We start from the raw sequence: 45,986 nt of genomic DNA on the forward strand, positions 1-45,986 counted from the left end.
CTGCTTGCAGGCGAAGCTCCTGCCCGTGCTGGATGTAGCAGGGGCCAGAGCCTCAATGGGTTGGCATGAAGCGAAAGGCAAGGTCGGACCCGTTGATTCTGCGGATCGCGCCAGCCTCGAATAACGGTGGGGAGCGAAGATGGGTCTCACGTTCGCGCCTTCGCTATAGCGCTGGACCGTCCCTGGTCCAGCCTTGGCCTTCGCAGCAGACGGCGGCGCGTACTGCTGGCGCCGCCGTCACCCTGTAAACCGGGTCGCTTGCAAGGGGCGCGTTCACCCAGGCGCTGACGTCAGGCCGCCGACCGCCCGGCATGAGAGACCCGTTCGATCCTGACGGGGACCGGTCGGCAGACCGTGTTGCAGACCGGCGAGTGGTCCTGCGCAAACCCGAGCAGGTCGTCCAGTTCTTGCTCGCTGCAGTCCGCGTCGATCTGCATCTGGATGGCGATGTCCTGGTAGCCCGCAGGGACCTCGTCATTAAGCGCCAGAAGACCTTCCAGATTGATCGTTCCTTTCAGCTCGGTCGAAAGCGAATGGATACGAATACCCCGGGCGGTGGCGTGCAGCACGGTCGTCGTGGTCACGCATCCCGCCAGTGCATGGAGCAGGTATTCAACCGGGTTGGCGCCCTCGTTTTTGCCGAGTAGTACCGGCGGTTCCCCGTTGGTGAATTCCCACCCGGTATCCCGCGAGGCGTCTTCGGCACCCGCACCATAGAAGTCCTTGATGGTCGATCGATTCTCGCCTCCGCTGATCCAGGTGTTGCGGGCGCGGAACTCGAACTGCGCGAGTTCGCGGTTGTCCTGCAGGGCCTGCACGGTCGTGGTCATCTGATCCACGTTCAGGCCGTTCATCGTGTTCTGCGTGTTCATGGCTGTTCTCCGTTTGAGAAGGGACCATTGCGCGCCATCGGATGGTGACGCAGCTTTAGGCTATAACCGGGGAATCGACCGCATAAGCGGCAGACGAGCCAGAAGCGTGGCGTTCGTGCCACCGGAGGACGCAGATGAGCCGCTCGGACATGCCTGTCGAGGTGCTGATCGTTGCCGTCCCCGAAACCGCAGGTTCCGCGCTGTACGGCATGGTGGACGTGCTGTCGGCCGCCGGGAATCTCTGGCAACGCCTTCGCCATGAGCCCGTCAGCCAGGCCGGGTTTCGGGTGCGCATCGTCGCCCGCGAACGCAAGCCTTTTCTGTGCGGAAACGACATTCCGGTGCAGCCGCATTGCGCGATTCGCGACCAGCCGGAGGCGTCCATCGTGATCCTGCCCGAGCTGTGGCTGGGCCCGGATGAATCCTTCCATGGCCGGTACCCGGAACTGATGCGCTGGGTTCGCGACTGTTACGAGGGCGGGAAATCGATCTACTCGGCCTGTTCCGGCACCATCATGCTGGCCGAAACGGGTCTGTTGGCCGGGTGTGCCGCCACCTCGCACTGGGGGTATCAGGACCTGTTCCGGCGCGACTATCCGGAAGTACGATTCCTGCCCGAACCCAATCTGGTCCTGGCGGACCCATCGGGGCGGATGGTCAGTGCCGGGGGTACCACGTCCTGGCACGATCTGGCCTTGCATATCATCGCGCGCCATCTGGGCCCGGTGGAGGCCATCCGCATCGCCAAGGTGTATCTACTCAAGTGGCACGATGAAGGCCAGGGGCCTTATACCCCGCTGGTGCGGAAATCCGACCATACCGACGCCCGAATGCGGCAGTGCGAGGACTGGCTGGGCCAGCATTTTGCCGAACACTCCGCGATCCGCTTGCTCACCGAGGAATCCGGCCTGGCCGAACGCACCCTGAAGCGGCGTTTCAAGCAGGCCACCGGCGTATCCCTGGTGCATTACCTGCAGAACCTGCGTATCGAAAGGGCCAAACACCTGCTCGAGACTACGACGATGTCCATCGAGGAGATCAGCTTTGCTGTCGGATACGAGGACGTATCTTTTTGTCGGGAGCTGTTCCGGCGGCTGACGGGCACCACCCCGGGGCGTTATCGCAGGCTCTTCTTTGCCGGCACGGACCTGGATGCCCGGCAGGCCCATCCGGACAAGGCCGCGAGCTGAAGACTGGATAGGGTCAAGATGGGTGTCCCCTTCGCAGGCCGACACCGTCATCGCGAGGCGCGCAGCGCCGTGGCGATCGCTGACGGGATGCCCGGGCGCTGGCCGAGGCGGACGTCGGGGGCTGCGTTTGGAGATGGCCACGGCCCCTGCGGGGCCTCGCCATGACGGGGCGGGGGGGCGAGCTGGTCGGCCTCTGCTTGCTGCGCTTCGGCTGCCCGCGCTGGTGGTCTAGCGGGAGATCTCGGCCTTGCGCGCCTCGGCGTCGCGGCGTTGCTCCGGGGTGAGCTGCTGGTGAACGTAGTCGCGGGCCTCCGCGGCCGGTTTGTGGCCCTGATCGGCGGCGCGCGCGAACCAGACCCAGGCGCCGGGCAGGTCGGCCTCCACGCCACGGCCCTCGGCGAGCACGATGCCCATATTGTACTGGGCCGGGGCCAGCCCCTGCCGCGCCGAGGCCAGGTACCAGGCGGCCGCGGCCGACTCGTCCTGAGTCACCCCAAGCCCTCGTTCCAGGAGGACACCCAGGTTCGCCTGGGCCTGGGGATGCCCGGCTTCGGCCGCGGCGCGATACCAGTGGGCCGCCGCCGTCAGGTCTTCCTGCGTGCCGTTGCCGTCGCGGCAGAGGTTGCCCAGGCGGGCGGCGGCGTCCGGGTCTCCGGCCTCGGCGGCTTGCCGATACCAGTGGGCGGCCCCGGCCATGTCCGTTGCCACACCGTCGCCCTGTTCCAGGGCCAGGGCGAGGTTGAAGGCCGCGTCACGGTGTCCCGCCTCGGCGGCCCGGGCGTAGTACTCGGCTGCCGCAGCCCGGTCGCGCGCGCATCCGCTGCCTTGCTGATGCGCGACGCCGAGACTGTTCAGGGCGTCGGGGTCGCCGTGCTCCGCGGCGCGTTTCCACCAATGGACGGCCTCGGTGGCGGCGGCCTCGTCGCCCGCGTTCTGCAGCAGCACGGCCAGGTTGTTCTGCGCCACGACGTGACCCGCCTCGGCCGCGTGGCCATACCAGTGTCGGGCGGCCTCGGTATCGGCCGGGTCCGCCTTCTCCGCCATCACACCCAAGTTAAAGCTGGCATCGCTCAGCCCCTGCGCCGCGGCCTGTTCCCAGTACCCGCGCGCACGCTCGGTATCGGCCTCAAGGCCCAGACCGTCGGCATACAGAATCCCCATGCCCAACTGGGCCCAGGCGGAGCCCGCCTCGGCACTGGCCGCCCAGAGCTCCCCGGCGGTTCGATAGTCGCCGCGTTCGAACGCGGCAAAGCCGTCCTGATCGGCTTGGCTCGGCCCTTCGGGCTGTTCCGGATGCGGCGGGTTGGCAGGCGTACCCATGGCGGTGGTTCTCGCTGGCAATGTTTGCGGAGCGCCCGAGCATACAGTCTGGCCACCCGTCCGCAAGCAACCCCGGGCGCTGACCGCACGTTGCGGAACGGAAACGATGGGTCTCCTCGTCTTCGTCGCCCCTCTGAGGTTTCATCACGACGGAGAAGCAAACACCGTCATCGCGAGGCGCGTAGCGCCGTGGCGATCTCTGTGGATGTCCTTGGCGCTGATCGAGGCGGACGTCTGGGGTCGCGTTCGGAGATGGCCACGGCCCCGGCGGGGCCTCGCCATAACGCGGCAGGGAACGTGGGTGTCCTAGTCTTCCGTTTGCGGAACAACGGACGGTGTTGAATCGCAAGCTTCGCGGCCATGATGCCTACTTTGGCATCACCGGGAACGTCAAGGCGCTGCAACGTCTGCGCTTCGAGGTTCAGGGCCGTTGGCGCAAGTGGCTCAGCCGCCGATCCCGAGCGGCGCAACTGAACTGGATCCAGTTCAACCGCCTGCTCCAGCGTCACCCGCTCCAGCCAGCACGCGTGGTTCACCGTGTGTACGCCACGTAGCATTTGCTACACCGAGGAGCCGGATGCGTCAATCGCGCACGTCCGGATCTGTGGGAGCCGCGGGTGAGCAATCACCCGTGGCCACCCAGCCCCCATTTTTCCTCGACTGCGGAACCAATCGGCGGTGGACTTTCTACCACCTCCTGGCGAATTCTCCGTCTTGCGACCCGCACCCCGCTTTGAAACAATACCTTCGCCCCATCCGCTAACGCCGGATGCAAAACGACCGACTGGAACCCGACTAAGGACCAGACAATCAATCTCGTCCTGCTCACCAACCTCGAAGGCCTTTAGAGCGGATTGCCTTCGCCAAGCCAAATAGCCTCTCGCACTCAGGGACGCGGATGCCCGTCTAAACCTACCTCAGGGACGAAACCAATGAAACGACTTGTATTCCTAACAATTGCGCTATTGATCCCAGGGGTCGGCCACCCAACCTACCTCCAAGCACTCGCCGCATATAACCAAGGGGATTACGAGTCCGCCTACGAACTTTACAAGGAAGGTGCCGAACAGGGCATCGTATCGCCTCAACGCGAACTCGCAAAACTATACCGAGACGGGAAAGGCGTCGAGCACAATTACTCGCGTGCGGCCTATTGGTTTACCAAAGCAGCTGAACAAGGCAACCCGCAAGCGCAATACCAACTAGGCCTCCTATATGCTCGTGGGAATGGAGTGCAGCGAAATGACCAGACTGCTGTGCACTGGTTTAGGAAAGCTGCCAACGAAGGGAGCGCAGACGCTCAGTATCACCTCGGGATGGCGTACGACCTGGGGTTTGGCGTTGATCAAGACCCTTCCGAGGCGATGGATTGGTACCGACGGTCCGCGGAAAATCGCTTCGTCGACGCAAAATTCAACCTCGCGTACAACTATCAACACGGGAACGGCGTTACACAAGACCTGTCTAGGGCCATCTACTGGTACGAAAAAGCCGCCGAACGCGGGGACATGATGTCACAGCTCAACCTAGGCATTTTATATGAGACCGCTGACCACCTTGAAGACCATTACGCGCGCGCGGCGAACTGGTATCTGAAAGCTGCTGAACAGGGCGATCCAACCGCGCAGCACCATCTTGGCGAGGCTTATTTTTTTGGCCGTGGAGTCCAAGAAGATCCCTCCGAAGCAGCTCGCTGGTTCCTTAGTGCAGCTAACCAAGGGGACCTCACCTCACAATACAACCTTGGCGTCATGTACAGCCGTGGCATCGGTGTCCGCGAGGATCCCGAAGAGGCCGCTCGCTGGTATCGCCTCGCCGCCAAAGAGGGCCAACCGAACGCGCAAAACAATCTTGGAATTGCATATTTAGATGGGGTCGGAGTCGAAGAGAATTCCGCTTGGGCATTATATTGGTTCGCTTTAGCGGCGCAAGCTGGGCACCAAGGTGCAGAGACAAACATCGAACGAAATTTACGCTCCTTTACCGAGAATCTTGCCGTTAGAAAGATTTCACCATCCGCGGCCAACGTACGAGCGGGCGGATCCACTTCTTATGAAGTTATAACCCAGGCTACCAAAGGCACCAAGGTCCATATACTGGATACAGTTGACGGATGGCATGAAGTTTATCTGGGAAGTGGGCATACGGTTGGGTGGGTCGCTTCTTCAGTGCTCGAAGACCTGCCACGCTCCCAACCTCGACAAACCTCCCAGTCTCCAAATTTTCCAGCCAGACCTGCCTCCCAACCAGGCAGAACGGTATGCAACACTCGCTGCAACAACGGAGATTGCTTTCGTACGTACGATGATGGTCGGCAAATTCGCTTCCAAGCTGAACGTCGCTATAATGCGATGACTAGGCAGTGGGAATGGGATTCGGGAAGCTGCTGATCGCAACTAGACTGTGTTTTTCGCTGCCTGCATCCTCGATAGTCTTTTTTGGTTGAGTTGAGGTAAATAGGTGCTGGAAGAGCCGGCATGCCGTTCCTAAAATGAAGCGGTCATCCCCAGTCACGCCGGGATAGTCGCGGAAGTCGTCATGCATCAGCCCGTGATCGAAGGCGTTGTACGTCGGACCCGGATTTTCTTCGAGGGCGAAGGGCTGGGGGTTGTCCACGCACCTAAGCGCACCTAAGGGGTCAGGCCTTGCCTTTTGCCCCTGTCGTGGCAGCACGCACCTAAGGGGTCAGGCCTTGCCTTTTGCCCCTGTCGTGGCAGGGAGGCAAAAGGCAAGGTCTGACCCCTGTGCCCCACAGACCCCTGTGCCCCACAGCGCAGTTCCCGGGATGACGACCGACTTGGAACAGCGCAAGCCCAACACAGGATGCGCCTCCTCCATCGAAGCAGCGCCGAACCCATCTCCGACGCGGGCGAGGGCGTCGCGAGAAGAAAGTGGGTGTCCTCATGCCGCTCATCCTCATGCCGCTCAGGCCGCGTCAATAACGCTTGCAACTCCCGATAAGGCGATGCCCACCAAAACAAGGGTTAGGCCAATCTGTGCAGCTCGTAGCCAGCCGTCAACGATCGTTACGTGTGTAACTGGCTTCCCGTTCGCATACGTATTTAGGCTTGGAGAAATCTTTATTCCTCGGAATGAGAAGAGAGCCAAAACCAATGTCCCTATGATTTGCAGAATGGCGGAGAGGCCGACGAGGTAGACCATATGGTCTTTCACGAAGATAGATGGATCGAACATGTTAAAAGGCCTTTCGAATCCTTGTCCTAGCGAGGTGTGACCCGGTGATGCCCACCGACTGTGCAATGCCGCCTACGCCGTTGGTTGGCCCTTGTCGGGTTGATCTTCGAACCGCATCTGCTGGACGGCATCCAGCTTCACGTTCCTGCGTGCACACCAGAGGTCGTGCTGGTCCTGCATCGCCAGCCAGCTTTCCGGCGAACGGCCGAGCGTTTTGGACAGACGCAGCGCCATCTCGGGACTGACCCCGCTACGACCCTGCAGGACGCGCCCCAGGGTGGAAGGCGAGACATCGAGTTTGCTGGCTAGCTGGCGGGCACTCAGCCCGAACGGTTCCAGATAGACCTCGCGAATGAACTCGCCGGGGTGCGGAGGGTTGTGCATGTTCATCAGTGGTAATCCTCGTAGTCCAAGACGTGGACATTGCCGTCACGGAACTCAAAGGTCATGCGCCAGTTGCCGCTGACCCGGATGGTCCAGCGTCCTTGCGCCGAGCCCTTGAGTGGGTGCAAGTGGAAGCCGGGGATATCCACGTCCTCGATTGAGGAAGCGGTATCGAGGGTCGCCAACTGCATCCTCAGCCGCTTCGCGTGCCGAGGCTGTATCCCGGTGACGCTTCCCGATTCGTAGAAACGGCGCAGTCCCTTGTGCCGAAACGACTTGATCATTTGTCAAGTGTAGCGCATTGCGCGACGCTCGACATTCTGTTTGCCGATATCGGATGGCCCGGCACGCAGGGCACCCGCTGTGATCAGTCGAGAAAGGCGACGGACTTGACGAGCGCGTGGGCGCGGGTGCCGGGCTGGAGGGTGAGGCGTTCGGTGGAGAGGCGGGTGAGTTCGGCCATCAGGGTCTGGCCGTCGTCCTGGCGGCAGGTGGCCAGGATGCGGGCGGGGCCGTGGTGCCCGGGCGCCTCATCCAGCGACTCGATGGTCACGGGGATGATGTTGAGGATGGAGACGTCCTGGGGCGGGGTCAGCGCGATGGAGACGTCGCGGGCGTCGATGCGCAGTCGGGCCGGGCGGCCGGCGCCGTTGGTGGCGCCCGGTGTGGATGGTACGCGGTAGCGGGCCTCGGGCGGGCCGAAGGGGTGGAGGCCGTGGGCGTCGGCCGGGCCCAGTTCGCCTTGCAGGACGGAGACGGCGCCTTCGTCGCGGAACAGGGGGGAGTCGGCGCGGGCGAGGGCGTCGCGCAATGGCTCCAGGCGTTCGAGCTGGCCGTCGTGCATGAAGGCGACGCGGTGGGCGAGGCGTTCGACCTCGTCCGGGGCGTGGGTGACCAGCAGGGTGGGGATGCCGGTCTCCTCGGACAGGCGGGCGAGGAAGGGCATGATCTCGCGCTTGGTCTGGGTGTCCAGCGCGTTGAGCGGTTCGTCGAGCAGCAGCAGGTCGGGGCTGGTGAGCAGGGCGCGGCCGAGGGCGACGCGCTGGCGCTGGCCGCCGGAGAGCTGGTCGGCGCGGCGCCCCAGCAGCTCGGTGATGCCGAGTAGGTCTGCTACTTCTTCCAGGTGCAGGCGGCGCAGGGGTTCCGGCGTGCGTTTGTAACCATAGAGCAGGTTGCCGCGTACGGAGAGGTGCGGGAGCAGGGTGGATTCCTGGAACACGAGGCCGACGCGGCGGCGGTGCAGCGGGACGAAGGTCTTGCCGGACTGCCAGACGGTGCCGCCGAAGTGCACCTCGGCGCCGGGCGGATGTTCCAGGCCGGCGATGATGCGCAGAAGGGTCGTCTTGCCGCAGCCGGAGCGGCCGAACAGGGCGGTGACGCCCTCCAGTGGAAAGGCCGTGTCCACGTCGAGTGCGAAGCCCGCGCGTTCGAGGCGCGCCTTGATGCGCAGGGTTTCGCCTGTGGGGCGGGTCACAGGCGCACCGTGTCGAAGCGGCGGTTGATCGCGTAGACCACGAACAGCACCACGAAGGCGAAGATCAGCAGGCCCAGCGACAGGCGATGCGCGGAGGCGAAGTCCATCGCCTCGGCGTGGTCGTAGATCAGGATGGACAGCACCTGGGTCTCGCCGGGGATCGCGCCGCCGAGCATCAGGATCACGCCGAACTCGCCGAGGGTGTGGGCGAAGGCGAGCGTGGCGGCGACGATGAAGCCGCCGCGCGACATCGGCAGGACCACGGTGAAGAAGCGGTCGATGCGCCCCGCGCCCAGCGAGCCGGCGATCTCGGTCGGCCGGCGGCCGAGGTTGGCGAAGGCCTGTTGCAGCGGCTGCACGGCGAACGGCAGGGAGTAGATCACCGAGGCGATCAGGATGCCCTGGAAGGTGAAGGCCAGGTGGTTGAGGCCCCAGCTCTCCAGTGTGCTGCCGACTGGGCCGGCGGGGCCCAGCAGGACCAGTAGATAGAAGCCGAGCACGGTGGGGGGCAGCACCAGCGGCAGGGCGACCAGTGCCTGCACCGCGGTGCGTACGCCGCCGGGGGCACGGCCATTGGCCAGCCACCAGGCAATGGGCGTGGCGATCACCAGCAGGATCAGCGTGGTGTACAGCGCGAGCTTGAGGGTAACCTCGATCGCCATCCAGTCCGTGTGGCTCAGCTCGAACATGTCGGGTTACTGGGCGGCGGCGTCGGGCAGCTCTTCGCCGGGCATCACGAAGCCGTAGCGGCGCATGATGTCGCGGGCGGTATCGCCGTTCATGTAGTCGGCGAAGCGGTGCGCGGTCTCGTTGTGTTCACCGCGTCGGGTGATGATGAAGCCCTGGGTGAGTGGTTCGTGCAGGGCGTCGTCGATCAGGTAGTGCGGGTGTTCGGCGAGGTCCGGAAACTCGGCCAGGGACAGAGCGATGATGCCGATCTCGGCACCGCCGGCCTGGATCATGCGCGCGGTCTGGGCGATGTTGTCGCCGTTGACGATCTTGGACTGCAGGTCGTCCCAGACGCCCACGGACTTGAGCGCCTCCATCGCGCGCACGCCGTAGGGCGCGTGGGTGGGCGAGGCGATGGCGACGCGGCGGATGTCGTCGCGCAGCAGGTCTTCCAGCGTCATCGTGGAGGCATCCATGCGGTTGCTCCACAGCACGATGCGGCCGATGGCGTAGACCTCCGGCTCGGTGACCGCGTGGCCCTCGGCGCGCAGCTTCTGCGGGTAGGCAATGTCGGCGGAGAAGAAGACGTCGTAGGGGGCGCCGTTCATGATCTGCGTGGTCATACGGCCGGACGAGCCGTAGGTGACGCGTACCGCGTCGTCCGGGTGCGCCTCGCGGTAGGCGTCCAGGATCTCGTCCAGGGCAAAGCGCAGGTCGGAGGCGGCGGCGATGGTCAGCGGGCCGTTGGCGGTGGCCAGGCCGGGTAGCAGGAGGAGCAGGGTCAGGAGGAGGGCGCGCAGGTGCATCGTTGGGGGTGTTCCCTGTGGCTGGGTTTTGGTGGGCTCGGGTGGCTCCGTTGGGAGATTACTCGCTGCGCTCGCCCTTCGGGCCGGCCTTTGGCCGTTCAACGCAGCTTCGCTGCTTTTGTGCTTCATCGCGGTGCTCCTCGCAGTGACGAGCACTTTTTGGCGCTGTGCGATGCGTTATATTTCAGCTTGCATATCGACTGGCGCAATGATGCGGGGCCGGGGGAGGGCCGTCAAGGCTCGGGCTTTGGTTACGGCTTGTGGTCTTCGGCGAGGAAGTCGGCGAAGGCGTGCAGTTCGTCGCGCAGGGCCTCGCAGGCCTGGCGTTCCATGTCGCGGTAGCGGGCCAGGACCGTCTCGCCGAATTCGGTGACCTGTGCGCCCCCGCCGCCGGAGCCGCCCTTGGCCGTGGCCACCACCGGTTCGCGGAAGCTCTGGTTCATGGTTTCGACCAGGTCCCAGGCGCGGCGGTAGGACATACCGACACTGCGCGCGGCCGCGGAGATCGAGCCCCGGTCGCGGATCGCCTCCAGCAGCATGGCCTTGCCCGGGCCCATCGCGGTGACCTCGCCCAGCAGTACGCGCAGGCGCGGGGCCTGGGGCGGGTCCTTGGGATTGTCGGAATGGTGGGTGCTCATGCGTGGGATGGCCTGGGGTTTACGTATAGGGGTGCGAGGAAGGGCACGTGATGACGAATGATACCCCCGAATTGTAGGAGCCCAGCCTCTGGGCGATGGGGTGCTGGACAGGCCCGATCGCCCAGAGGCTGGGCTCCTACGGTGGGGACGAGGAAGGCCGGGGTGCGATACCCCGGCCTCCGGTTCAGGCCTTGCCCTGGAGCTGCGGGATGACGGCCTCGTTTTCCAGGGTGGAGGTGTCGGAGGTGATCTCCTCGCCCTTGGCGATGGAGCGCAGCAGGCGGCGCATGATCTTGCCGGAGCGGGTCTTGGGCAGGCCGTCGGCGAAGCGGATGTCGTCCGGCTTGGCGATCGGGCCGATCTGGTCGGCGACCCAGTTGCGCAGTTCCTTGATCATCGCGTCGGCCTCGTCGCCGGTCAGGCGGTCGCCCTGCAGGATCACGAAGGCGACGATGGCCTCGCCCTTCACGTCGTGCGGGCGGCCGACCACGGCGGCCTCGGCCACCGCTTTGTGCGCGACCAGGGCGGATTCGACCTCCATGGTGCCCATGCGGTGGCCGGAGACGTTCAGTACGTCGTCGATGCGGCCCATGATCCAGAAGTTGCCCTCGGAGTCGCGGCGCGCGGAGTCGCCGGCCAGATAGTACTTGCCGCCAAACTTCGGCCAGTAGGTGTCCTTGTAGCGCTGGTCGTCGCCCCAGACGGTGCGCAGCATGTGCGGCCACGGCTTCTTGATGACCAGATAGCCGCCCTGGTCGGCGCCCAGGCTGTTGCCCTGCTCGTCGACCACGTCGGCGGCGACGCCGGGCAGGGCCTGCGTGCAGGAGCCGGGAACCAGCGTGGTCGCGCCCGGGATCGGGGCGATCATGTTGGCGCCGGTCTCGGTCTGCCACCAGGTGTCGACGATGGGGCAGCGCTCCTGGCCGACGGTGGTGTAGTACCACATCCAGGCCTCGGGGTTGATCGGCTCGCCGACCGTGCCCAGCAGGCGCAGTTTGGACAGGTCGTACTGTTTCGGCAGGTCCGGGCCGGCCTTCATCAGCGCGCGGATCGCGGTGGGGGCGGTGTAGAACACGGTCACGCCGTGGTCCTGGCACATCTTCCACCAGCGCCCCGCGTCGGGGACGGTCGGCGTGCCTTCGTAGACGACCTGGGTGGCGCCCACGGCGAGCGGACCGTAAGCGACATAGGTGTGGCCGGTGATCCAGCCGACATCCGCGGTGCACCAGTAGACATCGTCGCCCTGCAGGTCGAACACCCACTGGTTGGTGACGATGGCGCCCAGCAGGTAGCCGGCGCTGGAGTGCTGGATGCCCTTGGGCTTGCCGGTGGAGCCGGAGGTGTAGAGCAGGAACAACGGATGCTCGGATTCCACCCACTCGGGCTCGCAGTCGACGGATTCGCCGTCCACCGCGTCCTCCCACCAGACGTCGCGGCCTTCGTGCATGGTCACGTCGTTGCCGGCGCGCTTGCAGACCACCACCTTCTCGACATCGCCGGGGTTGGAATCCAGCGCCTTGTCGACGTTGGCCTTGAGGCCGACGACCTTGCCGCCGCGCTCGCCGCCATCGGCGGTGATGACCACCTTGGCGCCGGAATCCACCACGCGGTCACGCAGGGCGTCCGCGGAGAAGCCGCCGAACACCACCGAGTGGATCGCGCCGATGCGGGCGCAGGCCTGCATGGCGATCACGGCCTCGGCGTTCATCGGCATGTAGATGATGACGCGGTCGCCCTTCTCCACGCCCATGCCCTTGAGGGCGTTGGCCAGCTTGCCGACCTCGTTGTAGAGATCGCGGTAGGTCAGGTGGCGGGTGTCGCCGTTCTCCGCCTCGAAGATCAGGGCGGTCTTGTTGCCGCGCACCTCGAGATGCCGGTCGATGCAGTTGTAGGAGACGTTCATGCGCCCGTCGGCGAACCACTGGTAGTGCGGCGCGTTGGACTCGTCCAGGCCCTGGGTGAACTCGGTCTGCCAGTCGATCTGCTCGCGCGCGAGATCGCACCAGAAGCCCTCGTAGTCGGCCTCGGCCTTCTGGTGCAGGGCCTCCAGGTCGGCCGGCTTCAGGCGGGCGTTTGCGGTGAACTCCGCCGGCGGCGCGAAGTGGCGCGTCTCGGTGAGGGTGGACTCGATGTTGTCACTCATCAGGGCCTCCAGATCGATTTCTTGTTTGGGGGCGGGAGTGGCCTGGGGCCAGCCCCGTCAGGGTTTCCATGGTGGGTGCGAGGATAGCATGCGAACCGGGTGCTGGCCGCGCCTACCAGAGCCATGCGGGGCGGAACAGCACGCGCCCGAGCGGCAGCTTGCCGTCCGGCGATTGCCGGCTCAGCAGGGCGGCGAACAGCTCGCCCGCGGCGATGGCGTCGAACAGCGCGTCGTGCGCGCGGTAGGCCGGCAGGTTGTAGCGCGCGCGCAGGGTGTGCAGGCGCAGCCCGTGGGCAGGGATCGGCTGGCCCGCGCGGCGCAGGGCCGTCTCCGCCAGGCGCAGGGTGTCCACGATCGCCAGTGGCGGGCGCACGCCGTACAGCCGCTGGCAGGCCTGTTCCAGGAAGCCGATCTCCAGCGCCGCATGGTGCGCCACCATGACGCGTCCGGCGAGGGCCTCGAACAGGGCGTCCAGCGCCGCATCCAGCGGGACCCCGCCGGCGGCGCGCTGATCGGTGATGCGGTGGATTACCGCGCTGGCCTCCGGCACCGGGCCCTCGGCGCGCACCAGGCGCTGGTCCGCGGTCGCCAGGTCGATGCGGGCGCCGTCCATCGCCACCCAGCCGATGCTGAGGATGCGGTCGCGCTCCGGATCCAGCCCGGTGGTCTCCAGGTCGACCGCGAGGAAGCGGCTGGCCGCGACGGCCTGGCCGGCGCGCGGCAGGGGGGTCTCCAGGGACGTACGCAGCGGGCCCGGCGGGGCCCGGCGCGCGGCGCGCCGGCGGGCCCGGCAGAAACGCCAGTGCCCGGGTGGTCGGCGCCAGTCGGGATGGTTGAGCGGGCAGACCATCAGCTGACGGGGGCCGGGCCGGGCATAGTCGAGCGGTTCATCCGTGGACGCGCTCGGCGTTCGCGAGCGCCGTCTTGCGGGCGTCGCTGACCAGGCGGAAGGCCGTCTTCAGGTGGCTGCGCTCCAGCGTGGACAGCTCGGCCGGGTCCAGCGCGTTGTCCGGGGGCTGGCCGTTGCGGATCTGGTGCGCCTGGTGGCGGGCGCGCAGCTCGGCGATGTAGCGCCAGGCATCGATCAGGTTGTCGGCCGTAGTGTCGCTGATCACACCGGCGCGGGCGGCGGCGCGCAGGCGCTCCACGGTGCTGCGCGCCTCGCTGCCGGCATGCAGGGCGAAGACCCGTGCCATGGCCACGATCGGGAGCAGGCCGCGCATCTTCAGGTCCAGGGTGTCCGCGTGTTCGCCGCTGTCCTCCAGCACGAACTGCCGGAAGAAGCCCAGCGGCGTGGGTAGGTCACGGGCCTGATCGGCCAGGGCGCTCAGCAGGGCCTCGTGGCGCGCCCCGGTTTCCAGGGCCTGCTGGCGCAGGGGCTCGAACAGCGTGGCGTCCCCGTGGATCACGCGCATGTCGAGATAGTGGGTGGCCAGCATCGCATCGCGCGCGGCGGGGTGATGCAGCACGCGTTCCATCTCGCGGGCCCAGTCGGCGGCGGGGCGGCGCCAGTCCGGGTGGGTCGGGTCGACATCGCCGGGGCAGGCGCGGATGCCGCAGGCATCGAGGCCGGCGGTGACCTGGCGGGCCAGTGCCTCGAACCAGGCGCCGGCCCCCTCCGGTGCGTCGTCGGCCAGGATGAGCGCGGTGTCCTGGTCGGTGAATACGGTCTGTTCGTGGCGGCCCTGGCTGCCGCTGGCCAGCCAGGCATACGCGCAGGGGGCCGATCCCTGGTCACGCTCGCAGAGCTCGATCAGGCGCTGGGTCAGGGTGTCGATCACGGTGGTGATGGTCTGCGTGAGCTGCACGGCATCCGCGCCGGAGTCCACCAGCTGGGCCTGCAGCCGGGGCAGGGCCTGCATCACGGCCTTCAGGCCGTCGAGATCGTCGGCGCGGCGCAGGTCGCGTACCAGGTAGACGGCGCTGGTGCCCTGATGGCGGATCAGGTCGGTGCTGGAGAGCATGCCGGCCAGGGTCCCGTCCGCCTCGTGGACGACGGGGAGGTGGTGGATGTCGTGGCGGGCCATGCGCAGCAGGGCCTCGAAGGCGGGTGTGTCGCGCTGGACGGTGGTCAGCGGGCCGGCCATGGACTCCGCCACGGGTTGCCCGGGATCGATGCCCTTGGCGATGGCGCGCCGCAGGTCGGTGTCGGTCAGGATGCCTTCGGGGGCGCCCGGCCGGTCCGGGGCGTGCAGCAGCAGGGCGGAGACGTCGGCGTGGTCCATCAGGCGCGCGGCCTCGCGCAGGCTCAGGGTGCTCGGTGCCAGCACCGGGTTCGGCGTCATCAGCGCGCGGACTGGCGTGGTCAGCAGCCGGTTGTCGTCCCCGTGGCCGTGGGGCGCCCCCCCGGCGGCCAGGGGGCGCGGCGCGTCGTCGGCGAGGAACTGGGCGATGGCGCCGTCGCGGGCGGCCAGTTGCCGGGCGCGTTCCAGGGGCAGGTGGTAGACCAGGGCATCCTCGGTCACGGGGCCGAGCGGGGTCTGCGGTGACGCGGCGATATGCACCAGATCGCCTTCGCCCAGGCGGTCCAGCAGGGTGTCCCGGGCGTCGCGGATCTCCAGGGTGCCGGTGCGCACGATCCACAGGCCGGGCTCGGCGTCCGGCGGGAAGCGGCTGCCCTCGCGCAGGTAGCGCAGGGTGAGCTGACGCACGATCGCGTCCCGGCTGGCCGCCGGCAGGGGGGCCAGGTCCGGGCAGAGATCGAGAAACTCGCGGATCTCTTCGAGTTCGCCGTTCATGCGCGGGTCCGTGTGGCGATATACCCGGGGAGACACCGGGGCGTGGATACGTTGGGGTTCAGGGCGTGGGGCAACCGGCAATCGACCGGGTTCGGGTCGATTGCCGCTTGTCCCGCGGGCCTTGTGCCAGATAAAAGGGGCCGACCCGGTGCACCCGAGCCGACCCCGTCGTTACTTCTGAAACTCCGTCCAGACATGGTGACGGGAGCCCCGCCATGCCGATGCTGCCAGGCATGACGGGGCCGTCCATCAGCTTTCGGTACGCGGTACGCGCACGCTTTCGACCAGGTCCTGGATGTCCTTCGGCGGTTCCTTGGTCATCTTCATCACAATGTAGGCGGTGATGAAGTTGAAGGCCGCGCCGATGGCGCCGAAGCCGGTCGGGTTCACACCCAGCAGCCAGCCGTCCGGATTGTCCGGGAGCATGGCGGTGCCGGAGAAGAAGAACCAGCCCTTGTACGTGAAGATGTACAGCAGGGTGGTCCCGAGACCGACCAGCATGCCGGCGATCGCGCCTTCCTTGTTCATCTTCTTCATGAAGATGCCCATCATCAGGGTCGGGAACAGCGAGGCCGCGGCCAGACCGAAGGCCAGTGCCACCACCTCGGCCGCGAAGCCGGGTGGATTAAGCCCCAGGTACCCCGCGAACAGGATGGCGACCGCCATGGCGATACGTCCTGCCATCAGCTCGTTCTTCTCGCTGATCCTGGGCATGAATACGCCCTTCAGCAAGTCGTGCGAGATGGCCGACGATATGGCGAGCAGGAGCCCCGCCGCGGTCGACAGTGCGGCGGCGATACCGCCCGCTGCCACCAGTGCGATCACCCAGCCCGGAAGCCCGGCGATCTCGGGGTTGGCCAGCACCATGATGTCGCGGTCGAGGGTCACGATCTCGGAGCCTTCCCAGCCGTATTCCTCTTCCGCCATCGCGGCGAACTCTTCGTTGGCGTCGTTGTAGTACTGGATCACGCCGTCGTCGTTCTTGTCCTCGAACGCCAGTAGACCGGTCTGCTCCCAGCGCTCCATCCAGGCCGGCTTGTCCGCGTGGGCCAGGTGGCCTTCCTCGGTGCCGATCTCGCCCGGATGCACGGTGTTGACCAGGTTCCAGATGGCCATCGCACCGACCGCCGGGGCGGTGGTGTAGAGGATGCCGATGAACACCAGCGCCCAGCCGGCGGACTTGCGGGCATCCCGCACGCGCGGAACGGTGAAGAAGCGGATGATCACGTGCGGCAGACCCGCGGTACCGATCATCAGCGCCAGGGTCAGCAGGAACATGTTCATCAGGCTCATGCCGCCCACTTCGGTATAGGCGTGGAAGCCCAGATCCACCATCGTCTGGTCCAGCGCATCCAGCAGGTAGGTATCGGAACCCTGCAGGGTGGAACCGAGGCCCAGCTGCGGCAGCGGGTTGCCGGTCAGGGTGATGGCGATGAAGATCGCCGGCACCGTGTAGGCAAAGATCATGATCACGTACTGCGCGATCTGGGTGTAGGTGATGCCCTTCATCCCGCCGAGCACGGCGTAGATGAACACCACCGCCATCCCGGCGAACAGCCCGGTGGCCAGCGGCACCTCCAGGATATTGGAGAAGGCGATCCCGACCCCGCGCATCTGCCCGATCACGTAGGTGACGGACATCACGATCAGGGAGATCACGGCGATGATGCGCGCGGCCTTCGAGTAGAAACGGTCACCGATGAATTCCGGCACCGTGAACTTCCCGAACTTGCGCAGGTACGGGGCCAGCAGCAGGGCCATCAGCACGTAGCCGCCGGTCCAGCCCATCAGGTAGGCGCCCCCGGTGAAGCCGAGGAACGCGATCAGGCCGGCCATGGAGATGAACGACGCGGCGGACATCCAGTCCGCGGCTGTGGCCATGCCGTTGGCGATCGGGTTGATGCCGCGCCCGGCGACATAGAACTCGCTGGTCGAACCGGCACGCGCCCAGATGGCGATGCCGATGTACAGGGCGAAGGTCGCCCCGACCACGAGCAGGCTTAGAGTCTGTTGATCCATGACAGGCTTACTCCTCGTGGACGTTGAACTTGCGATCCAGGACGTTCATGCGCCAGGCATAAACGAAGATCAGGATGATGAAGGTGTAGATCGACCCCTGTTGTGCGAACCAGAAGCCCAGCGGATAGCCCCCCAGCTGGAACGCGTTCAGGGGCTGGGCCACCAGGATGCCCAGCACGAACGACACCAGGAACCAGATGGCCAGGCAGATGCCCAGCAGGCGCAGGTGCGCCCGCCAGTACGCCTGCCGGCTCAGGTCTTCTTGTGACATGACGATGCTCCTCTCGTAAGGTTTTGTTGTTTGCCGTGATCCTTCACAGCTGGTACTGCACCTCAAGCTGTCCCTGCAGCTTGCGGGCCTGCCGGAAACTCTCCTTGAGCACCCGTCCCTCCAGGGCGCCCAGTTCTTCCGGCCGGATTCGGTTGTCGTCCTCGCGCCCCTCGCGCAGGGCCTTCTGCTGTGCGCGCAGGCGCAGCATCTGCAGGTAGCGCAGCGCCGCGTGGTAGTCGCGGGCATCGGTTTCGCGCATCACGTCCGCGGTGACCGCCTGGTCCAGTCGGTCGTGGGTGCGCGTCGCCGGCAGCTCGGCGGCCAGCGCGATGACGCGCGCGGCGTCGACGAAGGGTGTGAGCCCCTGCTTCTTGATGTCGATGCCCTCGGCACCGCTCTTGATCTCGCCGAACAGGCCCAGCGGCGGCCGGAACATCTGCTGGTTGGCCGCCATCTGACGGCGGAACCGGCTGTTGAACGCGGTCTTCTGCAGCAGCCGGGTGCGCAGGGCCTCGACCGGGCCGGCATCGCCGTCCACCCCGCGCAGGTCGAAGAAGATCGTGCTCTTGAGCAGGTGCTCCGGGGTGCCCTGCTCGATCCAGCGGGTAAAGCGTTGATCCCACTCCGGGCCGCTCAGGCAGCACTCCGGGTTGCCGGCCATGATGTTGCCGGGGCACAGGGTGAAGCCGCATTCCGCCAGGGCCTGGTTCACGGCCTTCGCGTAGGGCAGCAGGCGCTCGCGGATGGCGTCCGCATCACCGGCCTCAGCATCGAACAGGATGCCGTTGTCCTGGTCGGTGACCAGGGCCTGTTCCTCGCGGGCCTGCGATCCAAACGCCAGCCAGGTGAAGTCGATGCCCTCGATGCTCGGGTGTTCACTGCGCAGCAACGCCAGCACGCGGCGGGTGGCGTGCTCGTTGAGGCGGGTGATCAGACGCAGGACCTGGTCCGCCTCCGCGCCCTGGCCGACTACCGCCTCGATCAGGCGCGGCACCTGACGCAGGCGCTCGGCGATGGTCGCCACCGAGTCCGCGCGGCGGATCTCGCGGACCAGGCCATCCAGGGTCAGGGGCTGGCTGGTCAGCAGGTCGCGCTCGCCCAGCACCCCGACCAGGCGTCCGTCACGCACCACGCACAGGTGGGTCATGCCGTGCTCGGTCATCGCCTCGATGCCCTCGAAGCCGGGGGCGTCTTCGGCCAGGGCAACCGGGTCCGGCGTCATCACGGCGGAGATCGGCGTATCCAGGTCCACATCCGCGAGCGCCACGCGCGCCAGCAGGTCGTGCAGGGTGAATATCCCCACTGGTCGCTGTTCCGCGTCGACCGCGACGATGGAGCCCACGCGTTCGTCGCGCATCGAGGCGAGGACTTCGCGCAGGCGCGATTCCGGGCGGCAGGTGACGGGCTCGCGCGCGATGCGCAGCGCCAGGGGCGTGTTGAGCTGACCGGCGGACCCGCCGTCGCGGGCGGACAGGGTGTCCAGGCCCTGCTGCAGGCGGTCCAGGAGATTGGCCAGGCGGCGGGTGCAGAAGTCGTTGAAGACCTTCGAGCGTGCCCGCAGGCGGTCGAAGTCCTCCAGGTTCAGTTCCAGACAGACGGTGTCCTCCGCCGCGCGGTGCACGGTGTGCACGGCGCGTCGCCCCAGCAGGGCACCAATCGGGAAGCACTCGCCGGGGATCAGTTCCCAGGCCTTGCCGGAGAGCTGTTCGTCTTCGCTGGGGGTCTCGCCCCGGATGCGACCCTGGCGAATGATGTGGAAACGTTGTGCGGGGCCGGCCTCAGGGTCGGTGATGCGGGCACCCCGGGCATAGAAGCGGCTCTCCAGCCGTGGAAGCAGGAATTCCAGCGCGTCCGCCTCGAGCTGGTCGAACGGGGCGTGGGCGCCGAGGAACTCCCGGGTGCTGTCGAGCGCGTCAGACATGGCGTGGGCGGCATCCCCAAGGTGATCGTGGTCACGTTTCGGGGATTCTCTGCAAATTGCGCGCCAATCTGCCAGCCGGGGCGGAACAGTGACTTGCGCCCGGCTGGTTCTTCAGTGTGTTACGTCGCGTAACACCGGTGTTTCTTACCGTTACACCCGCCTCCGGGGTGATGGAGACGGGCGTTTCGCTAAAGCGGGGGCCGGCGCCCGGTGATGAAGAAGACCACGGCCAGGATCAGCCCCACGACAAACAGGATCCAGGCGATCTGCGTGGCGGCTCCGGCGATGCCGCTGAGGCCGAGCGCGCCCGCCACGATCGCGACAATCAGAAACAACAGGGCCCATCCCAGCATCGGTTTTCTCCTTTTCGGTCATCTGAAAATATCAGTGTAGGGCAGAAATTTTGATTCAGTGTGGGGTTTGTATCCGGCTTGGCGCACCCGTTCTCATTTCGGTTTTTCGAATCGCGACGCGGCGCGCATGTTGAGGACGCATTTTGCAAACTGGTACGCGGTGCAATAAGAGCGAGTCCTCGAATGTGGATCCGTTCCCGCGGCGCGCGCTGCGTTTCCATGAGAATGGTTCGGTGAACGACAGGACCCGGGTTGGCCGGACAACACCTTGAGTAGTTAATTCACGGGCAGGTGCGAGATGAACAATGACGTGCGAGTAAAAGACGCGGGCGTGGACCCCGGTGCGTATTGGACCCGGCATCCGGTATATGCAGTGGGCCTGGTCCTGGGCCTTGCCGGCCTGCTGGCGGGGTGTTCCGACTCTGGCCCGGCACAGGAGGCCGGCGAGACCGTGGACGAAACGGTCGAGGAGGTGGAGGAGGACCTGCGTGGCTGGGTCGAGGATCTGCGCGAGGAAGAACGCCAGCAGGACGAAGCCGGTGGCGAGCAGGCGCCTTCCGCGAACGAGGACCCGCTGCGCGAACTGGACTGATGCCGGGTCTCCTTAACCCGGCACGGGTCCTGCGGGATCCGGGAGCGCGTGTCGGTGGATCAGCGTCGTCCCCGCGCATTTTTGCGGTGCTGATTGTGGTCGGGGTCGCGTTGTGAGTGGGGCGCTTTTGGGGTTTTTGCGGTTATCCGGAGGACATCACAGGTTCGGCCTTTTTGGTTATATGACGGTTCGGGAGAATCGGCGCGCCTTTGGTGATAAACAATGTTTCAAGGAGATGCGCAAATGAAAAAATTCCTGCTAGCAACCGTTACAGTGGCAGCCTCGGGTCTTCTGGTGCCGCAGGGAGTGATGGCGGATCCATCCGACCGGAGCGAGGGGCTGTACATGGGCCTGGGAACCGGTTTCAGCTCGCTGCAGAATGATCGGGACGAGGTCGCTGATTTTATTGGTTCTGGTGCCTCCGACTACCGCCTGGATGATGACGATAACGTCTGGCGCGGGTTCGTTGGATACAACTTCAATCCCTACGTAGGGGTGGAGGGATTCTACTCCGACCTCGGGAAGGTGAAGCTGCGCGGTGACGAGCAGGGTGCCCACACCGACATCAAGTCGAGTGCCTACGGGGCGAGCGTGCTCGGCAAGCTGCCGATCGGGCAGCATTTCGAGTTCTTCGCCAAGGCGGGTCTCGCCAAGTGGGATGCGGATGTGCGCGGGAACCTGGGGGATGAGAGCCTTACCCTGCGTAACAACGATGGCGTGGACCCGGTCTACGGAGTGGGTGCGCAGGTGAATCTGGACCGCTTCCTGATTCGCGCCGAGTTTGAGCGCTACGACTTCGACAGCGACTACAAGATCGACGCCTTCACCGCGTCGTTGGGCTGGCGATTCTGACAACCGACGGCGCGGGCTTCGGCAGACCGCACGCGCAAGAAAAGACGCCGCCCCGGGATGTGTTCCGGGGCGGCGTTTTGCGTGAGGGAGGGCGGGTCGGGGGTCAGGCGGCCTGGGCCAGGCCTTCCTGGCGCCCGGGGCGGCCTTCCTTCAGGGTGACCAGCTCCTCGGCACTGGTGGGGTGCAGCGGGATGGTCAGGTCCAGGTCGCGCTTGGTCGCGCCCATGCGCACCGCCACGGCAAAGCCCTGCAGCATCTCGTCGACATTCGCGCCGATCATGTGGATGCCGACGACCTTTTCATCCTCCCCGGCGCAGACCAGCTTCATGGCCACCGGCGGCACCTCGGCCTCGGCGAACGCGCGGTTCAGGCCGCCGAACTGGGTCTCGTAGACGCGTACCGAGTCGCCGTGCTTCTCCACCGCCTGCGGCTCGGTCAGACCCACCATGCCCGCGGTTGGGTGGGTGAAGGTGACCGTGGGGATCTGGTCGTAGTCCACCGGTACTGGCTTCGTCTCGGGGGCATACCAGTGGGCGGCCAGGCGCCGGCCGGCGGCGATCGCCACCGGGGTCAGCGGCCCTTTGCCGATGATGTCGCCCAGGGCGTAGATGCCGTCGACATTGGTGGCCTGCCATTCGTCCACCGGGATGATGCCGCCGCGGGCGATCTCGACTCCGGCCTCTTCCAGGCCCATGTCGCTGGTGGCCGGCTTGCGGCCGACGGCCCACAGGACCTTCTCATAGGGGCCCAGCTCCTGGCCGCCCTCGAGCTGGACGGTCACGGCGCCGGGCTTGCCGCCCAGACCGGCGACCTTCACGCCCAGGTGGCGGTCGATGCCCTGGTACTCCATGTGCTGGTCCAGCGCCTGCGAGACCATCGGGTCGAACATCTCCAGCACGCGGTCCTCCATGGCGACCACGTCGGTCTTCACGCCCATGGAGCGCAGCATGCCGGCCATCTCCAGGCCGATGTAGCCGGCGCCGATCACGGCGATGGATTCCGGCAGCTCGGTCCATTCGAAGAAGTCGTCGGAGGTCGCGCCCAGCTCGGCACCCTCCAGCGGCGGCACGATCGGGGCGCCGCCCATCGCCAGCACGATGCGCTCGGCGGTGTATTCGGTGCCGCTGTCGCTGACCACCTGGTTCTTGCCGGTCAGGCGGGCGCGTTCCGGGATGTGGGTCACACCCAGCTTTTCCAGGTGTCCGGACCAGAACTGGTTCAGGTCCTTCAGCATGGCCTGACGCTTGTTCGCCAGGTCGGCGTAACGGATGCCCTTGATCTCGACATCCACGCCGAACTCGCCGGCTTCGCGTGCGTGCGACATATGCTCCGCGGCGTACCAGGTGAGTTTCTTGGGCACGCAGCCCTCGTTCACGCAGGTGCCGCCCAGCGGCTTGGGATCGAACACGGCGACGCGCGCGCCGTGCGGGGCGGCGCGTTCCGCCACGGCCAGACCGCCGCTGCCGCCGCCAATCACGATGATGTCGTAGTGTTCCATGTCGATTCCTCGAAGGGTTCGGTGAAAGTGTTACATAACGACCGCGTTGCGCGCGGGCGTCAGGATCTGCCATCCGTGTCCGGACGTCTGCCTGTGCGGGCATCCGGACACGGATGGCCACCCATGTTCCGGGTGACCACCCGGGGCGGGACAGAACCCGCCCCGGGGGGCTGAGACGACTTACGCCGCCTTCTGCTCGCGGGAGATCCACTCCTGCAGATCTTCCGAGCCGCCGATGCGGTGGCCGCCCACGAACACCTGCGGGACGGTCATCGCGCCGGTGGCGGCGCGCAGGCTGCGCAGGCTGGCGTCGCGGCCCAGGATGATCTCTTCGTACTCGAGACCGGCGCTCTCCAGCATCTCCTTGGCGCTGGCGCAGTACGGGCAGCCCGGCTTGGTGAAGACGACCACGTCTTCGGGGCAGGCCGCATCCGGGGCGACGTGGGCGAGCATAGTGTCGGCGTCGGAGACGACGAAGGGGTCGCCCGGTTCGTCCGGCTCGATGAACTGCTTCTCGATCACGCCATCGCGCACCAGCATGGAGTAGCGCCAGGAGCGCCAGCCGAAGCCGAGGTCGCTCTTGTCGACCAGCATGCCCATCTGCTCGGTGAACTCGCCGTTGCCGTCGGCGATGAAGGTCACGCGGTCGGCCTGCTGGTCGGCCTGCCAGGCCTCCATCACGAAGCCATCGTTGACCGAGATGCAGACGATCTCGTCGATGCCGTGTTTCTTGAACACCGGCGCCAGCTCGTTGTAACGCGGCACGTGGGCGGAGGAGCAGGTCGGGGTGAACGCGCCCGGCAGGGCGAAGACGATCACGTTGCGACCCTTGAACAGGTCTTCCGAGCGCACGTCGTTCCAGTCGTTGTCCTTGCGGCAGCGGAAGGTGACTTCCGGTACGCGCTGACCTTCGCGATTTTCGAGTTCCATGAGTTGTACTCCTTCAGTTGAGTGTTGATTGCCAGAGAAAAGATTTTGTTTTCGGCCGGGCCGATGCCCGACTACGGGACTCAAGATAAGGCCTGGCTAATGATTGATCCAGTGTTTCTTTTCTATTTGATCGTTAGCTTCTGACTATCGTTCTGCCGGTCGCGGTGGTTGCAGAGATTCCATTGCCTGGTCCTAAGGTTGACGCGTTCGCCGGAAATGCGGAAGCTTGCCGCCCCGATTCGGAAACGCCGAATCGCGGACCGCGTTATGGTGGTCCGTATCAGTCCCCTCGCGACGACAGGCTGTGAACCCCGCCAGGCCCGGAAGGGAGCAACGGTAGCAGCTGCGTCGGGCGCCGGGGTGTGGCGGGTGCGGGCCACCACCCTATTTCCCTGCGGCCCGGACCCCTGCGGTGATGCCCGCACCCGGGCGTGCACATGACTCGATCGACGGGGGAGGCATGAGTCACCAGGTTCTGGCCCGCAAGTGGCGTCCCTCGCGCTTCGAGGACCTGGTCGGGCAGCCGCATGTGGTGCGCGCCCTGGCCAATGCCCTCAGCGGCGATCGGCTGCATCATGCCTACCTGTTTGCCGGGACCCGCGGGGTGGGCAAGACCACCATCGCCCGCATCCTCGCGCGCTGCCTGAATTGCGAGACCGGCGTGACCGCCACGCCCTGCGGCGAGTGCCGCTCCTGCGTCGAGATTGCCGAGGGTCGCCATCTGGACCTGATCGAGGTGGATGCCGCGTCGCGCACCCGGGTGGACGACACCCGCGAGCTGCTGGACAACGTCTCCTATGCGCCGACCACCGGGCGTTTCAAGGTGTACCTGATCGACGAGGTACACATGCTCTCCGAGAAGAGCTTCAACGCCCTGTTGAAGACGCTGGAAGAGCCGCCGGACCACGTGAAGTTCCTGCTGGCGACGACTGACCCGCAAAAACTGCCGGTCACCGTGCTGTCGCGCTGCCTGCAGTTCAACCTGAAGCCGATGCCGCCGGCGATGATCGCCGAGCACCTGACGCGCATCCTCGCCGCCGAGGGCGTGGAGGCGGAGCCGGGCGCGCTGCTGCGCCTGGGCGAGGCGGCCGAGGGCTCGATGCGCGATGCCTTGAGCCTGACCGACCAGGCGATTGCCTATGGCGGTGAACGCCTGAGCGAATCCGATGCCTGCGACATGCTCGGGCTGCTCCCGCGCACGCGCCTGGCCGGCTTGCTGGATGCCGTGTTTGCCGGGGACGGCCCCGGCCTGCTGGCGGGACTGGCGGAGCTGGATGCCCTGGGCCCCGACTGGTCGCGGCTGCTGGATGAACTGGCCGCGCTGGTGCATCAGGTGGCCGTCCAGCAGGTGGCCGGCACGGCTCCCGGGGCGGGCGAGGAGGCGCTCGTCTGGGCCCGGGAGGCCGCCGACCGGGTCGACCCGGAGACGATCCAGCTGGCCTATCAGATCCTGGTGCACGGTGTACGCGATCTGCCCTATGCCCCGGACGCGCGCATGGGCGTGGAGATGACCCTGTTGCGGCTGCTGGCCTTTCGGCCGGAGCCTGTTCCCGGGCCTGCGGGCGCGTCCGGTGATACCCCGCCGCGTCGGCCGGCCAGTACCGACGGGACCGCGTCGGCGCCGTCCACGCGCACCGCATCCCGGGCATCGGCGGCTTCCGCCAGTCCCCCGGCAACTGCCGCCGGCCCGACCGGGGGTGCCGGCGCCGCCAGCGCGCCGCCGTCACGCCCCCGTGAACAGGTGAACGAGCCGGCACCGCCGGTACCGCAGGCCGAAGCACCGGCCGGTCACACCGCGCCGCGTCAGGCGCGCGAGGCGTCGCCTTCCACGGCCGGCCCTTACGCGCCGGAGGCGGCTGCGCCGCCCGTCGCGGCGGATGGCGCTTTCGACTGGTACCGCTTCGCCGAGGGGCTGCCCATGGGCACGGTGCGCGAACTCGCCCGGCACGCCGAGCTGCGCGAGCATGACGCGGAACGCGTGGTGATTGCGGTGGCCCCGGGCACACTGTGTACCGATCGTGCCAAGGGCCGGCTGAAGGATGCGCTGGAGAACGCCCTGGGCCACAGCCTGCGCCTGGAGATCGTCAACCAGTCCGAGCCTTCCGGGGAGACCCCCGCGGCCCGGCTTGCGGCGGCCTCGGCGGAGCGTCAGGCTAGCGCCGAGACGGCCATGCGCGAGGACCCGGTGGTCCAGGCGCTGGGCGAGGAATTTGGCGCCGAACTGGGGGCCGTGCGGATTCGCGAACCCGGCGAGACCCCCTCGACCGGCGGTGCCACGCCAGACAAGTAACTGAACCAGAAACCGCCGCGTTGCGGGGCAGGAGATCGAACCGATGATGAAAGGTGGCATGGGCGGCCTGATGAAGCAGGCCCAGAAGATGCAGGAAGATATGCAGAAGGTGCAGGCCGAGCTGGCCGAGATGGAGATCGAGGGCCAGGCCGGTGGCGGGCTGGTCAGCGTGGTCCTGACCGGCAAGTACGCGGCGCGCCGGGTCAAGATCGACCCCAGCCTGTTCGAGGATGACCGCGACATGATCGAGGATCTGGTGGCCGCGGCCATCAACGACGCGGTGCAGAAGGTCGAGTCGACCACGCAGGAGCGCATGGGCAGCCTGACCGAGGGCATGGGCCTGCCGGCGGGCATGAAGCTGCCGTTCTGACCGGCCGGGTCGGACGCGTCTGATGGATGCGGAACTGGACGAGCTGGTCCAGGCGCTGCGCTGTCTCCCCGGGGTCGGGGCGAAATCGGCACGGCGCATGGCCCTGCACCTGCTGGAGCGCGACCGCGAGGGCGCGCGGCGCCTGTCGCGGGCGGTCGACGAGGCGGTCCAGCGTATCGGGCACTGTTCCGTCTGCCGCACGCTCACCGCGGCCGAAACCTGCAGCCGGTGTGCCGATCCGGAACGCGATTCGCGGGTGATCTGCGTGGTGGAAAGCCCCGGGGACGTGCTGGCGATCGAGTCGGCGACCGATTTCGGCGGGCGCTTTCATGTGCTCCTCGGGCGACTGTCCCCGCTGGACGGCATCGGCCCGGAAGAGCTGGGGCTGAACCGGCTGGAGGCGCGCCTGCAGGCCGAGGGCGTGGAAGAACTGATCCTGGCGACAAACACGTCGGTGGAGGGCGAGGTGACCGCCCATTACCTCGCGGAGATGGCGGCGCGCCACGGGGTGCGCACCACCCGGATTGCCCAGGGTATTCCCAGTGGTGGCGAACTGGAGTACATCGATGCCGGGACCCTGGCGCATGCGCTGTCGGGTCGGCGTGAATATTGATACGTGGTAATATTTTGACCGATACGGGAGTGGCGGCATGACCGATTGTGTGTTCTGCAGGATCGTGGCGGGGGAGATCCCGGCGAAGGTGGTCTTCGAGGACGACGCGGTGCTGGCCTTCGAAGACCTGAATCCGCAGGCCCCCGAACATGTGCTGGTGATCCCGAAAAAGCACATCGCCACGCTCAATGATCTGGACGCGGCCGACGCCCCGATCATCGGGCAGATGACCCGGGTGGCCGCGCAGATTGCACGCGATCGCGGATTTGCGGAAAACGGTTATCGAACCGTGATGAATTGCAACGAACACGGGGGCCAGACGGTCTACCATATACACATGCATGTCCTGGCCGGGCGTGCGCTGAGCTGGCCCCCGGGCTAGGCAAGAAGAACAACAATACGGATCACTGGTGTGACGCGACACGGACTGAACGGTGCAGCCCCGACGAACCCGCCTCAGGTGCAAGGCCTGGGGCGGGTTCGTCTGCGTGGGCCCCGTTCTTCGCTGGTCGCTGGAGTGCTGCTGGTCAGCGGGTTCGCGGTCGCAGCGGCGCCGGCCAGCGCGGACGACCGCTATTCGCTGCTCGCGTCGCCTCAGACGCAGGGGTTCGCGGGTCCGGATGCGGCGATCACCACGCTGCGCGGCGAACCGGAGACCGGTCGCGACAGCGATTCGCGCTACCGGCTGTCGGTCCGCAGTACCGGGGATGCCTCGATCCTCGACGATACCGACAATGCCTTCGCCAGCACGCGCCAGTTCGAGGCGGTGGGCGGTTACCACCAGGAGCTGGGCGGTGGTTTTGGCTACGGCCTGAATCTGGGGCTGGGCATGGAGACCCGGCCGGACTGGAACGACCTCGGCCCCGCCAGCGAGTCCACCGCGTATTTCACCGACTTCAGCTTCGGTCCGACCTTTGCCTCCGGTCGCTTCGACAGCCAGTTCCGGGTGGGGGTGCGCCAGCCCCTGTCCAGCGAGGCCCGTGACCTGGGCTTTGGCTATGGCACGCGCTATCGCGAGACGGGCCGTACTGCCGGCTACCTGAGCCTGGACGGCCGCCTGCGCCTGCAGAACCAGTCCGAGCTCTCCCTGAGCCTGTACTACGACGACTATTCGCTGAACTCGGCGGACAACTGGCTGGCCGATCGCCTCGAGTTCGAGGGTGCAAGCCGCGAGCCGACCTCCTCCGTCATCGGCGTCGAGATGGGCCTGACCTTCTGATCCCGGCCCCCGCCGCGACACCCTCCCACTGCTAGTCCGAAAAAACACTTCAAGAGCGTTAACAGGAAGTTGGGAAGGCTGGAAGAAATGCCCGTTTTAATGCGCTGAGCGGCGCCGGGGTCGTTCGCAGGGCTTACTCGAACAAGCGGTTTTTAATCCCTTTCCCTTCCAGTCTTCCCTTCTTCCTGTAAACCGATTTTTTGGTTTTCTTGTGCGCTACGTGGTGGAACCGTTACCCGCGGGCGCGGGTCTGGGCGGGGATTTCGGCGGCGAGTTCGTGCCAGGCCTGCAGGCGCTCCGCGGGGAGTTCGCCGGCGTCGATGGCGGCGCGAACCGCACAGCCCGGTTCGGTCTGGTGGCGACAGTCGCGAAAGCGGCAGGCCACCGCCCGTTCCGCGATGTCCGGGAAGCCGCGCTCCAGGGTATCCAGTGACGGGATCTCGGGCGTGAAGTCGCGCACGCCGGGCGAGTCGATCCAGGCACCCCCGTTGGCGAGCGGGTACCACTGCGCGGTGACCGTGGTATGGCGGCCCTCGCCGGAGGCGGCGAGATCGCCGGTGGCCGGCGCTATGGCGTCGGCGATCCCGTATTGATCGAGCAGGGCGGCCACCAGCGAGGACTTTCCGACGCCGGACTGACCAACCAGGATGTTGGTGTGCCCGGCGGCGGCCGCCGCCAGTTCGTCCAGCCCATACCCCGTCCTGGCGGAGACGTACAGCGGATCGAGATCCAGTTCGCGATAGGCGGCCAGCCACTCGGGGGGCTCGGCGGGGCCGGTGTCCTGCTTGTTCACCAGCAGGCGCGGGCGCGCGGGGAGGTTCAGGATCGCGACCAGAAAGCGGTCAATCAGGTTACGCGACGGGGCGGGTTCCGGCGCGATCACGATCCATACGCAGTCGATGTTGGCGGCAATCACCTTGCGTCGCCCGAACCCGTCCCGCCGGACCAGGACGTTGTCGCGATCGAGCTGGCGCGCAACCTGTTCTCCCGCGGCGTCCAGCTCCACGCGGTCGCCACAGGCGAGGTCGCGGAAGCGCCGGTGCAGCCGCAGGCGTCGCGGCGGCTCGTGGTCCACCGCGATGTCGGCCATCTGGTTGTGGCGGGCGAAGACCCGGGCGACCCGGCTCAAGCCGGGACTCCCGGGCGGGGGTTACTCGAACAGGGCATCGATACGCGCGGCACAGATGAAGTCGTTCTCGCTCAGGCCGCCGATGGCATGGGTCGAGAATTCCACCGCGCAGCGGTTGAAGCCGACGGCCATGTCGGGATGGTGATCCTCGACATGGGCAATCCAGGCCACGGCGTTCACGAAGGCCATGGTCTCGTGGAAGTTCTTGAACTTGAAACTGCGCTGGATGCTCTTGCCGGCCTCGTCGATGCCCCAGCCGTCATGCAGTTGCTTAAGGGCGCGCTCCGCGTCCTCCCGCGGCATCGGGTCGGTGAAGCCCTCGCAGGACTGGCAGTGCTTGCTCTTGAGATCACTCATCGAACTGGTAGTACTCCGCGTTGAGATAGGCGACCACGGCGTTGACTTCGTCGTCGAACCAGTTGGTGCCAAGGTTGACGTTGCAGTTGTTGACCTGGGCGACCAGTTCGTCGTGCGAGCCGACCATGCGGTTGTCGCGGGTGTACAGCCCGGAGCCGTCGCCCCCGACCATGTCGGCATGGCAACTGATGCAGTTGTCGCTGTGCAGGTCCTGTCCCACGCGGATGTCGTCGGCCAGGGCCGTGCTCGCGCCGCCCAGGCTCAGCGCGAGCACGGTCGCGGCGGTGGCAATGCTGGTATGGGTATGTCGCATGCTTCCCTCCTTGTGGCGGGGGTTTGGGCCCGTGGTCACGAGCCCTGCAACCATGATGATAGACTCCTGCGACAGATGAAAGGGCAGCCAGCATGCAGGCGTGGGCTGTCCGCCAAGGAGGCACAAGATGGCCGTGAATGCCGAGAACCTGGTCTGGATCGACCTCGAAATGACGGGGCTGGAGCCGCAGACCGACCGAATCCTGGAGGTGGCCACCATTGTCACCGACAAGGAACTGAACATCCTCGCCGAGGGGCCGGTCATCGCGATCTACCAGCCGGCGGAGGTCCTGGAGGCGATGGACGAGTGGAACCAGCGCACCCACGGGACCTCGGGGCTGATCGAGCGTGTGCGCAACAGTTCGTCGGAGACCCGGGATGCGGAACAGGCGACCCTGGAGTTCCTGGCGCAGTACGTGCCGAAGGGGGCCTCGCCGATGTGCGGCAATTCGATTTGCCAGGATCGGCGCTTCATGGCGCGGTTGATGCCGGAGCTGGAGCAGTACTTCCACTACCGCAATCTGGATGTCTCGACGCTGAAGGAGCTCGCGCGGCGCTGGGCGCCGGACGTGATTGCGCAGCTGCGCAAGAATGCTTCGCACCAGGCGCTGCAGGATATCCGCGACTCGATCGACGAACTCCGCCTGTATCGCGAGCGCTTTATCCAGCTGCCGCCGGCCTCGCAGCACTGATCTGCGAAGTTTGCGGGGGCTTCGTTCGGCCGCCTGCCTTGTAGTGGCTGGGCCTGGTTCGGCATCGGGTGTTTACGGTGGCTTCGGTCCGCCGCCTGCCCGGCGCTGACTCGCCAGCGCGCCGCGAGGTACTTCTTTGCTCGTGCAAAGAAGTACCCAAGAAACACGCCCGACTGCCGCGACCCCGGCCCGCTGTGCGGGCCGGGGCTGCCCTCGCTCCGAGGCTTTTCGCGGGCGGCGCTGAACTCGCTACGCTGCGCTTCGCTCAGACATCCAGCGCCTCTGATCCCGCGAAAACCCTCTCCGCTCGGCGCGACGACAACGGGGGGCTCAAGGTCAAGACAACGGCCATTCGCAGGTTCGTGGTAATGGATGAAGGCTGGGTCTTCTGGCATCTGGGCACGCTCGGCCTGCGGCCATGGCGTGCCGCGCCCGCGTAGCGGGCGCCGGGGGCTTTCGGGTGGCGGTGCCTATGGTTAGGAGTAAGGGTGGGGATACGGTAGGTTTTGACCTTCGCCTCCCGTATGGAGCCCCTCGCGGAGGGCGTGATGGGCCGGCCCGTTTTCCATAAATTCGGGGCGCTGGATGTCTGAGCGGAGCCGCAGGCGCAGCGAGTTCAGCGCCGCCGGCCCGAGAGCCCTGGAGCAAGGTTCCCGGGCGAAATCCGGGTGCCCTTCTTTGGGTCCTTTCTTGGGCAAGCAAGAAAGGACCTCGGGGCGCGCTGGCGAGTCAGCGCCGGGCAGTATGTGGACCGGAACCACCGTAAACACCAAGCGACGATCCAGGGCCAGCCACCACGAGGCAGGCGGCCAGACGAAGCCACAGTCCGGCATGCGCCGGAAACGAAAAAGGCGCCCGGAGGCGCCTTTCGTGAAGCGGGCATAGGGACCGCGTCAGTTGACGGCATCGAGGTCGGCCGCGAGCGACTCGCGCGTGCCCTCGGCGACGGCGTCCAGCCGGTGGCTGTAGTTCTCGTGCTCCACCCCCACGGCAATGGCCGCACCGGACTTCGCTGCGGAGACCATCTCCGGGGTCAGCTCGAAGCGCAGGAAGTGCACCGAGGAGGTCTTGTCGTCGGTCTCGCGATCCAGGTCCTCGTTCGCGATCGGGTAGACCTTGTCGTGGCCTTCGACCTGCACGTAGGTCTTGCGCTCGATCCCGATCAGCTTGGACAGCTGTACCTTGCGCTCGTCCACGTCCGGATACTCGACCATCATGGTCGCCTTCCAGTTGGAGCCATCCGGGATCAGCGGATTGTAGGCGTCGAGCTCGTCCTGGATGCCCTCGGCATCGAAGATCTTCTCGACCCGCAGCATCTCCTGGATCTGGTACTGCATGGTCTTGCGATCCTCGAAATGCAGGGTCACCGCCGGACCCACCTGCACCACACGATCCCGCTTGTGCTGCATCACCTCGCTGCGGAACTGGGGGCGTACCTCGTGGTACTTCTCCAGCGAATACAGGTCTTCACGACTCAGCTTATCCACACTTGCCTCCATCTGCATCTCGATACCTCCGTCTCATCGGACTGGCCCGCCAGGACCGGCACCCCTCAGTGATCGTGGTGGTGCCCCGTCTTCGTGTAGTCCTTGTCGGACCAGAGGTTGTCTTTCAGTTCGTGGTCGAATACCGGGTTATGGCGCCGGATCCACTCCAGCACCATCGCAGCGTGTTCGATCTCCTCATCGCGGTTGTGCGCGAGGATCGCCTTGAGCTCCTCGTCCTTGCAGCCGTCGATGCGCTGCTGGTACCAGTCCACCGCCTCGAGTTCCTCCATCAGCGAGACGATCGCACGGTGCATTTCGCGCGACTCGTCGCTCAGTTCTTCGACGGGTTCGTGGTAGCTGTCACTGGCCATGTCTTTTCTCCATTCCCGGGCGCGTCTTCCGCCCGTGTCGCGTCCTGTGGGTCGAGCGGCGGCTACAGGCCGTAGGCCTGGCGCAGCAGGGTCAGCGGGTGCTCGGGCGCCTTGTCCTCGCCCTTGCCCTGCAACCCGTTTTCGATCATGTGGCCGGCCATCGGGCAGTCGCTCGAGTAATGATCCGACTCGGCCTTCTGCACGCGGCTGACCACCGGGCGGCAGATCTTGCTGGCCGTTTCATAGAATTCGCTCTTCACGCCATAGGTACCGTCGTGCCCGGAGCAGCGTTCGATGACGTCGATCTCGGTATCCGGCACCAGCTTCAGCAGGTCACGGGTCTTGAGCCCCATGTTCTGCACCCGCAGGTGGCAGGCGGCGTGGTAGGCAATCTTGCCGAGCTTTTCGGGGAAGTCGGTGTTGAGCTTGCCGTCCTTGTGCCGCTCCATCAGGTACTCGAACGGGTCGAAGATGCGGTCGCGCACCGCGATCACGTCGGCGTCGTCCGGAAACATCAGCGGCAGTTCCTGCTTGAACATCAGCACGCAGGACGGCACCGGGGCGACGATGTCGTAGCCCTGGTCGATCATGCGCTTCATCGCCGGGATGTTGGCGTCCTTGGAGGCCTCCACCGACTTCAGGTCGCCCAGCTCCAGCTTGGGCATGCCGCAGCACTGTTCCTTGTCGACCAGGGTGACTTCGATGCCGTTGTGTTCGAAGACCTTGACCAGGTCCTCGACCAGATGCGGCTCGTTGTAGTTGCCGTAGCAGGTCGCATAGAGGGCGACCTTGCCCTGGGTGGCGCCGGCTGGCTCGGGGTTGCTGACCCCCTTCGCGGCCTTCGCGAGGCGCGAACGCCCCTTTTTCGAGTGGTATTCGGGGACCGGGGCATCCGGGTGCACGCCCATGGTCTTGTCGAGCATCTTGCGCACGGCACCGTTCTTGTTCGCGGCGTTGACCGCGCCGGCGACCACCGGGATACCCGCCAGCTTGCCGACGGTGTCGGTGCTGGACATCAACTTGTGCGAGGTCTTCGCGCCCTCGTTCTGGAAACGAAAGGCCTTGGCCCGAAGCATCAGGTGCGGGAAGTCCACATTCCATTCGTGCGGGGGCACGTAGGGGCACTTGGTCAGGTAGCACAGATCACACAGATAGCAGTGATCGACGACCTGCCAGTAATCCTTCTTGTCGACCCCGTCGACCTCCAGGGTCTCGGATTCGTCGACCAGGTCGAACAGGGTGGGAAAGGAGTTGCACAGGCTTACGCAGCGACGGCAGCCGTGACAGATATCAAAGACCCGCTCGAGTTCGCTGAACAGCGATTCCTCGTTGTAAAACTCGGGGTTCTTCCAGTCCAGCGGATGACGGGTCGGGGCTTCGAGACTTCCTTCACGTTGGTGCGTCGGCGCAGACATGCATCCCTCCGGTGTCCGTATCAGTACGATGCTTCGGGGGAAACACGGAACAACATGCGGGCCCGGCCGTCAGGCACCGCCCACAGGCTGTTCCGTGTCTCCCGGAAAACGGGGCCGGTAACCGGCCCCGCATACTTCCCAGGCAGGAGACGATCAGTCGTCCAGCTGGTCCAGCGCCTTCTGGAAGCGGTTGGCGTGGGAACGCTCAGCCTTGGCCAGGGTTTCGAACCAGTCGGCGACTTCGTCGAAGCCTTCGTCGCGCGCGGTCTTGGCCATGCCCGGGTACATGTCGGTGTACTCGTGGGTCTCGCCAGCCACGGCGGTCTTCAGGTTCGCGGAGGTGGAACCGAATTCCAGGCCGGTGGCCGGGTCGCCGCAGCTCTCGAGGTATTCGAGGTGGCCGTGGGCGTGGCCGGTTTCGCCTTCCGCGGTGGAACGGAACACGGTGGCCACGTCGTTGTAGCCTTCGACGTCCGCCTTGGAAGCGAAGTACAGGTAACGGCGATTGGCCATCGATTCGCCGGCAAAGGCCTCTTTCAGGGCTTCTTCGGTCTTGCTGCCTTTCAGATCCATGGTGCTCTCCTTCTCTCTATGGGTTCTACACAACCACAGGAATGCCTGTGCAGACGGCGGTTTAGACTGGGTCTAAACTGTACGAAAACTCTAGTCCGCGCCCGGTTCAGTGTCAACCGGAAGCCCTCCGCATCATGGGGGCGTCTGTCCCATAATCAAGGGCGGACCGGCGGTACGTCTTTCCTCGCCGCAGCGGATCGGATACTTTCTCACCTTTTCGACCCGGTGATCCATCATGACCGACCCTTCCAGCGCCGACAGCCCGGCGGAATTCGAAGCCAGCCTGGAAGCCCTGGAGGCCCTGGTTGCCCGGATGGAGTCCGGCGAGCTGGGCCTGGAGCAGTCGCTGGGCGAATTCCAGCGCGGCATGGAACTCGTCAACCGCTGTCAGCGCGCCCTCGACGATGCTCAGCGCCGCATCGAGGCCCTGGCACAAGAAACACCGGCGGACGCCTCTGCCCAGAATGACCACGGCGGGAACACGAACGTTCCCCGGACAGCGGAGCCGAACGACAGCACGGATCCCGATGTCCCGTTCTAGCGAAACGCCGTTGACCGCCATCGATGCCGAACAGGCCCTGTCCCACTACCAGCAGCGCATCGAGGCCGTTCTCGACCGCCACCTGGCCGTAGACGGCGCGCCGGACACGCGCCTGATCGAGGCCATGCGCTACGCCACACTGTCTGGGGGCAAACGCCTGCGCCCGGTACTGGTGTACGCGGCCGGACGGACCACCGCCGCCCCGGACGTGGCCCTGGACGCAATGGCCGCGGCCGTGGAGATGATCCACGTCTACTCCCTGATCCACGACGACCTGCCGGCGATGGACGATGACGACCTGCGTCGTGGCCGCCCCACCTGCCACAAGGCCTTCGACGAGGCCACGGCCATTCTGGCCGGGGACGCCCTGCAGGCGCTGGCCTTCGACGTGCTGACCGGCGGCGTGGCGGAACTGCCCGGGGCGACAGGACTGCACGCCGTGCGCGAACTGGCGGGGGCGGCCGGCCTGCACGGCATGGCCGGCGGTCAGGCGATCGACCTCGGCGCCTGCGGCCAGCCCATCGACCTGCCGGAGCTGGAGCGCATGCACCGGCTCAAGACGGGTGCCCTGATCCGCGCCTCGGTCCGGCTGGGCGCCCTGGCGGGCACACCGGACCCCGAGGCGCTGGGGCGACTGACGCGCTATGCCGAATGCATCGGCCTGGCGTTCCAGATCCGCGACGACGTACTCGACGTCGAGGGCGACCCCGAGGTCCTGGGCAAGGCCTGCGGTGCGGACGCCCGGCTGCACAAGCCCACCTTCCCCTCGCTGCAGGGCCTGGAGGCCTCGCGCGAACGCGCAGTGGCCCTGGTCGACGAGGCCCTGGCCGAGCTGCAACCCTTCGGCCAGGAGGCGGACTTGCTTCGCTTCCTCGCGCGCTACATCGTCGACCGCATGAACTGAACCGGCCCGCACCGATGACCCCAACCCCCTTGCTGGATGCAATCCAATGGCCCGCCGACCTGCGGGAGCGCCCGGCCTCGGAACTCGCCGGGGTCGCCGGCGAGCTGCGCCAGTTCCTGATCGAGAGCGTCTCGCGCACCGGTGGGCACCTGGCCGCCAACCTGGGGACCGTGGAGCTCGCGATCGCGTTGCACTACGCCTTCGACACCCCCGACGACCGCATCGTCTGGGACGTGGGGCATCAGGCCTACGCCCACAAGATCCTGACCGGGCGCCGGGAAGGGATGGCCGGTCTGCGCCAGTATGGCGGCCTGGCCGGCTTCCCCAAGCGCTCGGAGAGTGAATACGACGCCTTCGGGGCCGGCCACTCCAGCACCTCCATCAGTGCCGCGGCCGGCATGGCCCTGGCCGCGAAGCACGCCGGGCTGGACCGCCGCCACGTGGCGGTGATCGGCGACGGCGCGATGACCGCCGGGATGGCCTTCGAGGCGCTCAACCACATCGGCGACCTCGACTGCAATCTGCTGGTCATCCTGAACGACAACGACATGTCGATCTCGCCCAACGTCGGCGCGCTCAATCAGTACTTCACGCGGTTGCTGTCGGGCCCGCTGTACAGCTCGGTACGCGAGGGTTCCAAGCGCATGCTGGAATTCGTCCCGCCGATGAAGGCCTTCGCCCAGCGCGCCGAGGAACACATGAAGGGCATGTTCGTGCCCGGCACCCTGTTCGAGGAGCTGGGTTTTCGCTACTTCGGCCCGGTGGACGGACACGACGTCAACGGTCTGGTCTCGATCCTGAAGAACCTGCGCACCACTCAGGGCCCGCAACTGCTGCATGTGGTCACCCGCAAGGGCCAGGGCTACGCACCGGCCGAGGAAGACCCCTGCCGCTACCACGGCGTGTCCAAGTTCGAGCCGGCCAATGGCCTGGCCCCCGCGGCCCCGAAGGCGCCCACCTACACCGACATCTTCAGCCAGTGGTTGTGCGATCAGGCGGCGGCCGACGAGCGCCTGCTGGGTATTACGCCGGCGATGCGCGAGGGCTCCGGCCTGGTCGCCTTCTCCGAGCAGTTTCCGCAACGCTATTTCGATGTCGGAATCGCCGAACAGCACGCGGTGACCCTGGCCGCCGGCATGGCCTGCGAGGGCCAGAAGCCCGTGGTCGCGATCTATTCGACGTTCCTGCAGCGGGCCATGGACCAGGTAATCCATGATGTCGCCCTGCAGAATCTCCCGGTGCTGTTCGCGGTGGACCGTGCCGGGATCGTGGGCGCCGACGGCCCGACCCATGCCGGCACCTTCGACACCGCACTGCTGCGCACGGTCCCCAACATGCTGCTGATGGCTCCCGCGAACGAACGGGAGTGCCGCCAGATGCTGTCCACCGGCTACGCCCACGAGGGTCCGGCGGCGGTGCGCTACCCGCGCGGCGGCGGGCCCGGCGAGCTGCCGGACGGTGGCCCCGAAGACCTGGAGACCCTGCCGGTCGGCCGTGCCGAGGTCGTGCGCGAGGGCCGGGGCCTGGCGATCCTCAGCTTCGGCGCACTGCTGGACACCGCCCTGGCCGCCGGCGAGGCGCTGGACGCCACCGTGGTGAACATGCGTTTCATCAAACCGCTGGATACCGACGTGCTCACGCGACTGGCCGCCAGCCACGACGGCTTCGTGACCCTCGAGGACCACGCCCGTGCCGGAGGCGCCGGCAGCGCGGTACTGGAATGGCTGTCCGCCGAGGGCCTGACCCTGCCCTGCCAGGTCCTGGGCATCCCGGACGTCTTCACCGAACACGGCTCGCGCGAGCAGATCCTGGCCGACTGCGGTCTCGACACCGCCGGCGTTCTGGCCGCGATTCGCCACGCATCCAGGCAGGAGAATTGCGCGGAAGACGGCGGCCGGCTAGGCTTCGCGGGCTGACAAAACCCCGGCCGGTCGACGGCCGCTCGCCCGGAAAAGATCATGAGTGCCCGCTACACCCTCCGCGTCCTGACCGACTTTGCCTCCGCGCATACCCTGCGCGATTACCCGGGGCAGTGCGCGAACATGCACGGGCACAACTGGAAGGTGGAGGCCGAGGTCCAGGCCGAGACCCTGGACGACGCCGGCATGGCGGTGGACTTCAAGGTGGTCAAGACCGCAGTGCGCGAGATCGCCGGGCAGCTGGATCATCGCTATCTGAACGATGTCCCGCCGTTCGACACGGTCAACCCGACCGCCGAGAACATCGCGCAGTGGTTCTTCCGCCAGATGGCGGAACGCCTGAACCGCCCGGGCCTGCGCATGCATGCCCTGACCCTGTGGGAGACCGACCGCGCCTGCGTACGCTACAGCGAGGACGGCTGAGCCGACCCATCGGCGCCAGCACAGGCACCGTCATTGCGAGGAGCCGAAGGCGACGCGGCAACCTGCGTCCGAAACCAGCAGACCCCGTCACCGCGCCAGCCACCAGAGAGTGCCGCAGCCCCTGTCACGGCCTCGCAACGACACGGACTCGTATCGTCATCGCGAGGAGGGAAGCGACGTGGCGAACTCCGTCCGGAACCATCTGCTTCCATAGCTGGCTACCCACCAGGTTCCGGAGGTTGCCGCGGCCCCTGCGGGGCGTCGCAATGACGGTGCCCGTTTCCCGCTCCGTTGCCGCCCCCGGGCGTGCCTTACCCACCGTCTACAGATGATTCGAGGCGTAGTCCGCCAGCCGCGAGCGCTCGCCGCGGGTCAGTGTGATATGCCCGCTGTGGGTCCAGTTGCGGAAGCGGTCCACCACGTAGGTCAGGCCCGACGAGGTCTCGGTCAGGTACGGGGTGTCGATCTGCGCGATGTTGCCCAGCGCCACCACCTTGGTGCCCGGTCCGGCGCGGGTGATCAGGGTCTTCATCTGCTTCGAGGTCAGGTTCTGCGCCTCGTCCAGGATGATGTAGCGATTGAGGAAGGTGCGTCCGCGCATGAAATTCAGCGAGCGGATCTTGATGCGGCTGGTCAGCACGTCGTTGGTGGCCGCACGGCCCCATTCCCCGGCGCCCTCGGACTTGGACAACACCTCCAGGTTGTCCATCAGCGCCCCCATCCAGGGTGTCATCTTCTCTTCCTCGGTCCCGGGCAGGAATCCGATGTCCTCTCCCACCGGGACCGTGACCCGGGTCATGATGATCTCCTTGTAGGTGTTGTCCTCCAGCGTCTGCGCGAGGCCGGCGGCCAGGGTCAGCAGGGTCTTGCCGGTACCAGCGGCGCCCAGCAGGGAGACGAAATCCACCTCGGGATCCATCAGCAGGTTGAGTGCGTAGTTCTGTTCGCGATTGCGGGCATTGATGCCCCAGACGCTGTGACGCGGGGTCATGTAGTCGTCAACCAGCTCGATCACCGCGGACTCGTTCGGCTGGTCGATCTCCAGCACGATCGCGGATAGCGGGTTCTCCCCCTCGCGGTAGACGAACTGGTTGGGCTGCCACTCGCTGACCAGCGGCCCGGTCACGCGATAGTAGGTACGCCCGGATTCCTGCCAGGAGTCCATCCTGGTGCCGTGCGTCTCCCAGAAATCCGCCGGCAGCTCGGTCATGCCCGAGAACAGCAGGCTGACATCGTCCAGCACCTGGTCGTTGTAATAGTCCTCCGCGTGCAGGCCGATCACCGCGGCCTTGATGCGCAGGTTGATGTCCTTGGATACCAGCGTGACCGGGGTATCGGGGTATTCCGACTTCAGCGCCTGGGCGGTGGCGAGGATGTCGTTGTCGGCCGAGGACCCCGGCAGGGAGGCCGGCAGGCTGGCGTTGAGATTGCGGGTCTGGAAGAACAGGCGGCCGCTGGGTGCGAACGTCGATTCGCTGAGGGAGTCGGCCTGCAGGGGCAGCCCGGCGGCGATCTGTTCGTGCTGCGCGCCGGTGGTGAGTTCGTCGATGAAGCGCGAGACCTGGCGCACGTTGCGCGCGACCTCGGAAACCCCCTTCTTGCCGCGATCCAGCTCCTCGAGCACGACCATGGGCAGGAAGATGTCGTGTTCCTTGAACCGGAACAGCGCCGTGGGGTCGTGCATCAGGACATTGGTGTCCAGGACAAACAGGCGTTTCGGATCCTGGTCGGTCGCGTTCATGGCACCTCCGGAACGGGGGTAGGGTAAGGGGGTCAGCTCCCCGCGAGTTCGCGCACCGCCGCGAGGACCTCGTCCACGTGGCCCGGCACTTTCACCTTGCGCCACTCCTTGCGCAGCACGCCGTCGGCATCGATCAGGAAGGTGGAGCGCTCGATGCCGCGCACCTGCTTGCCATACATGTTTTTCATCTTGATGACATCGAAGGCATTGCACAGCGTCTCGTCGCCATCGCTCAACAAGTCGAACGGCAGTTCCTGCTTGGTACGGAAGTTCTCGTGGCTCTTCACGCTGTCGCGCGACACACCCAGGATCACGGCGCCGGCCTCCTGGAAGGCATCCAGGCTGGCGGCAAAGTCGCGGCTCTCGTTGGTGCAGCCCGGCGTGTTGTCCTTGGGGTAGAAGTAGAGGACCACGATCCGGCCCTGGAAGTCGGCCGGGCCCAGGGTCTGGTCGCCGGTCGCCGGGACGCGCAGGTCAGCGGGGACGGGTTGGTTGATTGCGATGCTCATCAGGCGTTGCTCCTTGATTCGTGGGTCTCGAAGCGGAAGGCCGCGTGCCCGGCGGCTTCAGGCCTTGATCGGGTCCAGCACGCCATCCACGTTCAGTTCGTCACAGAAATCCATGAATTCGCCGCGGAGACTGGCGAGGTGCTGCCCGGCGGGGATATCCACCACCATGTTGGCCGCGAACATGCGCGCCCCGGTCTGCTGGGCAATGTAGACCCGGGTCTGAACGTCGCGCAGATTGACCCCGCGGCTGGTGAAGAAATCGGCGAGGGCATTCAGCAGGCCCGGCGCATCCAGGGCTACCGCATCCACGGCATACGGCATGGCGGCCTCGGCGCGCTCCTCCAGTGGCCCGCGGCGTGCCACCACCACCAGCCCCATCTCGGCTTCGAGCCGTTCCAGACGCGATTCCAGCGTGCCGAGGGTCTTCCAGTTGCCGCTGGCACTGAGCGCCATGCAGCAGTACCCGCCCACGACCGTGATCCGGCTCGATTCGAGATTGCAGCCTGTATCCACGATCACGCGGGTCACGCTGGAGACCAGACCCGGCTGGTCGGGCCCGATCAGGTTAAGGATCAGGTGGGTATGGGCACCCGTGCCGACCACTTCAGCCATGCGGCACCCGCCGGCGGCGTGCGGGAACGGGGGCGCGCCATTCCCGGGAGGGACTCGGCATGAAAGCGACAACAGGCATGATGGCTCGCAACATACCACCTTGCCCGGGCGGCGCCAACGGCGTCGCGCCGCGCGAAACCGGGCATCGGTGGCATGCCGGCCGCGGGAATCTTGAATGCCTTGTCACCCGCCCGTTAGACTGCACCATTCCCGATGTTGGAGGAGTCGATGTTTCAAGGCAGCATGGTCGCACTGGCGACCCCGATGCACGCGGACGGCAGCCTGGACTGGCCGGCGCTGGATCGGCTCCTGGAATTCCACATCGAGGCCGGCACCGATGCCATTGTCGCGGTCGGCACCACCGGCGAATCCGCGACCCTCGATTTCGACGAACACTGCGAGGCGATTGCCCACACGGTGAAGACCGTGGCCGGGCGCCTCCCGGTGATCGCGGGCACCGGCGCGAACTCCACGCGCGAGGCCATCGCGCTGACCCGTTGCGCGAAGGAAGGTGGCGCGGACGCCTGCCTGCTGGTGTCCCCGTATTACAACAAGCCGACTCAGGAAGGCCTCTACCTGCATCACAAGGCCATCGCCGAGGCCGTCGACATCCCGCAGATCCTGTACAACGTCCCCGGCCGGACCGCGGTGGATCTGCTGCCCGAAACCGTGGAACGCCTGGCCGACATCCCGAACATCATCGGGATCAAGGAGGCCACGGCGAGTAACGAGCGGACCGCCGAACTGGTCGCGCGGGTCGGCAACCGCATGGACCTGTACAGCGGCGATGACGGCAACGGACTCGCCTTCCTGCTGGCGGGTGGCCACGGGATCATCTCGGTCACCGCGAATGTCGCCCCCCGTCTGATGGCGGCCATGTGCCGCGCCGTCCGCGAAGGCCGACCGGACGAGGCGCGCGCGATCAACCGCCAGCTGGACGGCCTGCATTCCGCGCTGTTCCTCGAGGCCAACCCGATTCCGGTCAAGTGGGCACTGCATCGCATGGGACTCATGGAGGACGGTATCCGTCTCCCCCTGACTCCGCTGTCCGAACCCTTCCATGCGCCGGTCCTGGACGCCATGCGCCAGGCCGGCATAGAGGTCTGAACCCCGACATGAAACACTCCGCCCCGCTCCGCCGCCGCGCGACGCGCACCGCCCTTGCCCTGGCCACGAGCCTCGCCATCGCCGGGTGTTCCACCTCGGGCGACCGCCAGAGCGGTCCCCAGTACGAAATGAGCCGGCAGATGGACAATCTCGAAGTCCCGCCGGACCTCATCGCCCCCGACAGCGAGCGCGCCTACCGCATCCCGGATGCGCCGGGCGAGCGCGTCAGCGCCCGCGAGATGCAGCAGGACTCCCAGGCCCGTCAGCAGCAGCGCCAGCCGGCCGACACCACCGCACCGGTGCAGACCGACGCCCGCGTCCTCCCCGAGTCCGCCGAGGTCCAGCTGATGCGCGAAGGCAGCGTCCGCTGGCTCAGCGTCGAGGCGCGCCCGGAGGAACTGTGGGATCGCCTTGCCGCCTTCTGGGACAGCCAGAATCTGCGCCTGGAACGCAACGAACCCCAGGTCGGCATCATGGAGACGGAATGGGCCGAGGACCGTGCCGGCATCCCGCTCCGGGGCAGTCAGAACATCTTCGCGCGGGCCCTTGGGAACGTATACGACGCCAACACCCGGGACAAGTACCGGCTTCGCGTCGAACGCGACAACGGGCACTCCGCGATCTACATATCCCACCGGGGCGCGTCCGAGGAGCCCGAGGGCGAAACCTGGCGCTGGGCCATGCGGCCCTCTGACCCGGAACTGGAAGCCGAGATGCTCAATCGCCTTCGCGTCTTCCTTGCCACCGGCGAAATGCCGGAAGGCAGCGCCCGGGTCGCCGAGACCATCGGGGACCGCCCGACCGAACTGCACCAGACGGAACTCGAAGGCCAGCCCGTGCTGGTCATTGGCAGCGCCTTCGACCGGATGTGGGCGCAAATGGGGACGCTCCTGGATCGCGCCGGGCTGCTGGTGGACGAGCAGGATCGTGACACCGGGACCTTCGAGGTGACCTATCGCCCCGACGTGGTCGGCGAAGGCGAAAGCGGCGGGTTCTTCAGTCGCATCTTCGGTCGCGGCGGAGACCGTCGCGAGAACGAACGCTACCAGGTCCGCCTGACCGACGTGGGCGACGGCGACCTCCGCATCGAGGCCCGTGATATCGACGGGGACCCCCTCCGGCGTCGCGATGCGGAATTCGTGCTGGACCGCATCGAACAGCAGATTCTCCGTTAATCCCTCCGCGGTGCCGACGCGATGATCCGCTTCTGCTCCCTCGGCAGCGGCAGCGCCGGAAATGCCCTGGTCGTGGAGATCGGGGCGACCCGTCTCCTTGTCGACTGCGGCTTCTCTGTCCAGGAACTCGAACGCCGCCTGGCCCGGGTCGATCTTGCACCCCGCGACCTGACCGCCGTCCTGATCACCCACGAGCATACGGACCACATCGGCGCCGCGGGCCCGCTGTCCCGGCGGTACGACCTCACCGTTTTCACCAGCCCGGGCACCCGCCTGGCGGCCCGCGACGATGGCTTCGCACACGTCCAGGAGATCCAGGCCGACGCCCCGCTGGACATCGACGACGCCTGGGTCTGCCCCTTCACCGTGCCCCACGACTCGCGCGAGCCCACTCAGTTCGCCTTCTCCGACGGAGACCACCGACTGGTGCTGATGACCGATGCCGGGCATATCTCGCCCCATATGGTCGCGATGGCGAGTGGCGCGGATGCCCTCTTGCTGGAGTGCAACCACGACCCAGCCATGCTCGCCGCCGGGCGTTATCCCGCATCCCTGAAGCGCCGCATCGGCGGGGGCTACGGGCACCTACCCAATCATGCCGCCACCGAGCTGCTGCGCAACATCGACCAGTCCCGCCTCCGGCACGTCATCGGGATGCATCTCTCAACCGACAACAACGATGAGGCGCTTGCCCGAACGGCCCTCGCAGACGGGCTCGGCTGTACCCCCTCCGACGTCGATATCGCAACCCAGGACCAGGGCTTCGGCTGGCGCACCACCGCACCCGCCTGACACGCGACCTGGCCTGACGCACCCGGGCTGGACTGGCCGAACATCCCTCCCGCGGCATCACGCCCGCAGTCGCCCGACCGCAGGGCCCACTTCCGCATCGACTGAGGACACAGCGCGCTCTTACCCCGCCCAGGCCAGATCGACTACACCGCCCGTATCCGCCGCGCTCAGTCGGCAACCTCTGAACAGACCGTTTTTAGCGCCGCGATTCCCGCAGGAAATAGAGCCCGCCAATAACAAACGCCACCCCGATAATCATTGCCAGCGGTCCGCCGAATCCCGCGCCTTCCCTTGGCGCAATCGGCGTAAACGCCAGCTGGCCGCCGAAAATTGCGTAGAGCCCGATCCCGAGCAGTACAAGCCCTACGATCACCAGCCCACCATCGGTCCTTTTTCCTCGCACAATACCTCCCCGCCTGCTGTGGCCAAGTGCCGCACCCGCCACAACGAGCATCGCGTTACCTTGTATCCAAGCCTGCCTCGAAAGCGCCCATAAAAAAAGCCCGACCCCCATGACTGGGAATCGGGCTTCGGATTAATGCCTGGCGGTGACCTACTCTCACATGGGGAGGCCCCACACTACCATCGGCGCAGAGCAGTTTCACTTCCGAGTTCGGGATGGGATCGGGTGGTTCCTACTCGCTATTGCCGCCAGACAAACTGGCCAGATAACCCGGCTTGTGCCGAGTCGTCTGAATTCGGAATGCATTCTAGGCTTGTGTACTTGGTGATGTGTCAGACGAGACCACCAACACTTTGGGTGTTATATGGTCAAGCCGCACGGGCAATTAGTACTGGTTAGCTACACGCGTTACCGCGCTTCCACACCCAGCCTATCAACGTTGTAGTCTTCAACGGCCCTACAGGGACCTCGAGGGTCCAGGGAGATCTCATCTTCAGGTGGGTTTCCCGCTTAGATGCTTTCAGCGGTTATCCCTTCCGCACTTAGCTACCCGGCAGTGCCACTGGCGTGACAACCGGAACACCAGAGGTGCGTCCATCCCGGTCCTCTCGTACTAAGGACAGATCCTGTCAAATCTCCGACGCCCACGGCAGATAGGGACCGAACTGTCTCACGACGTTCTAAACCCAGCTCGCGTACCACTTTAAATGGCGAACAGCCATACCCTTGGGACCTGCTTCAGCCCCAGGATGTGATGAGCCGACATCGAGGTGCCAAACACTGCCGTCGATATGGACTCTTGGGCAGTATCAGCCTGTTATCCCCGGAGTACCTTTTATCCGTTGAGCGATGGCCCTTCCATACAGAACCACCGGATCACTAAGACCTGCTTTCGCACCTGCTCGACGTGTCTGTCTCGCAGTTAAGCACCCTTATGCCTTTGCACTCGTCGCGCGATTTCCGACCGCGCTGAGGGTACCTTCGCACTCCTCCGTTACTCTTTGGGAGGAGACCGCCCCAGTCAAACTACCCACCACACACGGTCCCCGACCTGGATTACAGGCCTGGGTTAGAACTCCAAACTTGCCAGGGTGGTATTTCAAGGTTGGCTCCACCGAGACTGGCGTCCCGGCTTCAAAGCCTCCCACCTATCCTACACAAACAAGC

General features: G+C 66.1%; 47 protein-coding genes, 2 rRNA genes, 1 other RNA gene and 1 pseudogene (1 of these 51 cut by a window edge). 20 read left to right on the forward strand and 31 right to left on the reverse strand.

Annotated elements, in window-relative coordinates; translation table 11 throughout:
- Positions 1–290 precede the first annotated feature (290 nt).
- Positions 291–872 (reverse strand): OsmC family protein, encoded by a 582-nt coding sequence (locus D107_RS0103585; RefSeq protein WP_018866529.1) that lies wholly within the window; start codon positions 870–872, stop codon positions 291–293.
- A gap of 134 nt (positions 873–1,006) precedes the next feature.
- Here D107_RS0103585 and D107_RS0103590 point away from each other — a divergent pair, with 134 nt between their 5' ends.
- Positions 1,007–2,062: a GlxA family transcriptional regulator gene (locus D107_RS0103590; protein WP_018880795.1), complete on the forward strand. Its 1,056-nt coding sequence runs from the start codon at positions 1,007–1,009 to the stop codon at positions 2,060–2,062.
- Between the two features lie 228 nt (positions 2,063–2,290).
- Here D107_RS0103590 and D107_RS0103595 read toward each other — a convergent pair whose 3' ends face one another.
- Positions 2,291–3,382: a tetratricopeptide repeat protein gene (locus D107_RS0103595; protein ID WP_018876210.1), complete on the reverse strand. Its 1,092-nt coding sequence runs from the start codon at positions 3,380–3,382 to the stop codon at positions 2,291–2,293.
- A gap of 335 nt (positions 3,383–3,717) precedes the next feature.
- Between D107_RS0103595 and D107_RS0103600 the strand changes: the two genes are divergently transcribed.
- Together D107_RS0103600 and D107_RS13580 are read left to right on the forward strand one after the other, a co-directional pair.
- Positions 3,718–3,936 carry a group II intron maturase-specific domain-containing protein gene (locus tag D107_RS0103600; RefSeq protein WP_081619349.1) on the forward strand — a complete coding sequence of 73 codons (219 nt, stop codon included), beginning with the start codon at positions 3,718–3,720 and terminating at the stop codon, positions 3,934–3,936.
- Between the two features lie 378 nt (positions 3,937–4,314).
- Complete coding sequence (locus D107_RS13580) at positions 4,315–5,772, forward strand: SH3 domain-containing protein (protein ID WP_081619350.1); 1,458 nt, start codon at positions 4,315–4,317, stop codon at positions 5,770–5,772.
- Here D107_RS13580 and D107_RS14015 read toward each other — a convergent pair.
- The 14 genes from D107_RS14015 to D107_RS13585 all read right to left on the reverse strand — a co-directional run bounded on the left by D107_RS14015 (position 5,738) and on the right by D107_RS13585 (position 19,993).
- A complete protein-coding gene (locus D107_RS14015) occupies positions 5,738–5,998 on the reverse strand; it encodes a hypothetical protein (protein WP_155988090.1) in 261 nt (86 codons plus the stop codon). The two genes, D107_RS13580 and D107_RS14015, sit on opposite strands and share 35 nt — an antisense overlap.
- A gap of 651 nt (positions 5,999–6,649) precedes the next feature.
- On the reverse strand, positions 6,650–6,967 hold the full coding sequence (locus D107_RS0103610; protein ID WP_018880798.1) for a HigA family addiction module antitoxin: 318 nt from the start codon (positions 6,965–6,967) through the stop codon (positions 6,650–6,652).
- On the reverse strand, positions 6,967–7,245 hold the full coding sequence (locus D107_RS0103615) for a type II toxin-antitoxin system RelE/ParE family toxin (RefSeq protein WP_018880799.1): 279 nt from the start codon (positions 7,243–7,245) through the stop codon (positions 6,967–6,969). Before D107_RS0103615 ends, D107_RS0103610 begins: the two co-directional genes overlap by 1 nt.
- An 83-nt stretch (positions 7,246–7,328) precedes the next feature.
- Positions 7,329–8,435: a molybdenum ABC transporter ATP-binding protein gene (gene modC / locus D107_RS0103620; protein ID WP_018880800.1), complete on the reverse strand. Its 1,107-nt coding sequence runs from the start codon at positions 8,433–8,435 to the stop codon at positions 7,329–7,331.
- The gene (gene modB, locus D107_RS0103625) at positions 8,432–9,124 is read right to left on the reverse strand and encodes a molybdate ABC transporter permease subunit (RefSeq protein WP_018880801.1); all 693 of its coding nucleotides are present in this window, start codon (positions 9,122–9,124) and stop codon (positions 8,432–8,434) included. The genes modC and modB overlap by 4 nt, the downstream gene beginning before the upstream one ends.
- 6 nt (positions 9,125–9,130) lie before the next feature.
- On the reverse strand, positions 9,131–9,910 hold the full coding sequence (gene modA, locus D107_RS0103630) for a molybdate ABC transporter substrate-binding protein (protein WP_018880802.1): 780 nt from the start codon (positions 9,908–9,910) through the stop codon (positions 9,131–9,133).
- 251 nt (positions 9,911–10,161) lie between these two features.
- Positions 10,162–10,548 carry a winged helix-turn-helix domain-containing protein gene (locus tag D107_RS0103635; protein ID WP_018880803.1) on the reverse strand — a complete coding sequence of 129 codons (387 nt, stop codon included), beginning with the start codon at positions 10,546–10,548 and terminating at the stop codon, positions 10,162–10,164.
- Positions 10,549–10,732: 184 nt separating this feature from the next.
- Entirely contained in the window at positions 10,733–12,691 is a 1,959-nt protein-coding gene (acs, locus tag D107_RS0103640; protein WP_018880804.1) for an acetate--CoA ligase, read from the reverse strand.
- 112 nt (positions 12,692–12,803) lie between these two features.
- The gene (locus D107_RS0103645; protein WP_026280734.1) at positions 12,804–13,415 is read right to left on the reverse strand and encodes an exonuclease domain-containing protein; all 612 of its coding nucleotides are present in this window, start codon (positions 13,413–13,415) and stop codon (positions 12,804–12,806) included.
- A 163-nt stretch (positions 13,416–13,578) separates the two neighbouring features.
- On the reverse strand, positions 13,579–15,429 hold the full coding sequence (locus D107_RS0103650; RefSeq protein WP_018880806.1) for a putative nucleotidyltransferase substrate binding domain-containing protein: 1,851 nt from the start codon (positions 15,427–15,429) through the stop codon (positions 13,579–13,581).
- Between the two features lie 249 nt (positions 15,430–15,678).
- On the reverse strand, positions 15,679–17,448 hold the full coding sequence (locus D107_RS0103655; RefSeq protein ID WP_018866542.1) for a sodium:solute symporter family protein: 1,770 nt from the start codon (positions 17,446–17,448) through the stop codon (positions 15,679–15,681).
- 7 nt (positions 17,449–17,455) lie between these two features.
- Positions 17,456–17,719 carry a DUF4212 domain-containing protein gene (locus D107_RS0103660; RefSeq protein WP_018866543.1) on the reverse strand — a complete coding sequence of 88 codons (264 nt, stop codon included), beginning with the start codon at positions 17,717–17,719 and terminating at the stop codon, positions 17,456–17,458.
- A gap of 43 nt (positions 17,720–17,762) precedes the next feature.
- Entirely contained in the window at positions 17,763–19,640 is a 1,878-nt protein-coding gene (locus tag D107_RS0103665) for a DUF294 nucleotidyltransferase-like domain-containing protein (RefSeq protein ID WP_018880807.1), read from the reverse strand.
- A 188-nt stretch (positions 19,641–19,828) separates the two neighbouring features.
- Positions 19,829–19,993, reverse strand: coding sequence for a DUF1328 domain-containing protein (locus D107_RS13585; RefSeq protein ID WP_018866545.1), 165 nt, complete (start codon positions 19,991–19,993; stop codon positions 19,829–19,831).
- A gap of 298 nt (positions 19,994–20,291) precedes the next feature.
- Here D107_RS13585 and D107_RS0103675 point away from each other — a divergent pair, with 298 nt between their 5' ends.
- Positions 20,292–20,585 carry a hypothetical protein gene (locus tag D107_RS0103675; RefSeq protein WP_231366583.1) on the forward strand — a complete coding sequence of 98 codons (294 nt, stop codon included), beginning with the start codon at positions 20,292–20,294 and terminating at the stop codon, positions 20,583–20,585.
- Positions 20,586–20,828: 243 nt separating this feature from the next.
- Positions 20,829–21,437: a porin family protein gene (locus D107_RS0103680; protein WP_026280735.1), complete on the forward strand. Its 609-nt coding sequence runs from the start codon at positions 20,829–20,831 to the stop codon at positions 21,435–21,437.
- 103 nt (positions 21,438–21,540) lie between these two features.
- On the opposite strand, the gene gorA is transcribed toward D107_RS0103680, so the two are convergent.
- Together gorA and D107_RS0103690 are read right to left on the reverse strand one after the other, a co-directional pair.
- Positions 21,541–22,935, reverse strand: coding sequence for a glutathione-disulfide reductase (gorA, locus tag D107_RS0103685; protein WP_018880809.1), 1,395 nt, complete (start codon positions 22,933–22,935; stop codon positions 21,541–21,543).
- Positions 22,936–23,115: 180 nt separating this feature from the next.
- Complete coding sequence (locus tag D107_RS0103690; protein WP_018880810.1) at positions 23,116–23,865, reverse strand: glutathione peroxidase; 750 nt, start codon at positions 23,863–23,865, stop codon at positions 23,116–23,118.
- Positions 23,866–24,143: 278 nt separating this feature from the next.
- Here D107_RS0103690 and ffs point away from each other — a divergent pair.
- The 6 genes from ffs (at position 24,144) to D107_RS0103715 (ending at position 28,357) form a co-directional block, all read left to right on the forward strand.
- Positions 24,144–24,240: signal recognition particle sRNA small type (ffs, locus tag D107_RS13590), an RNA gene on the forward strand.
- A gap of 85 nt (positions 24,241–24,325) precedes the next feature.
- Complete coding sequence (gene dnaX / locus D107_RS0103695) at positions 24,326–26,155, forward strand: DNA polymerase III subunit gamma/tau (protein ID WP_018880811.1); 1,830 nt, start codon at positions 24,326–24,328, stop codon at positions 26,153–26,155.
- A gap of 43 nt (positions 26,156–26,198) precedes the next feature.
- Positions 26,199–26,525 carry a YbaB/EbfC family nucleoid-associated protein gene (locus tag D107_RS0103700; RefSeq protein ID WP_018866552.1) on the forward strand — a complete coding sequence of 109 codons (327 nt, stop codon included), beginning with the start codon at positions 26,199–26,201 and terminating at the stop codon, positions 26,523–26,525.
- 22 nt (positions 26,526–26,547) lie between these two features.
- A complete protein-coding gene (gene recR, locus D107_RS0103705) occupies positions 26,548–27,138 on the forward strand; it encodes a recombination mediator RecR (protein ID WP_018876232.1) in 591 nt (196 codons plus the stop codon).
- A gap of 37 nt (positions 27,139–27,175) precedes the next feature.
- On the forward strand, positions 27,176–27,520 hold the full coding sequence (locus tag D107_RS0103710; RefSeq protein WP_018866554.1) for a histidine triad nucleotide-binding protein: 345 nt from the start codon (positions 27,176–27,178) through the stop codon (positions 27,518–27,520).
- Positions 27,521–27,550: 30 nt separating this feature from the next.
- A complete protein-coding gene (locus D107_RS0103715) occupies positions 27,551–28,357 on the forward strand; it encodes a hypothetical protein (RefSeq protein WP_369771469.1) in 807 nt (268 codons plus the stop codon).
- 232 nt (positions 28,358–28,589) lie between these two features.
- On the opposite strand, the gene rsgA is transcribed toward D107_RS0103715, so the two are convergent.
- Genes rsgA through D107_RS0103730 form a run of 3 tightly spaced genes read right to left on the reverse strand, consistent with a single transcriptional unit; the run spans position 28,590 to position 30,156 of the window.
- Positions 28,590–29,486 (reverse strand): ribosome small subunit-dependent GTPase A, encoded by an 897-nt coding sequence (rsgA, locus tag D107_RS0103720; protein ID WP_018877985.1) that lies wholly within the window; start codon positions 29,484–29,486, stop codon positions 28,590–28,592.
- A gap of 21 nt (positions 29,487–29,507) precedes the next feature.
- Entirely contained in the window at positions 29,508–29,843 is a 336-nt protein-coding gene (locus D107_RS0103725; protein WP_018866557.1) for a 4a-hydroxytetrahydrobiopterin dehydratase, read from the reverse strand.
- Positions 29,836–30,156, reverse strand: coding sequence for a cytochrome c (locus D107_RS0103730; RefSeq protein WP_018866558.1), 321 nt, complete (start codon positions 30,154–30,156; stop codon positions 29,836–29,838). The genes D107_RS0103725 and D107_RS0103730 overlap by 8 nt, the downstream gene beginning before the upstream one ends.
- 127 nt (positions 30,157–30,283) lie before the next feature.
- Between D107_RS0103730 and orn the strand changes: the two genes are divergently transcribed.
- Together orn and D107_RS14155 are read left to right on the forward strand one after the other, a co-directional pair.
- Positions 30,284–30,847, forward strand: coding sequence for an oligoribonuclease (orn, locus tag D107_RS0103735; RefSeq protein WP_018880812.1), 564 nt, complete (start codon positions 30,284–30,286; stop codon positions 30,845–30,847).
- Positions 30,848–31,219: 372 nt separating this feature from the next.
- A pseudogene (locus D107_RS14155) lies at positions 31,220–31,440 on the forward strand (hypothetical protein).
- Positions 31,441–31,740: 300 nt separating this feature from the next.
- Here D107_RS14155 and D107_RS0103740 read toward each other — a convergent pair.
- The 4 genes from D107_RS0103740 to D107_RS0103755 form a co-directional block, all read right to left on the reverse strand.
- Entirely contained in the window at positions 31,741–32,352 is a 612-nt protein-coding gene (locus D107_RS0103740) for a DUF3501 family protein (protein ID WP_018876077.1), read from the reverse strand.
- Between the two features lie 47 nt (positions 32,353–32,399).
- Positions 32,400–32,705 (reverse strand): encapsulin-associated ferritin-like protein, encoded by a 306-nt coding sequence (locus tag D107_RS0103745; RefSeq protein ID WP_018142071.1) that lies wholly within the window; start codon positions 32,703–32,705, stop codon positions 32,400–32,402.
- 62 nt (positions 32,706–32,767) lie between these two features.
- Positions 32,768–34,120 (reverse strand): heterodisulfide reductase-related iron-sulfur binding cluster, encoded by a 1,353-nt coding sequence (locus D107_RS0103750; RefSeq protein WP_018865802.1) that lies wholly within the window; start codon positions 34,118–34,120, stop codon positions 32,768–32,770.
- 153 nt (positions 34,121–34,273) lie between these two features.
- A complete protein-coding gene (locus D107_RS0103755) occupies positions 34,274–34,693 on the reverse strand; it encodes a rubrerythrin family protein (RefSeq protein WP_017940769.1) in 420 nt (139 codons plus the stop codon).
- A gap of 235 nt (positions 34,694–34,928) precedes the next feature.
- Here D107_RS0103755 and D107_RS0103760 point away from each other — a divergent pair, with 235 nt between their 5' ends.
- The 4 genes from D107_RS0103760 to queD are packed head-to-tail and all read left to right on the forward strand — an operon-like array spanning position 34,929 to position 38,480.
- Positions 34,929–35,234 (forward strand): exodeoxyribonuclease VII small subunit, encoded by a 306-nt coding sequence (locus D107_RS0103760; RefSeq protein ID WP_017940770.1) that lies wholly within the window; start codon positions 34,929–34,931, stop codon positions 35,232–35,234.
- A 10-nt stretch (positions 35,235–35,244) separates the two neighbouring features.
- Positions 35,245–36,138, forward strand: coding sequence for a (2E,6E)-farnesyl diphosphate synthase (gene ispA / locus D107_RS0103765; RefSeq protein ID WP_018877307.1), 894 nt, complete (start codon positions 35,245–35,247; stop codon positions 36,136–36,138).
- Positions 36,139–36,152: 14 nt separating this feature from the next.
- Positions 36,153–38,054: a 1-deoxy-D-xylulose-5-phosphate synthase gene (dxs, locus tag D107_RS0103770; protein WP_026280390.1), complete on the forward strand. Its 1,902-nt coding sequence runs from the start codon at positions 36,153–36,155 to the stop codon at positions 38,052–38,054.
- Positions 38,055–38,096: 42 nt separating this feature from the next.
- On the forward strand, positions 38,097–38,480 hold the full coding sequence (queD, locus tag D107_RS0103775; RefSeq protein WP_018880813.1) for a 6-carboxytetrahydropterin synthase QueD: 384 nt from the start codon (positions 38,097–38,099) through the stop codon (positions 38,478–38,480).
- A 322-nt stretch (positions 38,481–38,802) separates the two neighbouring features.
- Here the strand turns inward: queD and D107_RS0103780 are convergent, their stop codons facing one another.
- From D107_RS0103780 to D107_RS0103790, 3 genes are read right to left on the reverse strand one after another with little or no spacing between them, the layout of a single operon-like run.
- Positions 38,803–40,221, reverse strand: coding sequence for a PhoH family protein (locus tag D107_RS0103780; protein WP_018876072.1), 1,419 nt, complete (start codon positions 40,219–40,221; stop codon positions 38,803–38,805).
- A gap of 32 nt (positions 40,222–40,253) precedes the next feature.
- Positions 40,254–40,730, reverse strand: coding sequence for a peroxiredoxin (locus D107_RS0103785; protein WP_018876071.1), 477 nt, complete (start codon positions 40,728–40,730; stop codon positions 40,254–40,256).
- A 57-nt stretch (positions 40,731–40,787) separates the two neighbouring features.
- A complete protein-coding gene (locus D107_RS0103790) occupies positions 40,788–41,342 on the reverse strand; it encodes a glycine cleavage system protein R (protein ID WP_018865808.1) in 555 nt (184 codons plus the stop codon).
- A gap of 228 nt (positions 41,343–41,570) precedes the next feature.
- Between D107_RS0103790 and dapA the strand changes: the two genes are divergently transcribed.
- Genes dapA through D107_RS0103805 form a run of 3 tightly spaced genes read left to right on the forward strand, consistent with a single transcriptional unit; the run spans position 41,571 to position 44,416 of the window.
- Complete coding sequence (gene dapA, locus D107_RS0103795) at positions 41,571–42,449, forward strand: 4-hydroxy-tetrahydrodipicolinate synthase (RefSeq protein ID WP_018877304.1); 879 nt, start codon at positions 41,571–41,573, stop codon at positions 42,447–42,449.
- An 8-nt stretch (positions 42,450–42,457) separates the two neighbouring features.
- Positions 42,458–43,624, forward strand: coding sequence for an outer membrane protein assembly factor BamC (gene bamC, locus D107_RS0103800; RefSeq protein ID WP_018876070.1), 1,167 nt, complete (start codon positions 42,458–42,460; stop codon positions 43,622–43,624).
- 21 nt (positions 43,625–43,645) lie between these two features.
- Entirely contained in the window at positions 43,646–44,416 is a 771-nt protein-coding gene (locus D107_RS0103805) for an MBL fold metallo-hydrolase (RefSeq protein ID WP_018880814.1), read from the forward strand.
- Between the two features lie 196 nt (positions 44,417–44,612).
- Here D107_RS0103805 and D107_RS0103810 read toward each other — a convergent pair whose 3' ends face one another.
- The 3 genes from D107_RS0103810 to D107_RS0103820 form a co-directional block, all read right to left on the reverse strand.
- Positions 44,613–44,819, reverse strand: coding sequence for a hypothetical protein (locus tag D107_RS0103810; RefSeq protein ID WP_026279164.1), 207 nt, complete (start codon positions 44,817–44,819; stop codon positions 44,613–44,615).
- Positions 44,820–44,956: 137 nt separating this feature from the next.
- A 5S ribosomal RNA gene (gene rrf, locus D107_RS0103815) occupies positions 44,957–45,072 on the reverse strand.
- A gap of 111 nt (positions 45,073–45,183) precedes the next feature.
- Positions 45,184–45,986, reverse strand: a 23S ribosomal RNA gene (locus D107_RS0103820) (it continues 2,076 nt past the right edge of the window).

This window comes from Thioalkalivibrio sp. ALE30, from assembly GCF_000377465.1.
GTDB lineage: Bacteria > Pseudomonadota > Gammaproteobacteria > Ectothiorhodospirales > Ectothiorhodospiraceae > Thioalkalivibrio.

Excerpts from the sequence above, each read along its gene's own strand:
- D107_RS0103585 (WP_018866529.1), bottom strand. The coding sequence starts at position 872 with ATGAACACGCAGAACACGATGAACGGCCTGAACGTGGATCAGATGACC.
- D107_RS0103590 (WP_018880795.1), top strand. The coding sequence starts at position 1,007 with ATGAGCCGCTCGGACATGCCTGTCGAGGTGCTGATCGTTGCCGTCCCC.
- D107_RS0103595 (WP_018876210.1), bottom strand. The coding sequence starts at position 3,382 with ATGGGTACGCCTGCCAACCCGCCGCATCCGGAACAGCCCGAAGGGCCG.
- D107_RS13580 (WP_081619350.1), top strand. The coding sequence starts at position 4,315 with ATGAAACGACTTGTATTCCTAACAATTGCGCTATTGATCCCAGGGGTC.
- D107_RS0103610 (WP_018880798.1), bottom strand. The coding sequence starts at position 6,967 with ATGAACATGCACAACCCTCCGCACCCCGGCGAGTTCATTCGCGAGGTC.
- D107_RS0103615 (WP_018880799.1), bottom strand. The coding sequence starts at position 7,245 with ATGATCAAGTCGTTTCGGCACAAGGGACTGCGCCGTTTCTACGAATCG.
- modB (WP_018880801.1), bottom strand. The coding sequence starts at position 9,124 with ATGTTCGAGCTGAGCCACACGGACTGGATGGCGATCGAGGTTACCCTC.
- modA (WP_018880802.1), bottom strand. The coding sequence starts at position 9,910 with ATGCACCTGCGCGCCCTCCTCCTGACCCTGCTCCTCCTGCTACCCGGC.
- D107_RS0103635 (WP_018880803.1), bottom strand. The coding sequence starts at position 10,548 with ATGAGCACCCACCATTCCGACAATCCCAAGGACCCGCCCCAGGCCCCG.
- acs (WP_018880804.1), bottom strand. The coding sequence starts at position 12,691 with ATGAGTGACAACATCGAGTCCACCCTCACCGAGACGCGCCACTTCGCG.
- D107_RS0103650 (WP_018880806.1), bottom strand. The coding sequence starts at position 15,429 with ATGAACGGCGAACTCGAAGAGATCCGCGAGTTTCTCGATCTCTGCCCG.
- D107_RS0103655 (WP_018866542.1), bottom strand. The coding sequence starts at position 17,448 with ATGGATCAACAGACTCTAAGCCTGCTCGTGGTCGGGGCGACCTTCGCC.
- D107_RS0103660 (WP_018866543.1), bottom strand. The coding sequence starts at position 17,719 with ATGTCACAAGAAGACCTGAGCCGGCAGGCGTACTGGCGGGCGCACCTG.
- D107_RS0103665 (WP_018880807.1), bottom strand. The coding sequence starts at position 19,640 with ATGTCTGACGCGCTCGACAGCACCCGGGAGTTCCTCGGCGCCCACGCC.
- D107_RS13585 (WP_018866545.1), bottom strand. The coding sequence starts at position 19,993 with ATGCTGGGATGGGCCCTGTTGTTTCTGATTGTCGCGATCGTGGCGGGC.
- D107_RS0103675 (WP_231366583.1), top strand. The coding sequence starts at position 20,292 with ATGAACAATGACGTGCGAGTAAAAGACGCGGGCGTGGACCCCGGTGCG.
- D107_RS0103680 (WP_026280735.1), top strand. The coding sequence starts at position 20,829 with ATGAAAAAATTCCTGCTAGCAACCGTTACAGTGGCAGCCTCGGGTCTT.
- gorA (WP_018880809.1), bottom strand. The coding sequence starts at position 22,935 with ATGGAACACTACGACATCATCGTGATTGGCGGCGGCAGCGGCGGTCTG.
- D107_RS0103690 (WP_018880810.1), bottom strand. The coding sequence starts at position 23,865 with ATGGAACTCGAAAATCGCGAAGGTCAGCGCGTACCGGAAGTCACCTTC.
- dnaX (WP_018880811.1), top strand. The coding sequence starts at position 24,326 with ATGAGTCACCAGGTTCTGGCCCGCAAGTGGCGTCCCTCGCGCTTCGAG.
- D107_RS0103700 (WP_018866552.1), top strand. The coding sequence starts at position 26,199 with ATGATGAAAGGTGGCATGGGCGGCCTGATGAAGCAGGCCCAGAAGATG.
- recR (WP_018876232.1), top strand. The coding sequence starts at position 26,548 with ATGGATGCGGAACTGGACGAGCTGGTCCAGGCGCTGCGCTGTCTCCCC.
- D107_RS0103710 (WP_018866554.1), top strand. The coding sequence starts at position 27,176 with ATGACCGATTGTGTGTTCTGCAGGATCGTGGCGGGGGAGATCCCGGCG.
- D107_RS0103725 (WP_018866557.1), bottom strand. The coding sequence starts at position 29,843 with ATGAGTGATCTCAAGAGCAAGCACTGCCAGTCCTGCGAGGGCTTCACC.
- D107_RS0103730 (WP_018866558.1), bottom strand. The coding sequence starts at position 30,156 with ATGCGACATACCCATACCAGCATTGCCACCGCCGCGACCGTGCTCGCG.
- orn (WP_018880812.1), top strand. The coding sequence starts at position 30,284 with ATGGCCGTGAATGCCGAGAACCTGGTCTGGATCGACCTCGAAATGACG.
- D107_RS0103740 (WP_018876077.1), bottom strand. The coding sequence starts at position 32,352 with ATGCAGATGGAGGCAAGTGTGGATAAGCTGAGTCGTGAAGACCTGTAT.
- D107_RS0103745 (WP_018142071.1), bottom strand. The coding sequence starts at position 32,705 with ATGGCCAGTGACAGCTACCACGAACCCGTCGAAGAACTGAGCGACGAG.
- D107_RS0103750 (WP_018865802.1), bottom strand. The coding sequence starts at position 34,120 with ATGTCTGCGCCGACGCACCAACGTGAAGGAAGTCTCGAAGCCCCGACC.
- D107_RS0103755 (WP_017940769.1), bottom strand. The coding sequence starts at position 34,693 with ATGGATCTGAAAGGCAGCAAGACCGAAGAAGCCCTGAAAGAGGCCTTT.
- D107_RS0103760 (WP_017940770.1), top strand. The coding sequence starts at position 34,929 with ATGACCGACCCTTCCAGCGCCGACAGCCCGGCGGAATTCGAAGCCAGC.
- dxs (WP_026280390.1), top strand. The coding sequence starts at position 36,153 with ATGACCCCAACCCCCTTGCTGGATGCAATCCAATGGCCCGCCGACCTG.
- queD (WP_018880813.1), top strand. The coding sequence starts at position 38,097 with ATGAGTGCCCGCTACACCCTCCGCGTCCTGACCGACTTTGCCTCCGCG.
- D107_RS0103780 (WP_018876072.1), bottom strand. The coding sequence starts at position 40,221 with ATGAACGCGACCGACCAGGATCCGAAACGCCTGTTTGTCCTGGACACC.
- D107_RS0103785 (WP_018876071.1), bottom strand. The coding sequence starts at position 40,730 with ATGAGCATCGCAATCAACCAACCCGTCCCCGCTGACCTGCGCGTCCCG.
- D107_RS0103790 (WP_018865808.1), bottom strand. The coding sequence starts at position 41,342 with ATGGCTGAAGTGGTCGGCACGGGTGCCCATACCCACCTGATCCTTAAC.
- dapA (WP_018877304.1), top strand. The coding sequence starts at position 41,571 with ATGTTTCAAGGCAGCATGGTCGCACTGGCGACCCCGATGCACGCGGAC.
- bamC (WP_018876070.1), top strand. The coding sequence starts at position 42,458 with ATGAAACACTCCGCCCCGCTCCGCCGCCGCGCGACGCGCACCGCCCTT.
- D107_RS0103805 (WP_018880814.1), top strand. The coding sequence starts at position 43,646 with ATGATCCGCTTCTGCTCCCTCGGCAGCGGCAGCGCCGGAAATGCCCTG.